Annotated in this window: 51 protein-coding genes, 2 tRNA genes, 1 other RNA gene and 1 pseudogene (1 of these 55 only partly in view); 23 read left to right on the top strand and 32 right to left on the bottom strand. The window is 61.1% G+C overall.

Translation table 11 applies throughout. The annotated features are described in order from the left end of the window. A protein-coding gene (gene glnA, locus HMPREF2993_RS01700) for a type I glutamate--ammonia ligase (RefSeq protein ID WP_049154546.1) crosses the window boundary here: on the top strand, positions 1-248 show its 3' portion. It extends 1186 nt beyond the left edge of the window; the window shows 248 of its 1434 coding nt (coding positions 1187-1434); its start codon lies off the left edge, out of view; the stop codon is at positions 246-248. 210 nt (positions 249-458) lie between these two features. Next, a complete protein-coding gene (locus HMPREF2993_RS01695; RefSeq protein WP_187357514.1) occupies positions 459-1418 on the top strand; it encodes a TDT family transporter in 960 nt (319 codons plus the stop codon). Between the two features lie 35 nt (positions 1419-1453). On the opposite strand, the gene HMPREF2993_RS01690 is transcribed toward HMPREF2993_RS01695, so the two are convergent. The 7 genes from HMPREF2993_RS01690 to thrC all read right to left on the bottom strand — a co-directional run bounded on the left by HMPREF2993_RS01690 (position 1454) and on the right by thrC (position 7294). Continuing rightward, complete coding sequence (locus HMPREF2993_RS01690) at positions 1454-2032, bottom strand: META domain-containing protein (protein ID WP_230308874.1); 579 nt, start codon at positions 2030-2032, stop codon at positions 1454-1456. Between the two features lie 167 nt (positions 2033-2199). Next, positions 2200-2811: an META domain-containing protein gene (locus HMPREF2993_RS01685; protein ID WP_070545497.1), complete on the bottom strand. Its 612-nt coding sequence runs from the start codon at positions 2809-2811 to the stop codon at positions 2200-2202. A gap of 274 nt (positions 2812-3085) precedes the next feature. Further along, positions 3086-4183, bottom strand: a complete 1098-nt coding sequence (locus HMPREF2993_RS01680) for a DNA alkylation repair protein (protein ID WP_065422016.1) — start codon at positions 4181-4183, stop codon at positions 3086-3088. Positions 4184-4298: 115 nt separating this feature from the next. Next, on the bottom strand, positions 4299-4832 hold the full coding sequence (locus HMPREF2993_RS01675; RefSeq protein WP_070700708.1) for an NUDIX hydrolase: 534 nt from the start codon (positions 4830-4832) through the stop codon (positions 4299-4301). 18 nt (positions 4833-4850) lie between these two features. Continuing rightward, positions 4851-5663: a S1 family peptidase gene (locus tag HMPREF2993_RS01670; protein WP_246822313.1), complete on the bottom strand. Its 813-nt coding sequence runs from the start codon at positions 5661-5663 to the stop codon at positions 4851-4853. Between the two features lie 28 nt (positions 5664-5691). Continuing rightward, a complete protein-coding gene (locus HMPREF2993_RS13560) occupies positions 5692-5844 on the bottom strand; it encodes a hypothetical protein (RefSeq protein WP_168163144.1) in 153 nt (50 codons plus the stop codon). A gap of 4 nt (positions 5845-5848) precedes the next feature. Next, the gene (gene thrC, locus HMPREF2993_RS01665; RefSeq protein WP_070700687.1) at positions 5849-7294 is read right to left on the bottom strand and encodes a threonine synthase; all 1446 of its coding nucleotides are present in this window, start codon (positions 7292-7294) and stop codon (positions 5849-5851) included. Positions 7295-7332: 38 nt separating this feature from the next. Here thrC and HMPREF2993_RS01660 point away from each other — a divergent pair, with 38 nt between their 5' ends. Continuing rightward, the gene (locus HMPREF2993_RS01660) at positions 7333-8634 is read left to right on the top strand and encodes an MFS transporter (protein ID WP_070517379.1); all 1302 of its coding nucleotides are present in this window, start codon (positions 7333-7335) and stop codon (positions 8632-8634) included. Between the two features lie 300 nt (positions 8635-8934). Here the strand turns inward: HMPREF2993_RS01660 and HMPREF2993_RS01655 are convergent, their stop codons facing one another. From HMPREF2993_RS01655 to HMPREF2993_RS01640, 4 genes are all read right to left on the bottom strand, one after another. Next, positions 8935-9372: a hypothetical protein gene (locus HMPREF2993_RS01655; protein WP_070700684.1), complete on the bottom strand. Its 438-nt coding sequence runs from the start codon at positions 9370-9372 to the stop codon at positions 8935-8937. Between the two features lie 29 nt (positions 9373-9401). Continuing rightward, complete coding sequence (locus HMPREF2993_RS01650; protein ID WP_049154535.1) at positions 9402-9719, bottom strand: hypothetical protein; 318 nt, start codon at positions 9717-9719, stop codon at positions 9402-9404. A gap of 140 nt (positions 9720-9859) precedes the next feature. Next, a complete protein-coding gene (locus HMPREF2993_RS01645; RefSeq protein WP_070700682.1) occupies positions 9860-12919 on the bottom strand; it encodes a bifunctional [glutamine synthetase] adenylyltransferase/[glutamine synthetase]-adenylyl-L-tyrosine phosphorylase in 3060 nt (1019 codons plus the stop codon). Positions 12920-12926: 7 nt separating this feature from the next. Then, positions 12927-14264, bottom strand: coding sequence for a glutamine synthetase family protein (locus HMPREF2993_RS01640; RefSeq protein ID WP_046647739.1), 1338 nt, complete (start codon positions 14262-14264; stop codon positions 12927-12929). Positions 14265-14463: 199 nt separating this feature from the next. Here HMPREF2993_RS01640 and HMPREF2993_RS12955 point away from each other — a divergent pair, with 199 nt between their 5' ends. Next, on the top strand, positions 14464-15540 hold the full coding sequence (locus tag HMPREF2993_RS12955; protein ID WP_083318673.1) for a DUF2786 domain-containing protein: 1077 nt from the start codon (positions 14464-14466) through the stop codon (positions 15538-15540). A gap of 110 nt (positions 15541-15650) precedes the next feature. Further along, a complete protein-coding gene (locus tag HMPREF2993_RS01630) occupies positions 15651-17390 on the top strand; it encodes a CYTH and CHAD domain-containing protein (protein ID WP_070700677.1) in 1740 nt (579 codons plus the stop codon). Positions 17391-17537: 147 nt separating this feature from the next. Here HMPREF2993_RS01630 and HMPREF2993_RS01625 read toward each other — a convergent pair whose 3' ends face one another. Beyond that, entirely contained in the window at positions 17538-17726 is a 189-nt protein-coding gene (locus tag HMPREF2993_RS01625; protein WP_046647736.1) for a hypothetical protein, read from the bottom strand. Between the two features lie 146 nt (positions 17727-17872). Between HMPREF2993_RS01625 and HMPREF2993_RS01620 the strand changes: the two genes are divergently transcribed. Further along, positions 17873-19144, top strand: a complete 1272-nt coding sequence (locus HMPREF2993_RS01620) for a galactokinase family protein (protein WP_070700675.1) — start codon at positions 17873-17875, stop codon at positions 19142-19144. On the opposite strand, the gene HMPREF2993_RS01615 is transcribed toward HMPREF2993_RS01620, so the two are convergent. The 5 genes from HMPREF2993_RS01615 to HMPREF2993_RS01595 form a co-directional block, all read right to left on the bottom strand. Next, positions 19141-20544 (bottom strand): RNB domain-containing ribonuclease, encoded by a 1404-nt coding sequence (locus HMPREF2993_RS01615; RefSeq protein ID WP_070700673.1) that lies wholly within the window; start codon positions 20542-20544, stop codon positions 19141-19143. The genes HMPREF2993_RS01620 and HMPREF2993_RS01615 overlap by 4 nt on opposite strands. Positions 20545-20580: 36 nt before the next feature. Continuing rightward, positions 20581-21014, bottom strand: an RNA gene (gene rnpB, locus HMPREF2993_RS01610) — RNase P RNA component class A. Positions 21015-21029: 15 nt separating this feature from the next. Further along, entirely contained in the window at positions 21030-22211 is a 1182-nt protein-coding gene (locus HMPREF2993_RS01605; RefSeq protein WP_070700671.1) for a bifunctional RNase H/acid phosphatase, read from the bottom strand. Then, entirely contained in the window at positions 22208-22924 is a 717-nt protein-coding gene (locus HMPREF2993_RS01600) for a zinc ribbon domain-containing protein (protein ID WP_049156859.1), read from the bottom strand. The genes HMPREF2993_RS01605 and HMPREF2993_RS01600 overlap by 4 nt, the downstream gene beginning before the upstream one ends. Then, positions 22925-23773 carry a Nif3-like dinuclear metal center hexameric protein gene (locus tag HMPREF2993_RS01595; RefSeq protein WP_070700668.1) on the bottom strand — a complete coding sequence of 283 codons (849 nt, stop codon included), beginning with the start codon at positions 23771-23773 and terminating at the stop codon, positions 22925-22927. A gap of 103 nt (positions 23774-23876) precedes the next feature. Here HMPREF2993_RS01595 and HMPREF2993_RS01590 point away from each other — a divergent pair, with 103 nt between their 5' ends. The 3 genes from HMPREF2993_RS01590 to HMPREF2993_RS01580 are packed head-to-tail and all read left to right on the top strand — an operon-like array spanning position 23877 to position 25764. Beyond that, positions 23877-24368, top strand: coding sequence for a low molecular weight protein-tyrosine-phosphatase (locus tag HMPREF2993_RS01590; RefSeq protein WP_070545512.1), 492 nt, complete (start codon positions 23877-23879; stop codon positions 24366-24368). 31 nt (positions 24369-24399) lie between these two features. After that, on the top strand, positions 24400-25383 hold the full coding sequence (locus tag HMPREF2993_RS01585) for an SURF1 family cytochrome oxidase biogenesis protein (protein ID WP_070700665.1): 984 nt from the start codon (positions 24400-24402) through the stop codon (positions 25381-25383). Positions 25384-25404: 21 nt separating this feature from the next. Further along, positions 25405-25764, top strand: coding sequence for a hypothetical protein (locus HMPREF2993_RS01580; protein WP_049156851.1), 360 nt, complete (start codon positions 25405-25407; stop codon positions 25762-25764). 900 nt (positions 25765-26664) lie between these two features. Here HMPREF2993_RS01580 and HMPREF2993_RS01575 read toward each other — a convergent pair. Then, a tRNA-Val gene (locus tag HMPREF2993_RS01575) sits at positions 26665-26740 on the bottom strand. 113 nt (positions 26741-26853) lie between these two features. Next, complete coding sequence (locus HMPREF2993_RS01570) at positions 26854-27291, bottom strand: DUF3052 domain-containing protein (protein ID WP_046647091.1); 438 nt, start codon at positions 27289-27291, stop codon at positions 26854-26856. A 173-nt stretch (positions 27292-27464) separates the two neighbouring features. On the opposite strand from HMPREF2993_RS01570, the gene aceE reads away from it, so the two are divergent. Then, complete coding sequence (gene aceE / locus HMPREF2993_RS01565) at positions 27465-30221, top strand: pyruvate dehydrogenase (acetyl-transferring), homodimeric type (protein ID WP_049156849.1); 2757 nt, start codon at positions 27465-27467, stop codon at positions 30219-30221. Between the two features lie 243 nt (positions 30222-30464). Here aceE and HMPREF2993_RS01560 read toward each other — a convergent pair whose 3' ends face one another. Further along, positions 30465-31481 (bottom strand): alpha/beta fold hydrolase, encoded by a 1017-nt coding sequence (locus HMPREF2993_RS01560; protein WP_070545521.1) that lies wholly within the window; start codon positions 31479-31481, stop codon positions 30465-30467. 26 nt (positions 31482-31507) lie between these two features. On the opposite strand from HMPREF2993_RS01560, the gene HMPREF2993_RS01555 reads away from it, so the two are divergent. Then, on the top strand, positions 31508-31810 hold the full coding sequence (locus tag HMPREF2993_RS01555) for an acyl carrier protein (RefSeq protein WP_070700662.1): 303 nt from the start codon (positions 31508-31510) through the stop codon (positions 31808-31810). A gap of 17 nt (positions 31811-31827) precedes the next feature. Continuing rightward, the gene (locus HMPREF2993_RS01550) at positions 31828-32586 is read left to right on the top strand and encodes an HAD-IIA family hydrolase (protein ID WP_210401537.1); all 759 of its coding nucleotides are present in this window, start codon (positions 31828-31830) and stop codon (positions 32584-32586) included. A 12-nt stretch (positions 32587-32598) separates the two neighbouring features. Here HMPREF2993_RS01550 and HMPREF2993_RS01545 read toward each other — a convergent pair whose 3' ends face one another. The 3 genes from HMPREF2993_RS01545 to HMPREF2993_RS01535 all read right to left on the bottom strand — a co-directional run bounded on the left by HMPREF2993_RS01545 (position 32599) and on the right by HMPREF2993_RS01535 (position 34949). Next, the gene (locus tag HMPREF2993_RS01545; RefSeq protein ID WP_070700656.1) at positions 32599-33057 is read right to left on the bottom strand and encodes a hypothetical protein; all 459 of its coding nucleotides are present in this window, start codon (positions 33055-33057) and stop codon (positions 32599-32601) included. Positions 33058-33457: 400 nt separating this feature from the next. Next, positions 33458-34261 carry a serine hydrolase domain-containing protein gene (locus HMPREF2993_RS01540; protein ID WP_070700653.1) on the bottom strand — a complete coding sequence of 268 codons (804 nt, stop codon included), beginning with the start codon at positions 34259-34261 and terminating at the stop codon, positions 33458-33460. A 10-nt stretch (positions 34262-34271) separates the two neighbouring features. Next, entirely contained in the window at positions 34272-34949 is a 678-nt protein-coding gene (locus HMPREF2993_RS01535) for an excalibur calcium-binding domain-containing protein (RefSeq protein ID WP_070700650.1), read from the bottom strand. Between the two features lie 154 nt (positions 34950-35103). On the opposite strand from HMPREF2993_RS01535, the gene HMPREF2993_RS01530 reads away from it, so the two are divergent. Further along, entirely contained in the window at positions 35104-36753 is a 1650-nt protein-coding gene (locus HMPREF2993_RS01530) for an alkaline phosphatase D family protein (protein ID WP_070700647.1), read from the top strand. 153 nt (positions 36754-36906) lie between these two features. Here HMPREF2993_RS01530 and HMPREF2993_RS01525 read toward each other — a convergent pair whose 3' ends face one another. The 7 genes from HMPREF2993_RS01525 to HMPREF2993_RS01495 form a co-directional block, all read right to left on the bottom strand. After that, positions 36907-38472 carry a mechanosensitive ion channel family protein gene (locus HMPREF2993_RS01525; protein WP_070700645.1) on the bottom strand — a complete coding sequence of 522 codons (1566 nt, stop codon included), beginning with the start codon at positions 38470-38472 and terminating at the stop codon, positions 36907-36909. A gap of 43 nt (positions 38473-38515) precedes the next feature. Further along, complete coding sequence (locus HMPREF2993_RS01520) at positions 38516-40114, bottom strand: peptide ABC transporter substrate-binding protein (RefSeq protein ID WP_246822311.1); 1599 nt, start codon at positions 40112-40114, stop codon at positions 38516-38518. Between the two features lie 48 nt (positions 40115-40162). After that, positions 40163-41236 carry a trimeric intracellular cation channel family protein gene (locus HMPREF2993_RS01515; protein WP_046647250.1) on the bottom strand — a complete coding sequence of 358 codons (1074 nt, stop codon included), beginning with the start codon at positions 41234-41236 and terminating at the stop codon, positions 40163-40165. Positions 41237-41420: 184 nt separating this feature from the next. After that, positions 41421-41870 carry a Panacea domain-containing protein gene (locus HMPREF2993_RS01510; RefSeq protein WP_070700639.1) on the bottom strand — a complete coding sequence of 150 codons (450 nt, stop codon included), beginning with the start codon at positions 41868-41870 and terminating at the stop codon, positions 41421-41423. Positions 41871-41999: 129 nt separating this feature from the next. Next, a tRNA-Ile gene (locus HMPREF2993_RS01505) sits at positions 42000-42076 on the bottom strand. A gap of 103 nt (positions 42077-42179) precedes the next feature. After that, entirely contained in the window at positions 42180-42719 is a 540-nt protein-coding gene (locus HMPREF2993_RS01500) for a hypothetical protein (protein ID WP_070545525.1), read from the bottom strand. Between the two features lie 106 nt (positions 42720-42825). Further along, positions 42826-43200, bottom strand: a complete 375-nt coding sequence (locus HMPREF2993_RS01495; protein ID WP_230308877.1) for a hypothetical protein — start codon at positions 43198-43200, stop codon at positions 42826-42828. 197 nt (positions 43201-43397) lie between these two features. On the opposite strand from HMPREF2993_RS01495, the gene HMPREF2993_RS01490 reads away from it, so the two are divergent. Further along, positions 43398-44726 carry an AAA family ATPase gene (locus HMPREF2993_RS01490; protein ID WP_070700703.1) on the top strand — a complete coding sequence of 443 codons (1329 nt, stop codon included), beginning with the start codon at positions 43398-43400 and terminating at the stop codon, positions 44724-44726. Between the two features lie 65 nt (positions 44727-44791). Here HMPREF2993_RS01490 and HMPREF2993_RS01485 read toward each other — a convergent pair whose 3' ends face one another. Then, entirely contained in the window at positions 44792-45364 is a 573-nt protein-coding gene (locus tag HMPREF2993_RS01485) for a PIN domain-containing protein (RefSeq protein WP_070510646.1), read from the bottom strand. Between the two features lie 58 nt (positions 45365-45422). Further along, the gene (locus HMPREF2993_RS01480; RefSeq protein WP_070517343.1) at positions 45423-45866 is read right to left on the bottom strand and encodes a helix-turn-helix domain-containing protein; all 444 of its coding nucleotides are present in this window, start codon (positions 45864-45866) and stop codon (positions 45423-45425) included. Between the two features lie 337 nt (positions 45867-46203). On the opposite strand from HMPREF2993_RS01480, the gene HMPREF2993_RS01475 reads away from it, so the two are divergent. The 9 genes and pseudogenes from HMPREF2993_RS01475 to HMPREF2993_RS13995 form a co-directional block, all read left to right on the top strand. Next, a complete protein-coding gene (locus HMPREF2993_RS01475; RefSeq protein WP_070700636.1) occupies positions 46204-48468 on the top strand; it encodes a DEAD/DEAH box helicase in 2265 nt (754 codons plus the stop codon). 459 nt (positions 48469-48927) lie between these two features. Further along, on the top strand, positions 48928-49467 hold the full coding sequence (locus HMPREF2993_RS01470; protein WP_168166757.1) for a nucleotidyltransferase family protein: 540 nt from the start codon (positions 48928-48930) through the stop codon (positions 49465-49467). Next, positions 49460-49693, top strand: a complete 234-nt coding sequence (locus HMPREF2993_RS01465) for a hypothetical protein (protein WP_070545535.1) — start codon at positions 49460-49462, stop codon at positions 49691-49693. The genes HMPREF2993_RS01470 and HMPREF2993_RS01465 overlap by 8 nt, the downstream gene beginning before the upstream one ends. Positions 49694-49829: 136 nt before the next feature. Next, on the top strand, positions 49830-51302 hold the full coding sequence (locus HMPREF2993_RS01460; RefSeq protein ID WP_070679907.1) for a DUF3375 domain-containing protein: 1473 nt from the start codon (positions 49830-49832) through the stop codon (positions 51300-51302). Beyond that, positions 51299-51964 (top strand): DUF4194 domain-containing protein, encoded by a 666-nt coding sequence (locus tag HMPREF2993_RS01455; RefSeq protein ID WP_070679910.1) that lies wholly within the window; start codon positions 51299-51301, stop codon positions 51962-51964. The genes HMPREF2993_RS01460 and HMPREF2993_RS01455 overlap by 4 nt, the downstream gene beginning before the upstream one ends. Continuing rightward, positions 51957-55355, top strand: coding sequence for an ATP-binding protein (locus HMPREF2993_RS01450; RefSeq protein ID WP_070700630.1), 3399 nt, complete (start codon positions 51957-51959; stop codon positions 55353-55355). The genes HMPREF2993_RS01455 and HMPREF2993_RS01450 overlap by 8 nt, the downstream gene beginning before the upstream one ends. Continuing rightward, on the top strand, positions 55342-56493 hold the full coding sequence (locus HMPREF2993_RS01445) for a DUF3322 domain-containing protein (protein ID WP_070700627.1): 1152 nt from the start codon (positions 55342-55344) through the stop codon (positions 56491-56493). Before HMPREF2993_RS01450 ends, HMPREF2993_RS01445 begins: the two co-directional genes overlap by 14 nt. Before the next feature lie 146 nt (positions 56494-56639). Next, positions 56640-56918: a transposase gene (locus HMPREF2993_RS01440; RefSeq protein WP_246822309.1), complete on the top strand. Its 279-nt coding sequence runs from the start codon at positions 56640-56642 to the stop codon at positions 56916-56918. A gap of 224 nt (positions 56919-57142) precedes the next feature. Next, positions 57143-57225, top strand: a pseudogene (locus tag HMPREF2993_RS13995) (IS3 family transposase); the annotation flags it as partial.

Here is a 57225-nt window from a genome sequence, read left to right as displayed (position 1 = left end):
CGCACGCCCCGGTGGATAAGGACCTCTACGAGCTGCCGCCGGCAGAGGCTGCGTCCATCCCGCAGGCACCGACCTCTCTGGAGGCTTCCATCGCAGCGCTTGAGGAAGACAACGAGTTCCTCACCGAGGGCGATGTCTTCTCCGAGGATCTCATCGAGACCTACATCAACTACAAGCGTGAGAACGAGATTGCGCCGGTTCGTCTGCGCCCGACTCCGCAGGAATTTGAGATGTACTTCGACTGCTAGAGGTAAGCTGCCTTAGCTGCACTGCTTTGACAGGTATGACAGGCTTCGACGTTTCGCTTGATTCGTCGGAGCCTGTCGTCGTATCACCGCCTAATACAACAGCCCCACTGTGTTCTCCCCTACTGGCGCGCCCACAATGGCGCAATCTCACGTGCTGTTCAACCACAGTACAAGGGACATGTGCGCAGTAAATGGTTACTATTCCCCTCTGTGACTGATAGATTCCGCCAACTACCACCGCCCGGCCCCGCGTGGGGCGGCAGCCTCATGGGCACCTCCATCGTCTCCAGGTTGCTCGTTGAGGAAGGCATGCTAACTGGCTCTGCCATCTTCGCAGCGCTATCCTGCGTCATCCTTCTCGTACTGACGGTGGGTTTCGCGGTGTATCGGCAGCCCAGCTTCGCGCGGACTTCAATGGCTGAGTGGTCCATGTACTTCATCGGCATCCTGGCACTCGGCGCAGCACTGTCCGGGTTGACGGATATCGGAACCTTCCGCCTAGTGGGCTTCTGGATCGGTGGCCCCGTCACCGTCATCACGTGGGCCATCCAGCTCACCCGTTTCGACGGCCAGCCGCGCTTTACCTGGGGCCTGCCGCTGGTCGGCCCCATGATTTCCTCCTCCGTGGCCGGCTTCCTCGCCCTCGACTACGGGCGCGCCTACCACGTGATGGGCACCGTTTTATTCATCATGTCTATCTCCACTGCGGTCCCCATCTTCATCCGCGTGTATTGGGCTGCTTGGCACGGCAAAGTCAACCTCACCGGCGCCAACTCCGCGACGGCCTGGGTTCCGTTAGGCGTGGTGGGCCAATCCACTACCGCCATGCAGATCCTCTACCCCGGTAGTTTCTCTGTCTACTACGGGCTCACCGCCATGGTCATTGCCATCCCCCTCGCGCTTTATGCCATGGTCACCTTCTACCCCAACGTGGCTCGCTGGGTGGATTACTCGCCCGCGTGGTGGGCCTGCACATTCCCACCGGGAACGGTCAGCATGGGCGGGCACCAAGTAGCGCTGGTGAATGGCTCGGAGCTTCTCGACGTCATCGCGCTCAGCATCCCGGTGCTGCTTGTCGCACACTGGTCTGCCTGCTCCTGCCGCTTCATTGGCTGGCTCGTCGAGGGCCGGCGCGCACGCACAAGCGGGGCCAGCCCAATCTCGGACTAGCCCCGCCACGTGAAATGCTGGACGCTTAGGAAGCCTTAGTTCTCGGCCTTCTCAAACTGGATGACCTGGCCCTGGCTACCCAGTGCGTAGTTGTTTCCCTCTAGGGGGAAGACAACGGGCTTGGCCGAGAGGATAGCCTTGAGCGCATCGGCGTCGGCCATGGCATCCGGGGAGCATGCGCGCAACGTAGAGTTCAGGTTCTCCACCACAATGGCATCGGTCTGATCCAGCTTGTAGCTAGCGCCACCGGAGTTGCAGCCATCGTTGTAGGCGAGGGTTCCATCGGAATTGAAGGTCACGGAAATCTCTGGGTTCTTCTTTGCGGTGAAGGTACCGTTGAGAACCTTCTGGGCCTCATCAGCCGGCAGCTTGTCTTGCAGACCGTCGACGTCCTCGTACTTCTCAATCAGCCCGGAGCCTTCCGGCGCTTCAGAGTCCTCCGGGGTGCCCGGACCGCCAAAGAGGCGGGAGCTCAGCTCCTGGATCTGGCTGGACTGCGGGGAATCGACGGAGGACAGCTCTTGCGCACCGGCAGTACCGGCGCCCAGGACGCCGCCGGCGAGGGCGACGAACGCGGTTGCAGTGGTTACTTTCTTCAGTGTGCGTGAAATCATGGCCCCGAAGCTATCGGCCACGGCCGCCGACATCAACCCATTTCATGCGTTTCCGATGATATTTTGAGGCAACTCTACAACTCCCCCATCCCCTTACAGGCCGCAGACTAAAACACAGAAAGTGGCCAACCTCCCGCTGGGGGTTGGCCACTGATAAGGAAGGTTATTTACTTCTCTTCAGGGGTATCGACCTTGACGAACTGAATTGCCTGCCCATCTTTGACCAATGCGATGGTGGTGTCATCGATGGAATAGACCTGTGGCTTCTTCGGAACAATGACGTTGAAATCGTGAACATCGACCATCACGTCCGGCTCGCAAGCCTTCATAGTGGTAATGACGTCTTTGATCTCTAGGGCGCCGGTGTCCTCCGCGATAGAGTATGTACCGTTACCGAGGTTACAACCATCAGAAACTCCTACGGTTCCATCCGGTTGGAAGGAAAGCCCGATCTTATCGTTCTTCTTCGCAACGAAGCTGCCGTTGAGAACCCCCTTGGCTTGCTCTGCCGTCAGCGGTTCTGTGAGGCCCTCCACGTCCTCTGCCTTTTCAATCAGGCCAGAACCTTCCGGCGCTTCTGGGTTTTCGGGGTTTTCCGGAGCAGGCTTCGAGCTACCAAACAGTGTGGAGCTCAGCTGTGCCAGCTCACCGGAGCTGGAGCCGAAGGAGATTCCAGAAGAAGGCTCTGCCGCGGAGGCAACCCCGGTTCCGAGTGCCGTGCCAGCGAATGCGGCGAAGGTTGTGGCGATGGTTACTTTCTTGAATCTGAGTGACAACATGATCCTGAAGCTATGCGGGATAGTTTCATATAGCAATGTTTTTTATGCATTTCCCATGATATTGACACGTTCTCCCAATGTCGCCGGAGGCCAGTTCTCCCCGCTTGCCGCAGCCAGGCTGGCAGCATAAACACCTGTTTAAAGCACTAAAACCAGATTAAGAGGCGCGCTTGACGTATCCCATCCGCAGTCAGAACATGATGAGAAGGGCGATCGAGCCCCACAAAGTGGCGGGCACACTCACAGGGTTTGGTGCAGTCATCTAGCGCCGCGGTTACAACTGGGTTAGCTCAAATTCCACTTGCTCGCCTTCGCGGCCGTTAATCACCAAGCTTAAGGCCTGCGTGCCCGGATAGTAGGTGCGTGTGCTGGTGACCCGAAACGGGTGCGTCTTGGTCACCACTCGGGTTTCGCCCGGATCAAGCGTGTATTTGCCGAGGCGAAACACACTGGGCTTCCGGGTTCCGTTCTTTTTAAGGAAGTGCACGCGATACTCTGCAAGCACATGTGCGGGCGCATCGCCGGTGTTGGTGAGTGTCGTTGAAAGAGTCGCCTTTTCACCAATGGCCACAGTGTGGGGGAACTCGGGGCGGGTGGCGGTGACGGCGGTGGACGGAGAAAAGCCAACAAGCTCTAGGGCCTCCTTATTGCCGCGCTTGATCAGCCCGCGCAACCCCTGTTCCACCACCCACGCTGCGTGCGACGATCCGCTGTCTGCCCATCGCGAGGCGGTTGCAAGAGCCAACTCGGGGTGCGTACGGCCAATGTCGTTGAGGTTGTTGGCTACGGACTTGCGCACGAACAGCGACGCATCGTCGTACAGCCGGCCCAGGACCGGAAGGATCGGCGAGGGGTCCGCCACAAACGGCGCGTGCACCTTTGCCCACGGCAGGCGCGGACGGATGCCCTCGGAAGCCAGGCGGCGCACGTTGTGGCTGTCCGAACCAGCCCACTCATTCACCCGGGCCATGGTCAGCTCTGGGTAGCGCTCTAAGAAGGGACGCACCGCGAACTCACCGGTGAACACCCTGGTGAGCGCCTCAATTGCATCTAAAGAAACCTCCGGCTCATCTATCCCGTACAGCTCGATGAAACGGCTCACCGGCCACAGGTGGAATGCGTGGTTGAAGTAACCTTCCCCCTCCGCAAGCTCGGGCCCAAGCTTATCGACGATTCCGCCAATCACCCCGACATAATCCCCGCCGAGCTGTTCCCGAAGCCCTTGTGCAAACACGGTCACGCGGTCCAGGATCTCTAAATCCTCGACTCGCGGCGCGACCCACGCGGCGTACTCTTCGCCGTCAATTCCAAGCTGTGCACCGAGTTTTTGTGCCGTGTCAGCGTTGAAGTAGTCCTTCATTTTGGGAGCCATAGCTGTGCATGTTACCCGGCGCGGAGAGACTTTTTCGCGGCAGGATTAAGGATTGCCGCCTCGATACACCAATTAGATCCAGTGCCCTCACATCAATGCTTATGGAGAAAACCTTTTAAGTGGTGCGCTTGACATATCCCATCCGCGGGCGGAAGCCCTGCGGGTGCTTCATCTGCGCCACGGCGTCCCCGATGATCATGCGGTGGCGGGCGCTGACAGACGTCGGCATCTGCGCCACCGAAAACCACTGCGCGGCCAGGTTCTCTTCGTCGGAGATGACCGGCTCGGCGTCGTCCGGCACGGAGACCCGGATGGAGGTATCCATGTAGAGACACTTATCCCCATTGGGGCAGACTACTGGGCCCACCTGGCCCACGCCGAGAAGTGCTTCGATGCGGCCATCGAGGCCCACTTCCTCCTTGACCTCGCGCAGCGCGGTCGTCGTAATCTCCTCACCCGGCTCACAGATACCGGAGACGGGAGCCCACGTGCCATTATCGGCACGCTGGGCAAGCAGCACCGAGGGCAACTCCCAGATAGCGGAACCCGTGGGCACGGCCCGCACGATAACCGCGGTCACGCTGGGTAAAAAGAGCTGGTCGTGACCAATTTTCTCACGCAGGGACACAATAAAATCAGGAGTGGGCATGGGCACCATCTTAGCGCCTTAGACCTGCGCCAGAATCTCCGGCAGAAGTTCCTCGATCTTGGAGGCAGGTGTAAACGACATCTGTGCTTCCGAACCATCCGCGCACCCCTCACTGCTGGCTGCCGCATCAGTGGTGCCCGACAGCACCCCCACAATCACGTCCTCATAAGGGCTGCCCGGCGCACCATATACCGGAGCCCCGGAATCGCCGTGCGTGGAGCACACCTGGGCGCGCGCCGCGACGGTCTCCACCGTGCGGTCATCAAACTGGAGTTTGCCCTGCCCTTCACGGTGCGTCAGCGGGCCGCAGGTCTCACCGGTGATGCGGCCCAGCTTGCAGACGCTGTCAGGCAACATGTGTTCATCCGCCGCGACAACGGTGGTGGGCATGTCCCGCGGGACGTAAAATTCAGCCTCCCTGGTGATCTCCACCAAAGCGAAATCCAGCTGGTGTGTTTCCGGCGCGCTGAGATCGGAGTAGATAATGGTGCCGACGGGCTCTGCCGGGTAGACAAATTCACCGTCGGCAGCGCCTGCCCACACGGTGTCCCCCGGCTCACCGCAATGGGAAGCGGTGACGGCGATGGTGCGGGCGTCGTCAAGCACGAAGCTCCACGCCACCGTGCACAGGTTGAAGTCAAAGGCTTCGCCGGGCACGGGCTGGGTGGTCGAAATATCCAACGCCGCGCCCGGTGGCACCGGGGAGGCATCCGGCGAATGCACCTGCGGCTCAGCTGGCGCCACGGTGGAGTAGACAGCTGAGCTGGAGGCTGCCTTCTGTACGGGTCCGGCGCCCATCGGCACGGTGCACCCGGCCAGTGCCAACCCCACTGTGCTCAGTATCCCAAGGAGGCGCCGGCTAGTCTTCCTTCGCGGATGCAGCCTCACCCGAGTCCGCCTTATTCTCCTTATTTTCCTTCTCCATCTCAGCGACCTGCTTCATGTCGCGGATGAACTTCTCCGGATCAAACTCGGTGAAGTACTCCGGGCCCGAGAATTGTTCCTGTCCCATTGTCTTAAACCTCCGTGTTGCTGATGTACTGCGTGATGTAGTCCTTCACCGCCGCTGCATCATTGGGCAGATCCGTCACATGGCGCTCGGCGTCCAAGATGCCGGCGAAACGCTCCGGCACCTCCGGCTCGCTGCCGATGGCCTCTTTGATGGTCTCCGCAAACTTCACCGGCAGGGCGGTCTCTAGGCAGATGATGGGGGTGTCGACCCCATATTCTTCCTGTACCGCGCGGGCGACCTTGATGCCGTCCGCGGTGTGCGGATCCACCAGCACGTCGTAGCGCTCGTGGACATCCTTAATAGTGGCGAGGCGATCCGCGTGAGTGGAGGAACCGGACAGGAAACCGTACTCCGCGTGGGCGGCCTCAAGCGTCTGCTTATCGACGTTAAATCCGCCTTCCTTCACCTTCGTCCCGAACAGCTCCTTGATCTGTGCGGCATCGCGGCCTAGCAGATCGAAGGCGAAGCGCTCGAAGTTGGAGGCGCGGGAAATATCCATCGACGGCGACGAGGTCTTGTGGGTTTGCTCCGAGGAGCGCGGACGGTAGCTGCCGGTGCGGAAGAACTCATCGAGCACGTCGTTTTCATTGGTTGCCACAATGAGGCGGTCGATGGGCAGCCCCATCTGGCGAGCGATGTGGCCGGCGCAGATATCGCCGAAGTTGCCGGTCGGCACGCTGAAGGAGACCTTTTCGGTGTTTTCCGTAGTGACCTTGAGGTAGCAGTTGATGTAGTACACCACCTGCGCCATGAGGCGGGCCCAGTTAATGGAGTTCACCGCACCGATGCGGTTCTCGGCCTTGAAGTTGGCGTCGGCCGATACCGCCTTGACCACGTCCTGGCAATCATCAAACACGCCGTCCAGAGCGATGTTGCAGATATTCGGGTCATCCAGGCCGAACATCTGGGCCTGCTGGAATGGCGTCATGCGCCCAGCCGGGGTCAGCATGAAGACGCGGATGCCCTTGCGCCCGCGCATGGCATACTCCGCCGAGGAACCGGTGTCACCCGAGGTAGCACCCAGAATGTTGAGGGTTTCGCCGCGGCTGGCCAGCTCGTATTCGAAGAGTTCGCCCAACATCTGCATGGCCATGTCCTTGAAGGCGGCCGTTGGCCCCTCAGAGAGGTGGCCAATGTAGAGGCCCTCGCCCAGTTCGCTGACGGGGACGATCTCCTCGTGGTCAAACTTGGGGTAGGTGTAGGCGCGCTGGGCAATTCCTTCGAGGTCTTCTGCGGGAATATCATCCACAAAAAGCTTGAGCACTTCCGCGGCCAAGGCCGCGTAGCCACCCTCCGCCAGCGTCTGGCGCCAGTTAGTCAGGGTGGCGTCATCGATGCGGGGGTAAGTTTCCGGCAGGTAGAGGCCGCCATCAGGGGCCAGACCTCCGAGGAGGATATCCGTAAAGGAGGCGGGCTGGCGGTCGGTATCGCGGGTCGAAATGTACTTCACCCCCTGCATCTTAGTTGGTGACGCGTAAAGTATCAGCCATGTCGGTTCCTCATCCTCGCAATGTAATTACCACTAAGGCTCTCTCCGTGTGGGTAGCTGCGGTGTTGGTCTACATCGTGGCAATTACCGGCCGCACATCTTTTGGCGTCGCGGGGCTTGAGGCCATTGATCGCTTCGAGGTCGATGCCTCGCGCATTGCTGTTTTCACCTCTGTACAACTGGGAATTTATTCACTGGCGCAGATCCCGACGGGCATGCTCATCGATAAGTTCGGCCCGCGGCGCCTGCTAGTCATTGGTTCCATCATCATGGGCGTGGGCCAGGTGAGCCTCGGTTTCACCAGCAATTATTGGGTAGCCATTGCCGCCCGTCTGCTCATCGGCGCGGGTGATGCCACCGCCTTCTTGTCGGTGATGCGCATCCTGCCTTACTGGTTCCCGCTGCACCGCACCCCCATGTTCACGCAGGTCACCTCCTCCCTGGGACAGCTGGGTCAGTTTATCTCTGCCCTACCTTTTGCCATGCTTCTGGGCTGGGGCGGATGGACCTTGGCCTTCGTTACCTTGGGCGCGGTGGGCATTCTCATCGCTGTCGCCGCCGCGGTGGCAGTTGCTGATTCCCCGGAAACGCTCGGAATCGTAAAGAAGCCGAAGGAAAAGCCGAACGCGCAGCCAGAGAGCATGGGCGCACTGCTCTCCCAGGTTTTCCGTTCGCCCGTGGCCTGGCAGGCATTCTTCATTCACTGGGTCGGTCTTGCCGCCACCAACGTGTTTGTCATGCTGTGGGGCATGCCCATGATGACGGCGGGCATGGGATTTTCCAAGACCAGCGCCGGTTGGGCCCTGACGTGGTTTACCGTGTGCATGGTGCTGGTAGGCCCCCTGCACGGCAGGTTATCGTCCAGGGCCAGAGGTTTCCGCCCCTGGCTCGCCTTAGGATTTGTGGCTGTGCATTGCACGGTGTGGGTCCTGTTCTTCCTCTTCGGCGGCAGCTACCTCTCACTGATCATCCTCATCAGCGTGGTGTCCTTGTGCACACCGGTGGCAAATTATGGATTCGACATTGTCCGCGAAAACCTCGACCGTAAGGTGGTCGCCACAGCAACGGGCCTGGGCAACATGGGCGGCTTCCTGGCCACAGTCATCGGCGCCCAGCTGGTCGGCGTAGTACTGGACCACTTGGGCAATGGGCCGGATTATCCGTTCTCTGATTTCCAGCTTGCCGCTTGGGCAGTCTTCGGTGTGTGGTGCATCGGCATAGCAGGTGTCCTCATCACGCACGTCCTGCGCAGCCGGGGCGAGGAGGACGGCCCGCACGCCAAAATCATCCAGGTGAGTTAGTACAAGGCTGGGCTACTGGAGGGACAGGGCGCTCAACGAAGCCTCAAGGGGCACCCCGTTGGCCACTTCGAAGACGCCCAGCCCGCCGCCGATGGGAACGAGGATGGCGATGCTCACTCCCACTGCGGTCCTGAGAAGCTCGCGCAGTTTTCGTCGTTTCTCCACTTCAACGCACCAACCTTTATCGTTTCGTTATCTGTGCGTGTGAGCTTAAGAGCCATGGCTGCAAGGCAAATCCTCGTTGACTGCGCATCTCCTGCCAGTCCCTGTGACTTCAGTGCCAGCGTTGCCAGCCGGGGGCTATTCAGCAGGGGTCGATTCCACGAAGATCGGCCCCTCCACCGGAGCGACGACGCCAGCGTCGAAGGCAGAAAGCGCCCCCTTGGCCTCTTCCTTCGTGATGGCGCCCGCCTCAACGGCCTTGTCCAGATCGGCTTCGAGGACCTGGCGGGACCTGTACCTATCCGACGCCACTGAAAGCAGGCCACGAGGGACCGATTCCGACGGGATCCCCAGCGCCTCCGCCAGGGCCACGATGCGGTCATTTTCGGTGGGGTCGAGGTGGGCATTCACCGACTGATCCTGCGGCACGCCACCATTGACGACCTGCTCCACCGTCAGTGCTCCCTCCGGTACGTGATTCCTCTCCGTGACCCACCAGCCTGCGCCGACGACGGTGATGACGGCCGCCACCACGAGGACCCATACGGCGATGATCTGCTTGGACTTCACGGGCATAATTCTAGGCTTCCCTATAGCTCATCGGATTAATCCACGCTCGGCCCAAACGTCCCAAAGGAAGTCCCGTGCGGAGGGTGCGGTGGATCAAGGCGCTCAGAGAGGGCATCGATGATGGAACGGATGGTGGACTCCGCTGCGGAGCGGTCAAGGTTGGTGCGACGTGGCGTATCAGGTTTCGAAACGTCGGGGCGGACGCGGGGCTTGGCGACGTCCACGTGCATCACCGTCCCCTCCACGCTCAGCGCGGCTGCGGGATCACACCCAGCAGCGCGGGCCGCGGCAAGGAAGGCTTCGAGGTCCGCGAGGGTGGCATCGTTCAGGTCGAGGGATAGGTTGAGGCTCATAGTGTGCTCCTTAGAAGGCTGGGAAAGTAACTGCTGCCCAGGCTATCGGCTTAGCACCGGTATGAACAGGGCACGGCACCAAGATCAGGGATAGATCCGGGTAGGCTCAGGGTCCGGCTAAGGGGGTAGGACAGCAGCTCTTAGTCGTGCTCGAAGGATTCCGCCTCCCCCCAGAACACTTCATCGACCACCTTGCGGGCGTGGCGGGGGATCTTGAGGTAATGGTCGAGAAAATCCTGGTTATGTTCGGGATCCCACCCTGCAGCGCCAGCCACCTGCGCCAGCTGCGGCCCCGGTGCCGGCAGCTGGTCCACGCGCTTGCCGCGAACCAATACCAAAGCGTTTCGGGCATCGGTAGCCAGGAGCCAGGCTTCCCGCAGCTCCTGTACTTGGTGCACGGGTATGACTTCATTGTCTTCGAGGGCATCGAGGACGCGCAGCGTGGACGGCTCATGCAGCGCCGGTACCTCGTGGGCATGCATCATTTGGAGCAGTTGGACGGTCCATTCGATATCCGTCAACCCACCGCGCCCCAGCTTGGTATGGGTATTGCGGTCCGCGCCGCGCGGTAGGCGCTCATTGTCAACGCGCGCCTTCATGCGACGAATGTCACGAATGGTTTTCTCGCTCACGCCCTTCGGCGGGTAACGGAAAGCATCCACCATGGTGAGGAAACGCTGGCCAACGTCCTCATCACCCGCCACAAAGGCAGCGCGGAGCAGCGCTTGCATCTCCCACGGCTCGCCCCACTGTGAGTAGTAGCGCTCATAGGACTCAATGGAGCGCGCGACCGCTCCCGAGCGCCCCTCTGGCCGCAAACCTAGGTCAACGTCCAAGGGCGGATCGCCGGACGGTTTTGCCAGGCGGCGGCGCAGCTTCTCAATGATGCCGATGGCCCAGGGCAGCGCCTCCTCTTCGGGGTTGCCTGCAACTGGCTCCGCTACCACGATGACATCGGCATCCGAACCGAAACCCAGCTCCATGCCACCGAGCCGCCCCATGCCGATCACGGCGATGCGAGCCGGTGGTTCGTCATTGTCGTTCTCCAGCCGCCACGCCCTGACCTCGGCGCGGAGCGCTGCCTCCAACACCGCATTCCAGATGGTGGACAACTCGTAACAGACTTGCTGAACCGGCAGGAATCCCAGAAGATCCGCTGCGGCAATTCGTGCCAACTCCGCGCGGCGAAGAGACCGCGCGACCGAGACGGCCTTGTCCGGATCCGCATGACGCTTGGTGGAATTGACCAAAGCAGAGGACACTTGCTCGGGTTTGGTTTCCAGAAGCTTGGGCCCCGCCGCGCCGTCGGAGAGCTGCTTGACGACGTCTGGCGCCCGAATGATGAGCTCCGACGTAAACGGCGAGGTGCCCAGAATTTTCATGAGGCGCTGGCCGACGACGCCTTCGTCGCGAAGCATGCGCAGGAACCAGGTTCGGTCGTAAGCTGCCTCCGAAAGCTTGCGGTAGTTCAACAAGCCCATGTCTGGATCCGCGGTGCTCGAGAGCCACTCCATCAACGTGGGCAGCAAAATGGCCTGGATGCGGGCCTTGCGCGACTGGCCCGCGGCCAAAGAAGTCAGATGCTCGAAGGCTCTGTCCGGATGGCGATAGCCCAGCGCTGCCAGCTGCAGGAGGGCTGCCTCGCGCGACAGCTTGAGCTCGTCCGCTGACATCGATGCCACGGAATTGAGCAGCGGGCGGTAGAACAAGCGCGAGTGGAGCTCAGAGATAAGCAGGCGAATCTTCCGGAGATGGATGTTCATCCGGTCCGCCGCCGACTGGTGGCCCTGCGGGTGAAAGCCCGAGTTGATGGCCAGCCACTCGAGCGCCGTGTTGTCATCCTTCGCCGGCAACGTATGTGTTCGGCGGAAACGCTCCAATTGGAGGCGGTGCTCCAGCAGACGAAGAAACTCGTAGGCCTCGATGAGCTGGGTGCCATCCTCGCGCCCTACGTACCCGGCGCGCACGAGTGCGGCGAGTGCATCGACCGTCGCGAGCGTGCGCAACGATTCATCCGAGCGACCGTGCACCAACTGCAGCAATTGGACTGCGAACTCTACATCGCGCAGACCGCCCTCCCCCAGTTTGAGTTCTCGAAGGCGCATCTCTTCCGGGACGTTCTCGAGCACGCGGCGGCGCATAGCCTGTACGTCTTCAACAAAGGACTCCCGTTGCGAGGCAGTCCACACCATGGGCCCGATCTGGCTCACATAATCCTTGCCTAGGGGCAGGTAGCCGGTCTGCGGTCGCGCCTTCAGTTGTGCCTGAAACTCCCAGGTCTCCGCCCATCGCTTGTAGTAGGCCACGTGCGAATCCAGAGTTCGGACGAGAGCGCCGGATTTTCCTTCCGGACGCAGGTTGGCGTCGACCTCGAAGAAGCAGGCAGAGCCGATTCGATTGAACTCCGATGCTAAGCGCGTAACCTTCGGCGTCGCCTCCGAGCCCACGAAGATAACGTCCACATCGGAGATATAGTTCAACTCCCCCGCGCCACACTTGCCCATCGCGACAACTGCCAGCTGCGCATCGAGGGGCTCATCACCATAGACCACACGGACCGCACCCGCGAGTGCGGCAGTCAAGGCGGCATCTGCGAGAGCCGTCGTCAGCCTGGTGACCTCTCGGAAACCTACTCGCGGCTGTGGGCGCGACTGGCCCTTGCGGGAGTGGAAGGTACCGGCGAGGTCATGCGCGGCGATGCGCATCATCAGCGTCCGGTATGCCACCTTGAGAGATGCTTTGTGGTCACCAGGGGATGCGCGGTAGGTGCCGGGCGATGTCAGCTCGGGGTTCGCCGTGTCTGGGCGGTCTGGTTGCTCTGCGTACGTCGCCGGTTCCGCCCCCACCTCGTCCAATAGTGTGTTCAGCATTTCCGTTGGGGTAGGCAACGGGCGTTGCAGTTCTTGCCAGGTCTCCGGGTGGGCGGCGAGGTGATCACCGAACGCCGAGGAGCCGCCCAAAAGGGCAAGCAGCCGAACTCGAAGGGTTTCGTCTTCACGCATCGCCGGCCCAATCTCGGGCGCTCCCTCGAAGATCCTCATCAACGTGTTGAGGGCCATGTCGGGATCACCGGTTCCGGCCAGTGTCCACAGCAGCTCCAGGGATTCTGGATTATCCCACTCGAGACGGGAAAGATCCTCCGCAGCAGTTGGCCGGGTAAGGCCGAGAGTCGCCGGGGACGGTACTGACACAGGACGCATGCTTCTCCTAGAAGTTCAGGTTGTTGCGCAATTCGAATGCGGTGATCTGTTGCTGATACTCATGCCACTCGTCCCACTTCGCGCGCAGGAAGTATTCAAAGACGTGCTCGCCGAGGACCTCTGCCATGAATTCGGAGCGTTCAAACTCTCGGAGTGCTTGGTCCAAGCTGCTGGGCAGGTCCTTGTACCCCATCGCACGGCGCTCACGGCGGGTCAACTGATGGACATTGTCCTCGGCCGGATCACCGAGCTCATACCCTTCCCTGATACCGCGCAATCCGGCGGCCAGGAGAACCGCATATCCCAGGTAGGGGTTCATCGCTGAGTCTAGAGAGCGGATCTCCACCCGTCGCGACATTTCCTTGGACAGGCGGTAGGTCGGTACTCGGACGAGGGCCGAGCGGTTGGACACGCCCCAGGTCACCGACCCCGGGGCTTCGCTGCCAAACATCAGGCGCTTGTAAGAGTTGGTCCACTGGTTGGTGATCGCCGTCATTTCCACTGCATGCTCAAGAATGCCGGCGATGAACTGCCGTCCCGTACTGGAGAGGGAAATCTCATCGTCGGGGTCGTGGAAGGCGTTGGAATCGCCTTCAAACAGGCTGAGGTGGGTGTGCATTCCCGATCCCGAGCGGTCTTCGAAAGGCTTGGGCATGAATGTGGCATGCACGCCCTGCTGGGAAGCCACCTCCTTGATGAGGTAGCGGAACGTCATGATGTGGTCTGCCATGGACAGCACATCAGCATGACGCAAGTCGATCTCCTGCTGCCCGGGTGAGGTTTCATGGTGGCTGAATTCCGTAGCGATGCCCATGGATTCCAGTGCATACATCGACCGGCGGCGAAAACTCGGGGCGTTATCGTGGGTGGCTTGGTCGAAGTAACCGCCGTTGTCGGTGGCAATGAGGTTGTTGATATCACGCGCATCCTCAAGGAGATAAAACTCGATCTCCGGTGAGGCCTTACACGTGAACCCTTCATTGGCCGCCTCTGTGACCTGCCGGCGCAGGATGTGGCGTGGATCCACCAGGGAAGGGTGCCCATCGGGCTGGGTAATGTCGCAGAACATGCGCGCTGACAACAGCTCTGGCTCTTCCTTATCGAAGGGCATGATCTGGAACGTTGAGGGATCCGGCATGGCGATAGTATCGGCCTCTGAGATACGGGAGAATCCCTCCACCGAGGAGCCATCGAAGCCAACACCTTCCTCGAAGGCAGATTCCAATTCGGAGGGGCTCATCACCACAGATTTCAACGCCCCCAGGATGTCAGTGAACCAGAGGCGAATGAAGCGGATATCGCGTTCTTCAACTGTACGAAGGACGAATTCGTGTTGGCTGTTCATGTTTTAAACCCTACCGCCGCGCACCGAAGCCGCGGCTGGGCGTTTGCTCTTTTGCCCCCGCAGCGTCACCTATCGACCCAGTTGGCAAGAGTAACTCGGGGGCAAATTTTTTCGACCTTCCAAACCCTTGTCGCTGTCACATGCTTGAATGGCCCCATATCCAAACTGATGTACGAACAAAGATAGGAATGTGATTTCCATGAACACCAACCACGCAACACTGAGCGAGCGAGGACTCGACCTCATTATCCAGGCGGCCCAGCGAGGATGGTCTCCTAAGGATCTTCTTCACGTCGTGGGCGACTTTTGCCACCCACTCATTTATCGTGCCGCCGGCCAGGTGCCCGCACAGATTAGTTCCACTGCGTTGCGCAAAGAGTGGTTGAGCCTCACTCCGCCTGCTTCGATGACCATGTCCACCGATGAACTGACGCGACTCATCGAAGCAACCATGTTGCTTCCCTTACTTCGTGACGTTGACGTGCTCGTGCCTGAGAGAAATAGCTCCCAGTCAGCGCATGGCAGCAAGGAGGATAAAATCCGCACCAAAATCTCCCACCTTCTGCGGAAGGCCGAATCCACTCCCTACGAGGAAGAAGCCAGTGCGCTCATTGCCAAGGCACAAAGTCTGCGGCAACGACACCGGATCGATGGTGCTCTCGACGCTTCGCCCAGCTCCGTAGTTTCCACGCGCCTTCATATCAGCGCCCCCTATATTAAGCACAAGACCACACTTCTTAGCGTCATCGCCGATCGCAATGGATGCACTGTGCTGCAACTTCACCCCAAAGGGATCATCACAGTCTTCGGCGCTAAAGAGGACGTCCACCATGTCACCGACCTCTTCGCTTCACTTCTTCGGCAGTGTGAGTGGCACATGCACCACGGAGAACACGCGAAAAGCGCACGCCAAGACGGCAATGTTGCAGCTTTTCGCCGAAGCTTCATTTTGTCTTATGCCACCCGAATCGGTCAGCTCTTAGATGAGGCAAACACCACGCTGGGGCCACAAAGTACAGACGCGACAGCTTCCACAGCACGGAACCCGGGGACTAGGCATGATGCAGTATTCCTTGCCCAACAGTCTTTATCAGCGGTGGAAGATCGTCGGCGTAGCGCAGAAGCGGTAGTAGATCAGCTCTTTCCCAACGCCCGCACCATATCTTTAGCTATGGGGAGCCGAGCAGGCGTGTCCGCCGGGGCATCCGCTGCGGAAAGGTCTCATTTAAGTGGTGATTCCTCAGGGCTGGCAGGACGTGCCCAACTCACTCGTTAGGGCGGGCTCAAAGGCTGGCACAAGTGCTCTAATGACTAGGTAAACTAGATGGAAGTGTAGAGGTTTTGTGCCTCCTCTTTAAATTTTCGCTCCCCGACGAAGGTGTGTACATGTCTCCGAAGACGTTCCTTGAAATCGAAGCCAAGTTCGCCGTGGATGAAGCCACGCCGGCGCCCGATCTCACCAACCTCGACGAGGTTGCCCGAGTAGCAGAAACCCGCCACCAATCATTGTCGGCGATCTATTACGACACGGAGGACCTTCGCCTTACCCACGCCAAGATCACGCTGCGCCGTCGCACCGGTGGAAATGATGACGGTTGGCACATCAAGATCCCCGGTGCCGAAGGCCGCACCGAAATTCGTGCCGAACTCGGCGAAGCAATTGATGGCAAGTACGAGGTTCCGGCCGAGCTTCTCCACCAGGTTCGCTCAGTGATCCGCAATCATCCGCTGGAGCCCATTGCGCAGGTCGACAACAACCGCACCGAATTGCTCCTTGTCAACGCCGATGACCAGCCGGTCGCTGAGTTCTGTGATGACCATGTCACCGCCTTCTCCTTCCTTCCGGGTGGCTCCCAGAGCACCTGGCGTGAGTGGGAAGTCGAGCTCGCTGGGGAACTCCCTGGATCCAAGGAAGGCAGCGCTCTACTGCGGCACGCCACTTCCCTACTGATTAGCTCTGGGGCTCGGATTTCTTCCTCGCCGTCCAAGTTGAAGTCGGCATTGGGTGAATCCGTCAATAATGTCGAGCTTCCCCCGTCGCTTGCCACGTCCAACGTGGAACCGGGCTCACCCGCGGCAGCGGTTGTTGACGCATTGAAAGCCAACCGGGACAAGCTCGTCGAATATGATCCACGGGTTCGCCGCGATGAGTGGGATTCGGTTCACCAAATGCGCGTTGCTACCCGTGAACTGCGCAGCCACCTGCAGACCTTCCACGGCATTGTGGTGGGCCCCGAAATCGAGCGCATTGAGTCAGACCTGAAGGAACTTGCGGCCATGTTGGGCGTCGCCCGTGACGCCGAGGTCGTGGAGGAACGTTGGCAGAACCTCCTCGCGTCCGAGGATTCCGACGTCCTTGATGAAGCCACCCGCGAACACATTGCTCACGACATGGGCCGCGCCTACCGCCGCGCGCATCGCCGAGTCATCGCCGCGCTCGATTCCGATCAATACTTGGCTCTGCTCGATGCATTGGATGCCTTCCTCTCCGACCCGCCGGTTGCTGGTGAAGACACGCCCGCTGACGCCGACAGCACCTCTGCCAGCGGCGAGGCGGAAGACTCTGCGGTCGACGATTCGGCGTCTGCTGCCCCCACTGAAGAAAAAGAGGAAGAACAAGAGTCAGCAAAGGTCTACGAGCCGAAGCACGCCAAGCCAGATGAGGACGAAGAGCCCCACGATCTTGATACGGTGATGGCCCTGCACCTCAAGCAGGCTTATGACAAGCTGGTCAAGCGCCACAAGAAGGCAGTCTCCAACTGGGATAATACCGAGCTGACGCTACATGAACGTGAAGAGTACTTCCACGATATGCGCAAGGCAGCAAAGAAACTGCGCTATGCGGCGGAGGCAGCTGGTTCCGCAACCTCGTTGAAGACGAAGAGCCTCTACAAGGCCTGCAAGCAGATGCAGTCAGTCTTGGGAGACTTCCAGGATTCGGTGACCTCTCGCGACAAGCTGCTCGAACTGGCAGAGACCGCACGACGCCGAGGCGAGGACACCTTTGGCTATGGTCTGCTCTACCAGCGTGAGCGCGCCATCGGTTTGGAAGCGCTCAACGCCTACTCGGAGAGCTTCAAGGCCATCAAGTCTGCGTTCAAGCCGCTGCGCAAGAAGCTGCGCTAATTCCTCCCCGCTGGGCGCGCTGCAACGCCCGGCAGGTGGAACAAACATTTCAACGGCCCACTCCGTCGCGTTTCTCGCGAGGGGGTGGGCCGTTGGCTTTGAGTTACCGCCGCTCAATGGGGCGTCCTGCAGGAGTCCTGCAGGACTTTAGTAATCGTCCTCAGCGGCGTCCTCGGCATCAGCCGCAGCAGTGCGGGCTTGCGCGATTTCGATGGCGCGCTCGGCTTCCTCGCGGGAATCATAGGGGCCCATGCGGTTCTCCCAACCAGACACCTTGCCCTGGGTCACCTCACCGGTGGACGGGTCGTAGAACCACTTGTTATCAGCCTCGGCCATTGTTTTCTCCATTCTTTTAGGCGCTAGATCAGTGCACCCCACACTACAGACCGCCCATCGACTACGCCCGTTAGAATAGATAGGTCACCTACCTCCTGCCCCGTTTACGGGCAGGATCTCGCCACCAGCAAAGGAGAACCTTCCCGATGCCCCTGTGGACTGCCCCTTCGACCCCGGCCGTCGACCGCGTTCGCGCCGCGCACAGCGACAACATCGGCGCAGAGCCGGCGCATGTCGCCAGCGCCCCAGCCACCTGGGCACTCATCGGCGAGCACATTGACCACTACGGCGGCATCACCATCATGGGCCTGGCTGATCTCCGCGCTGCAGTAGCTGTGAGCCCTCGCAGCGATGGCATCGTCAACGTTCGCCTCGAGCACACCAACGGCGAGACCGTTGAGGACCAGATTTCGCTAGAGAAAGTCTCCTCCCTCGCCGCGGAACAGCAGCCCGGCGTCGATTCCGAAGGCCAGCCCATCGAGCCCCCGGCGCCCGAGGGCGCCATCGCAGCGCGCCTCGGCGGGATCATCTACACCATGATCAACCGCCAGCTCCTCACCCGCGAGACCGCCGGCGCCGACATCACAGTGGTCAACGATATCCCAGATTCGGCTGGGCTCGGAGCCGCCGCAGCCATCGATATCGCAACCGCTTTGGCCTTGCTCGGCGGCGCGGACGATCTCCACGACGCGCCTCTTCGCGCCCGGATCGCAGAGGTATGCTCCCAAGCTGTCGGCACCTTCGCCCGCTTCCCTGCGCTGCGCGCCCGCCACTCCGCCGCACTGCGTGGCGCGGGTGACTCCATTACCATCATCGACTACGCCGACGGTTCCGTCACCCAGGCACCGCACGTGGTCAACAAGGACATTGCAGCTTTTGCCCTCGCCGTCCCCGGTGACTTCGATTCCGCTGAGGCTGTTGCCGAAATCCGCGCCCGCGAGCGTTTCATTGACGCCGCCTGCCGCGCCTTCGGCACTGCATCGCTGCGCCTCCTGCCGGATGCGCCCCAGCGTGTCCTCGAGTGGCTCGCCGCCGTCCACAAGGTGCACGGCCCCGAAAACCAGCCCACCATCGACCAAGCCACAGCATGGCTCACTTTCTACTCGGAAGAAACCGAGCGAGCCGAGAGAATTGCCCGCGCCTTGCGCTCACGCCGCGGCACCGAGCTCTTCCCGCTGCTGACCCAATCGCAGTCGGCCTTGGCCACGGTCTATGGCTTCAACTCTGCGGAAAAACTCGCACAACTGGCCACCGCTCGTGGCGCCGTCGCCGCGCGCTCCGCCCACGCCGGGACTTCGACCGCGGTTATTGCCTACGTCCCAAGCACCAAGGCCCCGAACTTCGCGGCCGACCTCGCCGAGGACGGCCTGCTTGTCGTCCCCCTATCGGCCGGTGCCCCCGCCATTACCGAGGACTAGTCCGCCGGCCACGCAAAGAGCACGTCGCGCTCGGCAACATCGGCCTTCACCAGCGAGACGGTGGTCTCGCTGCCGGTGGGCGGTTGCCCCACAGCCACTCCAATCACCGGCGGATCCAGAACGACGAGACGCGCTTTCTCGCGCTTTTCTCCGCCGTCGACAACCACGGCCTCAAAGTTGGTTCCTACCCACGGCGCCAAGACCGTAGCCTCTGTCAGGTTAAGACACGCCTTATCCACTTGGGAGGCCAGCTGCGAGGTCGAGCGCATTGTGGAAATGACATCCCCGGCGCGCTCGCGTACCCACTCCGGCACCTCATAGCCGCCGCTCAGCGCCAAGCACACCTCCGTGGCAAATCGGTCGATGAGGCGGCGCAGCGGGGCAGTCACGTGCGCATAGTATCCGCCGATTCCCGCATGCACGTCCGCCTCACCGTCCTCCAGCCACACGTAGTCCGCCCCGCGCAATAGGCGCTGGGCCTCGCGCATCACCGCCATGCCACGCGGTGAATCCGCGTCCACGGAATGGAGGAATTCCGAAATGCTGCTCTCCCCCAACTCAAAGCCCAGAGCCTCAGCCTCGGTGCGAAACGTTGCCTCAGCTTCCGGCGTGGCCGCGGACAGCGTGCGCAGGAACCCCACTCCGTGTTCTTCCATGAGGCGCCCGGCACACATGCCGGTAAGCAACGAGATTTCGGAGTTATAGTCCATCACCTCATAGCGCGGCTCCATCACCAGCTCGTAGTGCCCCTTCTCCGCATCATTCGTCTCGGACACGCGCTGCGAAGGAAGACGCAGGTTGATTGCCTCGCGGCGCAGCGAGGAGGCCTGGCGCAGCTTGCCTACCTCCGGCAGTAAGGCGATAGAGGAATGCAGAGTGCCATTCTCCAAGTCCGCATGGGTCTGGTCGTAATCCAGCCGGGCGCGGCTGCGCACGAGTGCGCGCTCCACCGAGAAGTCCTCCACCTCACCCGCAGTGTCGAGGTCGAAGGTCCAGAGGACGGCGGGGCGGTCGACGTCGGCAAGCAGCGAGGCCCTATCCTCGGAGAGCTCCGCCGGGTGCAGACGGGCTGGCTCATCGGGCAGGTAAATGGTCTGCCCGCGCGTGAGGGATTCGGTCTCCAGCTCGGAGCCCGGTTCGATGAAAGCGGCGACATCGGCAATGGCGTACAGCACGCGGTAGCCGCCATCGCGGGCTTCGATGAAGACTGCCTGGTCCAGATCCATGGATCCGGCCGGATCAATAGTCACCAGCGGGATGTCGCGGGCATCGCGGCGCTGCTCAGCGTAGCGGTCCTGCGCTGACGCGGCCTGCTCGGTGACTTCTCCTGGGAAGTCGGTGGGAACGGAGAATTCCTCGGCGATGGGGCGAAAGTCCAGGGGCGCGGCATACAGCTTCATGCCGTCCCATTGTTCCAAAAAATAAAGATATGGGCGCGAATGAGCCAACCTATAAGCCGGATTCTGTGCCGCGCACCAAGGCGCGGTGGTAAACATCCATCCAGGCCAACCGTTGCCAGTTGGCTCAAGCAGCTACCTTCAGGCTTCGGCGAGCAACCTACTAACGCCTGATCGGGCCCGCAAGCGTGGCGGGCCGTGATGCCTTGCTCCCAGTGGGGTTTACCCAGCCACCGCCATCGCTGACGGTGCTGGTGCGCTCTTACCGCACCCTTTCACCCTTACCGCTTGCCTATCGCCACACCGAAGCGAAGCGAAAGGCGCGGCGGTCTACTTTCTGTTGCACTTTCCCGCGGGTCACCCCGGGTTGCTGTTAGCAACCACCGTGCTCTGTGGAGTCCGGACTTTCCTCGGCCCGCGCCTAGCCCCAGAAAGGGGCCGGTTCGACGGAACGCGTTTACCCGGTCGGCTCATTCGCGCCTGTTAGTTTATCGCAGCGCGCCCAGATGCCCCACATCGTTAAATCGGTGCAGGGTGCTACCGCCATCGAAGAACTCAACTTCGCTCAGCGAAGCCAGCTCCAGGAACAGGTGGTTGGGGGTCTGCGGTCCAGAGTCGAGCGCTTGGCGCACGAAGGACTTGATGGGGTTGACGTGGGAGACTACGAGCACGGTTTGCCCCGCATAGCGCTGCTGCAGCTGGCGGCGCGCGGCGCTGACGCGGCGGTGCACCGCGCGCAGGGACTCCCCGCCCGGGCAGGCCACGGACGTATCCTTCAGCCAGCGCGCGTGGAGCTCGGGGTCGGCGGCGTCGGCCTCGGCAAAGGTCTTGCCTTCCCAGCGTCCGAAGTCCACTTCGATGAGGGCCTCGACGGTCTCCACCCGCAGGTCCCGGCCCTCCACCACGGCCGCGGCCGTTTGCTGGCAGCGGCGCAGGGGCGAGCACACCACGGCATCGATGTGGGTATCCATCAGCGCTTGCGCGGCGGCGAGCGCTTGCTTCTTGCCTAGCTCGGTGAGCTCGGGGTTTGCGCGCCCGGAGTATTGCTTGGCGGCGGACATCGCTGTCTGCCCGTGGCGCAGCAGGATGAAGCGGGTGGCCGGGCCACACTCAGGGCGCCAGTCGGCCGCGGTCGATGACGCCGCGCTTGGCGACGCCTCCCCCGCCTCCCCGCCAGGTTCTACACCGCCCGCCGCATCGACCGCAGCGCCGGCTTCAGCGGCGTCGCCGGCCCCCATATCGAGGATGCCCACGGGCTCGCCCTTCGCGGCGGCGTCCATAGCGACGTTGGAGAGCTCATCGGCCACCGAGTTCTTGGCGCGCGGGACCCACTCGAGGCTGAAGCGCGGAATCTGGTTGAGTAGGCGGCGCGCCTCGATGGCGAGCTTCTGCATGTCCGGATGCTTGATCTTCCAGCGCCCGTTCATCTGCTCCACCACGAGCTTGGAGTCCATGTAAAACTCCACCTCGTCCGCGCCCAGTTCCACCGCGGCCTCGAGGCCGCGCAGCAGGCCGTGGTATTCGGCCACGTTATTAGTGGACTTCTGCCCCACCACGTAGGCGATTTCCCTAAGCAGCTGCGAGCGGTCCTCGTTGTAGACCGCCGTTCCAGAACCGGCTATCCCGGGGTTGCCGCGGGAGCCGCCGTCAGCGAAGATGACGAGCTTCATGAGGCCGGGCGTACCAGGTAGGAGCCGCAGTCACTGCACTGCGGGACCTCGTCGGCCGCCGCGTTGCGCACCGCGTTCTGCTCGGCCGGCGGCAGCACGATGAAGCAGCCGCCGCAACCGCGCCCGGTGAAGGCCGCCGCACCCACACCGTTTTCTTCGCGCACGGTCTCGTACTCCGCCACGATGTCCGCGGGCAGCTGCTCGCGCAGCTCGCCGATGCGCACCTGCGGATCCGGTCGGTTCGCCGCGGCCTCCTGGGCGGCTTCGGCCGCGCGCTTGAGCACTTCGAGCTTGCGCTCGGAATCGGAGACCTTCGCGCCGTGGACATCCAGGTTGGCACGCAGGGCGTGAATTTCGTTGTGGGCTTCTTGCAGCTCGCTCATGAGATCCGCGATGCGGGACTTAGCCGCATAGAGATCGTGTTCCAAGTCCTTGCGGGTCTCCGGGTCGGTCGCGGCACCGAGCTGGGCCTTATCGTCGCGCTCGCGCTGGCGCAGCTTGCGCTCGTCGGCCTGGATGCGCAGGATCTCCATCTCCATATCGTCGACGGCGAGCTGGGCGGAGCCGGAGGCGTCGAGAAGCCGGGCGTGTGCGGCCTGTGCCTTCTCGTATTCCTCTTGCTCCGGGATGGTGGGGGTTCCACCGTGCGCCTGGGAGCGCTCGAGGGTCGCCAGCTCCAGCAAGATGCTCTGCAGATCCTGTGACAGTTTCATTTAGTTCTCCTTATGCGCAGAAATCGTCCATGGGTCGGTGCGGACATCGATGATCTCGGTGTTCACGCGCAATGCGTTCTCCACAATATCGCGCGCCTGGGTGGTCCAGGGAAACTCGCTGGCCCAGTGAGCGGTGTCCACCACGGCTGGGCCTTCAGGTTGGGCCAGGTGCGCAGCGCGCAGATGTTCATCTACCGGGTGGTGGCGCAGATCGGAGGTGACGTAGACGTCCACGCCGAGCGCTGCTGCTTGGTCCAGGAAGGAGTCACCCGAGCCACTGGAGACGGCCACGCGCTTCACCACGCGCTCCGGATCACCGGCCGCACGCACTCCCCACTCGGTTTCTGGGAGGGCATCGGCCACGCGCTGGGTGAATTCGCGCAGCGTCATTGGTTGCTCAAGCTCACCCACGCGCCCCAGGCCCAGCGCCTCGTCGAGGTTCTCATAGGGCTCGACAGGGACGATGGGGCGGCCGGGCGTGATGCCGACGAGTTCGGCCAGCTTGTCGTTGACACCCGGGCGCGCTTTATCCGCGTTGGTGTGCGCGGCCAGGAGGGCCACACCGTTGCGGATAAGAGTGTGAATGACCTTGCCCTTCGGGGTATCCGCCGCCACCGAGGTCACCCCGCGAAGCAGCAGCGGGTGATGCACCACAAGCATCTGCGCGCCGAGCTCCACGGCCTTATCTGCCACCTCCTGGGTGCAGTCCAACGCGAAGGCCACGGTGCGCACCTCGTCCGCGGGGTCACCGCACACCAGGCCGACTGCATCCCACGACTCAGCGAGCTGCGGCGGGTAGGCCTCGTGGATAACGCGGCGAATCTCGCCAACGGTCGTGTGTTCTGCCATCTCGTTTGCTCCTTATACGGCTTCAGGTTTCACGTCAGTCGCGTCGCTGCTATATCCTAGCTTTCGTTCGTCAGCGCACCCCTCTAGCTTAAGGAGCCTTTGCATGACGCCTCCGGAGAACGACAACCAGCTCCACATCGTCTTCGTGTGCACGGGCAATATTTGCCGCTCACCAATGGCGGAAGTCATTACCCGTGATGCCATGGAGACCGACATGCTCGATCTCCTCGCCCGCGTGGACTCCTGCGGCCTCGGCGGCTGGCACGTGGGCCAGGGCGCTGATGAGCGCGCTGTGGCTGAGCTGCGCCGCGGCGGGCACGATGGCGCTGGCCACCAGGCCGCCCAGCTGGGTCCGGAGCACATGGACGCGGACCTGTTCGTGGCCATGGATACCGGCCACCGCGATGCCCTTATCGAGCGCGGCATCCCGAAGGACAAGGTGCGCCTCATGCGCAGTTTCGACCCGAATTCTCCGGAGGACGCCATCGTGGAGGATCCGTTCTACGGCACGGAGGAGGACTTCGCCCGTACCCGCGAAGAGATCGACGCCGCCGTTCCAGGTCTGCTCGAGTGGATTAAGACGAACCACGGCTAGATAATCTTTTGCGGCTACTAGACTGATCATCATGCTCAAGACATTCCTCAAGCCTGGGTGGGTGCTCTTTCTCATCTTCATCGTCGCCTTTTCCTATTTGTCTTTCACGGTGCTCGCACCGTGGCAGCTGAATAAAGACGACCAGATTGTGGAGCGCAACCACCTCATTGAGGAGGCCTACGACGCCGACCCCCAGCCCGTCACCGAAGTCTTTTCCGCCGATGGCTCCCTGCGCAAGGAGTGGGAACGCGCGGAGCTGACCGGCCACTATCTTCCCGAGGATGAGGTGCTGCTGCGCCTGCGCCCGGTGGAGTCCGCTCCGGGCTTCCAGTCGCTGATTCCCTTTGAGACCGACTCCGGCGAGACTTTCCTGGTCAACCGCGGCTGGGTACCCACGGATGAGGGCAATTCCGTTCCCCACATCGATCCGGCCCCCTCGGAGAAGGTGACCATCGTGGGCATGGCGCGCTACAACGAGCGCGAGCACACCTCCGCCCCCATTGAGGAGCAGGGCTACACACAGGTCTACTCCATCAATACGGAGCAGATCGCAGAGCTTGTCGACGTCCCCCTCGCCCACGACTACCTCCAACTCTCCCCCGATCAGCCAGGTGAGCTGCATGCGCTGCCGGTGCCGAAGCTGGACCGCGGCAACCACCTGTCCTATGGCTACCAGTGGATCGCCTTCGGCGTGATGGCACCGCTGGGCTTTGCGTATTTCGTGTGGTCCGAGATTCGGGAGCGCCGCCGCGCCCGTGAGGAAGAGGCCCTGATGGCGGAGGCGACTGCGGCCGCCACTAGTGCCGGCTCCCCCGATGCGGCTGCGGACCCTGACGCCGCAGGCTCTGACCACGAAGAGCCCGCAGGCGAGCACTCCGACGCCACAGCGCCTTCTACCCCGCCTTCGACGCCAGCAACTACCTCGCAGCCTTCGCGCCGCTCCCGCTCACGCTATGGCTCCGCCAAGCCTGACTTCTACGAGAAGATCCGCGAGCGCGGCCAGGAACGCTTCTAGCCTCGGCCCCCACAGGGGACGATGATGAACGCGATTGCGTGGACGCGAGAAGCGACCGAAACCGAGATTGCCGACAGTATTCTTGAAGCCGCTGGCTGCACCGCTGAGAACTGCGTTCCCAACTGGGACGAAGACATGCCAGAAGCAGTGTGGCCAATCAACGGTAGTGAAGAAGAATGTCTCCGAATCGGCAAGCAAGCAAACGGACTCTACTGTGTCAGGATCTTCTCCATGAGATTCTATCCAGGGCACTGCCAAGGCATCTACGGTGACGAATATCGCAAAGAAAACGTCGCACTCAACCAAATCGAAGAAACAATCTTCCAAGCGCTCAAAGAAACCAACCGGATCAATCTCCGCGAGTGGCCAGGCGAACACTAAGACAAACGGTGCGAAGCAGGATCGACATTCCCTACTAGAGCAAAGAGCATCTTTCGCCCAAGCGCAAAGCCTTCCTTCTCATTCACGCCCGACGCTGCTAAATATGGGTCAATGCGGATACCGATGCACCTTCCTGTGCTCGAACCAGGCCCAAATCAAAGAAGCCAAGAACAACAGTGGCGTAACCCATGCCAGACGATGCCACCAATGTGCTCCAAAGTATGATTCATCAGCACTTAATCCTGCTAGATAATTGATTACAAGCGTTGCGATGAACAGCACTACAACGACAGTAACGCTCCACCAGTAGGCTGTGCTTTTCTGTTTACGCATCAATGTCACCTTCAGCTTGCACTGAAAATGTCGAACTCAGCGCGAACAATGCCGTAGCGCTCACGCACGCCAGCCCTTTTTTGAACATGATGACCCCTTTTCCAGATTTCCAAGATGCCCGGCTCATCACCGGCTTACCTCAAACCTATGACTAATGAAAAATGCAGTCAATAACCATTTGCCAACAATGATTATTCATCTGCATAAACACTGGTCATGCTTTTGTGGCCTAAGTCATTTTCGTAAGTATTAGTTCCACTTGTACATGGAGCACCGTTACGCATCCGTTCATTCGTAGAGGGGAGCGAATATCGGATTGGGGCGAGTGGTGCCCTTTTGAGGTATACCCCAACCGAACACTCCACGGGCATTGCCGGCCAAATCATCGGCTACGCCCGCATCAGCACTACCGACCAAACCCCGAACGCCAACACACCCAACCCAAAGCAGACGGAGGAGTCCGCATATACACCGACCACCAAAGCGGCCTTCACCCTAGGGCACCCGCGGCGCGGCCCTCCGAGCACGACGAAACCCCTCTCCGACTTAACGGAAAGGGGTTTCATTTGGTGCGGCCTGAGGGGATCGAACCCCCGACCTACTGGGTGTAAACCAGTTGCTCTTCCAGCTGAGCTAAAGCCGCAGTGCACTTGGTGTGCTCGACCAAGATTAGCCCATGGGCACCCGCAGCAACAAATCGGGGTGTAACTAGTCGCTGCGAATGCCGCGTGAGCAGGTACATCCTGCGATTATTCCTTAGGGCTTCTTGGTGTAGCCGCGGGCCACGAGGCAGGACCCCTGCCACTCGCCGAGGCGCTCGGCCTTGGTCTGTACGAGGCCGGCCAATTGTGCAGATTCGGAGATCTCGCCTGGCTCCAAGTTGCCAGGCTTTCCAGCTCCTGGGGTCAGCAGCCAGATGCGGCCGGAATCGCCCAAGGGGCGGGTGGCATCCACCAGCCCATCGACCAAGTCGCCGTCCTCCGCGCGCCACCACAGCAGCACAAGGTCGCACAACTCGTCGGTCTCTTCCTCGAGGAAGTCCTCCCCCAACACGTCCTCGATGGACTCAGAAATCGTGGAGTCACAGTCTTCGTCCCAACCAAGTTCTAGGGCAATCTGGCCCTCCTCGATGCCGAGCTTGGCTGCGAATCCCGTCACTCGTTGAGTTCCTTCCGATGAAGTAGTTGATGTCATGCAGAGTATTTTAACGTCTACGGTGCACTTTTTCGCGTCAAACCTCCCCCGTTCCTCCCCAGAGGTGGACATTTTCCCCCATAAAACCACCCGTGGGGGCCTCCGAGTGACCCACCGCGAAAGGGGCGCGTATCCTAGAGCAAGATCTGTGTACTACGACCCAGGAGGATTTAATGGCCGACTTGGACGCCCACAACGGCGACTCCAACTTTCCCATCGTTCGCGATGGCGTGGCAGCATACCTGCATGACTCCGACCCCGAGGAGACCCGCGAGTGGATGGACTCCCTCGACGGTCTTCTAGATTCTTCCGATCCGGAGCGCGCCCGCTACCTCATGCTGCGCCTTCTTGAGCGCGCTACCGCCAAGCGCGTGCCGTTGCCGTCGCTGACGTCCTCGGATTTTGTTAACACCATCCCTACCTCCCTGGAGCCAGAGTTCCCGGGCGATGAGGAGTTGGAGAAGCGCTACCGCCGCTGGATCCGCTGGAACGCGGCCATCATGGTGCACCGTGCACAGCGCCCGGGCATCGGCGTCGGTGGCCACATCTCCACCTACGCAGGCGCTGCCCCGCTGTATGAGGTGGGCCTGAACCACTTCTTCAAGGGCAAGGATGATCCCTCCGGCGGCGACCAGGTCTTCTTCCAGGGCCACGCCTCCCCGGGTGTCTACGCCCGCGCCTTCATGGAGGGCCGCCTGAGCGAGGAAGACCTCGACGGCTTCCGCCAGGAGCACTCCCGCGGCGAGGGCAATGGTCTGCCGTCCTACCCGCACCCACGCCTGATGCCGGACTTCTGGGAGTTCCCCACCGTGTCCATGGGCCTGGGCCCCATCAACGCCATCTACCAGGCACGCTTCAATAAGTACCTGGAAACCCGCGGCATCAAGGACACCTCCAAGCAGCATGTCTGGGCCTTCCTCGGCGACGGCGAGATGGATGAGCCGGAGTCCCGTGGTCTGCTGCAGATGGCTTCCCTCTATGAGCTGGATAACCTGACCTTCGTGGTGAACTGTAACCTGCAGCGTCTCGATGGTCCGGTGCGCGGTAACACCCAGATCATTCAGGAGCTGGAGTCCTTCTTCCGCGGTGCCGGCTGGTCCGTCATCAAGATTGTCTGGGGCCGCGGCTGGGACAAGCTGCTGGAAGCCGACAAGGACGGCGCCCTGGTCAACATCATGAACACCACGTCTGATGGTGACTACCAGACCTTCAAGGCTAACGACGGCGCCTACGTGCGCGAGCACTTCTTCGGCCGCGATGAGCGCACGCTCAAGCTGGTAGAGGACATGTCCGATGATGAGATTTGGGCACTGCGCCGCGGTGGCCACGACTACCGCAAGATCTACGCCGCATACGACAAGGCGTTGAGCTACGCGGGCACCGGCCGCCCGACGGTCATCCTGGCCCACACTATTAAGGGCTACGGCCTGGGCCACAACTTCGAGGGCCGCAACGCTACCCACCAGATGAAGAAGCTGACGCTGGAGGATCTGAAGCTCTTCCGCGACAAGCAGGGCATCCCGATCAGCGACGAGCAGCTCGAGGCCGATCCGTACCTGCCGCCGTACTACCACCCGGGCAAGGATGCTCCGGAGATCAAGTACATGCTGGAGCGTCGTAAAGAGCTGGGCGGCTTCCTGCCGGAGCGCCGTGAGAACTTCGAGACGCTGACCACCCCGGATCTGTCCAAGCTGCGCTCGGTCCGCAAGGGTTCCGGCAAGCAGGACGTCGCCACCACCATGGCGCTGGTGCGTACCTTCAAGGAGCTCATGCGCGACAAGGAGCTGGGCAAGCGCGTCGTGCCGATCATTCCGGATGAGGCCCGCACCTTCGGTATGGACTCTTGGTTCCCGACTCTCAAGATCTGGAACCCGCGTGGCCAGAACTACGTTCCGGTGGACCACGACCTCATGCTCTCCTACCGCGAGGCCACGGATGGTCAGATTCTGCACGAGGGTATTTCTGAGGCAGGCGCAGCCGCCTCCTTCACCGCGGCTGCTACCTCCTACGCCACCCAGGGCGAGGCGATGATTCCGCTGTACATCTTCTACTCGATGTTCGGTTTCCAGCGCACCGGCGATGCCTTCTGGGCTGCTGCCGACCAGCTGGGCCGCGGCTTCATCATCGGTGCGACCGCCGGCCGCACCACCCTGACCGGTGAGGGCCTGCAGCACATGGACGGCCACTCCCCGATCTTGGCGTCGACCAACCCGGCCGTGGAGGTCTACGACCCGGCCTTCGGCTACGAGATCGCTCACCTGGTTCCGCGCGGTATTGAGCGCATGTACGGCGAGGACAACGAGCCGATCATGTACTACATCACCGTGTACAACGAGCCAGTCAAGCAGCCTGCTGAGCCGGAGAACCTCGACGTCGAGGGCCTCCACAAGGGCATCTACCACTACAACACCGCCGAGTCCGGCTCCATCCCGGCCAACATCCTGGCCTCCGGTGTGGGCATGTACGAGGCCCTGCGCGCCCAGGAGATCCTGGCTGAGGACTTCGATGTCAAGGCTTCGCTGTTCTCCGTCACCTCGTGGGTCAACCTGGCTCGCGACGGCGCTGCCCGTAACCAGGAGGCACTGCGCAAGGGTGTTGAGCCGACCGAGGCATTCGCCACCTCCCAGCTCAAGGGCTTCGAGGGACCGTTCGTCGGTGTCTCCGACTTCGCTACGGACCTGCAGGAGCAGATTCGCCCCTACGTCCCGGGCGACTACATCGTCCTGGGCGCAGATGGCTTCGGATTCTCCGATACCCGCGAAGGCGCTCGCCGCTACTTCAACATCGACGCCGAGTCCATCGTCGTCGCCGTTCTCGAGGGCCTGGCCCGCGAGGGCAAGGTGGAGCGCAGCACCGTGGAGAAGGCAGCTCGTGAGCTGAAGCTCGACGACCCGACCGCCACCATCTCCACCTCCTCCGACGAGGACTAAGGCTTAGGGCTTAACAGCCCCAAGCCCTCCAGCCCCTTCTGCCCCACCTCGGGCAGGAGGGGCATTCTTCTTACCTAAACCGAGGGGCGGCAACTGTCGTTGTTGCCAAAGTTCTGGCCAGATCTTGAATCAGAGGCTCTATCTTTGGCAGAACGGGTAGTTCGACCACCGCGCGGGGCTCAGCCACCGCCAACAAAAGGCCCTGCCGCTGTCGACAAAGGACTTAGCCGGCATTAGCGCGGCTTAGTCGCCACCGAGCACGCGATCGAGGACCCGGCCCAAGGCCTTGGAGACCTCGCTGGGCTCTTCCAAGATGACCATGTGGCCAGCACCGTCGACGACGGTCAGGGTGGAGTCCGGCCAGTGGCGGGCAATCACCTCCGATTGGCGGTGCGGGGTCACGATGTCATGCTGGCCCACCACGATTTCGCCCGGCACGCTGCGCAGCCGGGCCGTTGCGCCGAACTCAGAGTGCTCCACCAAGTCATCGAAGAAGCCCGCATAGCTCGACATCGGCGTATCCAGCAGCATCGCCACGTGGAATTGCAGCTTGTCCATTTGTGGGAAGCCCTGCAGCAGCGCCGCGAAAGCCGGGGCGATGACAGCCGCTACCTCAAAGCGCACCCGGTTGAGCCGACGGGGCAGCTTCAAGCACGCGCGGTAGACCGCGCCGAGGGTCTTCGATTCCAAGATGCGAGCCACGCCTGCGGCGGCAAAGCGCTGCATAGAGGTGGCCACCAGCGCCATCCCCTCAACGCGGTCAAAGATCTGGCGCGGTGCGCGGCGCAGCAGGTTAAGCGCAATCATTCCGCCCATCGAGTGCCCAAGCAGCACCAACGGCCCCTCGGCGGCACGCTCAGCGATGACGGCCAGCACATCGTCGGCCGCGCCCCGAACCGTGCACTGCGCGGGGGCGACGTGGGTGGATTGGCCGTGGCCGCGAACGTCGACAAGCAGGCAGCGCACCGTGGGATAGTTGCGGCGCACGTCGTTGACCTGGGAATAGAAGCTCTCAGCAGACAGGCAATAGCCGTGGATGAAGACCGCGGTGACCTCCGCGTCCTCCGGGCCCACCTCGTACCACGCCACGCGCACGCCGTCGTTGTCGACGAAGCCCGAGTCGCTCACCGCAGTCAGGCCCGGTTCAGTCGTGAGATCATGCAGCTCATTGTGGACGGCGTGCTCGATGGCGCGCATGCGGGGGCGAACCCGGCGCGACCAGCTGCGCGCGACGGCGGAGGAACGTGCTCGAATAACCATGACATTTCAATACTAGACTGGGCCCCATGGCTAATGACCTTTCAGCGCAACTCCAAGCCCGTTTCGGCTCCGCGCCGGCCGAAGAGCAGGATTCTGCACCCACCGGCGACGCCTATAGCGAGCTCACCCGCCTCATCACGAAGGTGACCGGCGTGGAGGAAGGACTAGAGCGCGAAGCAAAGCTGGAGGACCTGGGGGTTGAATCGCTCGAGCGCATCGAATTAGCCGTGCGCCTCGAGGAAGCCTGCGGGGTCCGCCTGAATGAAGAAACCATGCTCTCCGTCACCACGGTGGGCGAACTTGCTGATTATGTGGAGGAACACTCGTGATTTCCTATCTTTCGGACATGGACGGCGTGCTGATCAAGGAAGGAGAGATGATTCCCGGCGCGGATAAATTCATCCAAGCGCTGAAGGACAACAACATCGAATACATGGTGCTGACCAATAACTCGATGTCCACCCCGCGAGACTTGTCAGCACGCCTGCAGAACACCGGCTTGGACATCCCGGCCGAGCGCATCTGGACCTCAGCGACGGCCACCGCGGCCTTCCTCTCCAACCAGGCGGGGCTGTCCACGGCTTATGTCGTGGGCGAGTCTGGGCTGACCACCGCGCTGCACGAGGCCGGCTGGATTCTCAACGACCGGGAAGCCGATTTCGTGGTCTTGAGTGAGACCCGCACGTACTCTTTCGAAGCCATCACCACGGCCATCAATCTCATCCGCAACGGCGCGCGCTTCATTGCCACTAACCCGGACGTCACGGGCCCGGCCCCGCAGGGCGTGCTGCCGGCCACGGGTGCTGTGGCCGCACTCATCACCGCGGCGACCAACCGCGAGCCCTACTACGTGGGCAAGCCCAACCCGGTCATGATGCGCAGCGCGCTGAATAACATCGGCGCGCATTCGGAGAACACCGTCATGATCGGCGACCGTATGGATACCGACGTCAAGTCTGGTCTGGAGGCGGGTATGCGCAGCATCCTGGTGCGCTCAGGTATCAGCGATGACCGCATCATCGAGCGCTATCCTTTCCGCCCGACGCGAATCATTGACTCCGTGGCGGACCTGCCGGAGCGCATCTTCGATCCCTTCGCGGACTAGGCCTTCACCGACTTAGACGGCGCGCTTGACGACGCCCCGAAAACCGTACTCCCCCGCCAGCATCTCCACCGCGCGGCCCAGCGCTTCTAGTTCGCTGGGCGTTCCGGTGAGCACTTGCTGGCAGCCGATTCCGGCACCTGTGTTGTCGACTCCCTTAGCAGCGTTTGCTGCATTGTCGTCATTTATGCCGACAACGTCCCACAGCGGGTCGCGGCGCCAGCGGGTGCACCACTGGGCGGTCAGCGGGTCATCGCCGGGGACGATGAATTCGCTTTCGCTGCGAATACAGCGCGCCATTGCGCGCTCGATGGCAGGGCGCAGGCTGCGCGGCATGCCCGAGATCTGCAGCACGGCGGTGCAGACCTCACCGCAGGCGCGGTTGGGCCACGTATCCGCTGGGCTGCCAAGTGGGCTGGCTGAAGGGGCCGGCTCGGTTGCACCGGCTACCTGCGGGTGAACGCGTTGATTCACTCCTTAAACTCCTTTGACGTGCGAGTGATGGCACGCCGGCATGCGCCGACGCAAGACGAGCTTCGTCTTCCCCTACGAACTAGTCTTCATCACGCCACTCGCGCCGAGGCGCGAACACCGATTGGTGTGGCCACGGTATGTGGCCACTCGGTGCGTCATTGTGTGCCCACGATTTTCCCCTGCCACTTAGGCCACAACAACCCTCAACCTGCACTTAAGCCCCCACTGCCTCAATATCAGGTTGAGACTTTCGCCCGGAAATTCACCCCATTAACCACATTCGCCACATGAGGGCTCACGAGCATCATGTGCGCGCGGTCGCCACAGGTGCCCCACTACCCCCGTTGTGGCGCCTGTCGGTGCGCCGCTACGCCATCCAAGTTCTTCACCGCGGCTATGGCTAGCGCGCCTGGCACTCCTCCCAGATCGCCGTATTGGTCTCGGCCCACAGCGGCTTGCACCAGTCTCCGAAGTCGCGATCCGTGAGCGCCACCATCGCCCACTCACCAGCCACCCACAGGTAGGTTCCGCTCATGCCGAAGTGGCCTACGGTATCGGCCGGCAAGCCGCCCATCCATTGCTTCTTTTCGCCGTGGATTTCAAAGCCCAGCCCCCACGCGCAGTCCTTGAAGCTGCCGTAGCCCGGCACAATCCCGCGCAGCCCCGGGAACTGGACGCTGCGCATCTCTTCCACGGTGGAGGGATCAAGCAGGCGCGGCGCGTACACCTCGGCGGCAAAGGCGGAGAGGTCCTCCACACTAGAAACCAAGCCGTGCCCGGCCGAGCCTTCCAGGGTGGTGGCCTGCATGCCCAGCGGAGCGCACACGCCTTCCGCAAGGTAGTCAGCAAAAGAAATCTCGGTAGCAGCCTCGACTACCTCGGCAGCCCACTCATAGCCCGCCGAGGAGTAGATACGGCGCTCTCCTACCGGTTTTTGAGACTCCCGGGTATCAAAGCCCACCCCCGAGGCATGGGCCAACAGGTGTCGCAGCGTGGAGCCTTCAGGACCGGCTGCCTGATCCAGCTCCACAGCGCCCTCCTCTACTGCCACCATCACCCCATAGGCAGCCACCAGCTTGGTCACGGAGGCTACTGGGAAGCGGCGGGAGACATCACCGACCTGTTCTACTACCTCACCGCGGTGCAGCAAGGCACCGGCAACGGTATCGACGGGCCAGGATTCAAGAGAAGAAAAAGCGCTCATGCGCTCCAGCTTAACGAGGATCGCGCTCGCAGCCTACGCCATCACCATCGCGGTCGAACTTGGATCGGAAGCCCGGGTCACTCGGGTAGATGGGGCGGCCCAGCGCGTTCCACACATCGGCGCAGCGAGAGTAGTAGGCCGGAGCCGGTGCCGGCTTCGGTGCGGGGGCAGGGGCCGGAGCAGGTGCAGGTGCCGGCGCAGGTGCGGGAGCCGGCGCAGGAGCTGGCTGCGGTGCGGGCGCAGGGGCCGGAGCAGGTGCAGGTGCCGGGGCGGGTGCGGGCTCCTGTGCCTTCGGCGAAGGAATCACGCCCGGCAGCGGGTTCGGGATGATTCCCTGCTGCACGGCCCAGAACACGCCGCCGGCGATGGCCGCGAGAAGCGCTGCGCTAACACCCAGGCCCAAGGCAAGCCTCTCGCCCTGGGAGGATTGCTCGAATTCGGCGTCATCTTCCTCCTTGCTGGAGGAGCCAGTGCCTTCGGTGGAGGAGCCCAGCTCCTTGCTGGAGGATTCAACGTCCAGCTCCGAAGACAGGCCGGCGTCGAGGTCGCCCGTATCAGACGGAGAGGAAACCGCGGTGGGGGCCTCCTCGTAGGATGCGCCGGTCTCCGCCTGAGCGGGGACGACAACGGACAGGGAGAGAGAAACAGAGACAGAGGCGGCGAGAACCGCACGAGAGAACTTCTTCATAGGCATAAGTTATAGCCCGTAACTCACCCCGCAAGAAATTACTCCACCCCAAGGGGTAAAGCACACGTGAAGCCACGGAAAACCACACCTGACCGACGGGCGAATTCTCTGTCCCCGAGTTGCGGCACCGCCTCAGCGGAGAAACCGTAGAGCCATGCGCCGCTCTCTAACTCGTCGCCGCCTCCTCCACGCCTCCGGATTAGCCACAGCCACCGCCGCCTCCCTCGTCGCCTCTTCAGCATCGGCAGCCGATCCCACGTCCACCTCCTCCCTCGGGCTAGTAGAGCCACCCGCGGGCACGCTGCCCTTCGTGCACGGAGTGGCATCCGGCGATCCGATTCCGGATTCGGTCATCCTCTGGACGCGCATCACGCCCACAGAGGAGGCACTGCCGGGCAGCGGCGTAGGCCCTTCGGTCACCGTGGAGTGGGAGGTGGCAGCGGATGGGGAGATGAGGGACGTCGTCAAGCGCGGCACTGTGGTTGCCTCCGCAAGCCGTGACCATACTGTCCACGTGGACCCGCACGGCCTGCAGCCGGACACCGAATATTTTTATCGCTTCCTCGTCGATGGTGTCTCCTCCCCCATCGGGCGGACCAAGACCGCACCCGCGGCCACCGCCTCGCCGGAGCAGCTCACGTTTGGGGTCGCCTCCTGCGCGAATTGGGAGTCGGGCTTCTTCAGTGCTTACGCGGACATCGCCCGGCGCGCGCACTCCGGGCAGCTGGATTACATGGTGTTCTTAGGCGATTACATCTACGAGTACGCCGCCGGCGAATACTCCGGGTTTGGGCCGGTGCGCCTGCACCACCCGGCGCACGAGATCACCACGCTGGCGGATTACCGCACGCGTTACGGGCGCTACCGCACCGACCCCGACCTGCAGGCAGCGCATGCCGCTCTGCCGTGGATCGTCGTGTGGGATGACCATGAAACAGCCAACGATAACTGGGCCGGCGGCGCGGAGAACCACGACCCCGCCACGGAAGGAAGCTGGCAGGAACGGCAAACGGCGGCCATGCGCGCCTACTTCGAGTGGATGCCCGTGCGCGCCACCGCGCCTTCCGAGGACGGGCATCTGTACCGCTCACTGACCTTCGGCGATTTGGCGGAGCTGACCATGATGGACCTGCGCACCTACCGCGACCAGCAGGCGCAATGGAACCCGGTGGCGTTTATGAAAGAGGGCCGGAGCATGCTGGGCTCGGAGCAGTATGACTGGCTGCTGGGAAAGATTGAGACCTCGCAGGCCACGTGGAATCTGCTGGGCAATTCGGTGATGTTTGCCCCGCTGAACCTGGTGTCACTGCAGGAGAATTCGCTGACCGCACAGGTGGCTGCTGCCCTGACGAAGAACATCACAGGGATTCCCGTCAACGGGGACCAGTGGGATGGTTACTCCGCAGAACGCCGCGCGCTTATCGACGCCCTCCGCGCCTCCCCTGCCCACGCCCTGTTCCTCACCGGCGATATCCACACCGAATGGGCGCATACGATTAGCAAGGGCGAGGAGGTGGTTGCCGCGGAGATGGTGTGCGGGTCCGTGTCGGCGCCCAATATCAACGAGGCGCTCAACCTACGCGCGGGCAATACTGTCTCCCGCCTTGCCGAACAGGTATTACGCCAGGCCAACCCGCAGTGCCACCACGTCGAGCTGGATAGCCACGGCTATTGCTTCGTCACGCTGAGCCGCGAGGAGGCGCAGATGCACTGGCTGCGCGTGGATGATGTACTCAGGCCGGGTTCCCCCGTGAGGCAGGCGCATGCGCTGACCTATAGGCCGGGCGCGGGAGTTGTGAGCTAGCTTGCTTGCGTTAACGATCGGTGGCGATGGGCCGATACATAAGGTGTAGCGCATTACGCCGCTGCACTTCCCTATCACTCATATCTCTCGTGCGCCCTCTCCAAGCGTCTCTCTCACCTCTCTCTGTGCAGCGCCTCTCGGCCCCCTTCGGGTCTACATCTCGGCGGAAGGCTCCGAGGCCCCTTCAGTAGCGGTAGCCTGTGCGCCCTCAGTGGGCGCGGGAGTTTCGGAGACCCCTTCCTCCGCTGGTGTTTGGGTTGTCGGTTCCCCTGGATTCACAGGTGCGTAGACGGCTTCACTGTCCGGGGTGTTTTCAGTGACTGTGCCCTGCACGCTTTCCACCGGCTCCTCGGGCGTCGAGACATAGGTAGGCTCGTCCTGTGGCGCGGTTTGTGGCGTTGGCGAAGGTTCGGAGGGCTGAGTGGACTCGGACGTTGTCTCTGATTGTCCCATCCAGCGCGAGGGTGATAGCCACCCGGCATTCTCCACGCCGTCTGGGTTGGCGGACGCTAACAGCAGCACACTGATCGCGCCGAGCCCGGCGATAAGCCCTGTGGTGGAGCGACGCACGCGCCCGCCAAGCGTCCAGAAGGAGTCCCACTTGTTCTCCGGCTTATCCGCGCGCCAGATACCGCGGCCGTAATCATCCTCTTCCTCGTCGTCGGGTTCGGCCGAATAGGCCGGGCGCCCTGGGCCGTCATCCTTGCTGTCTTGCGCTTCGGCGGCCGCGTCAGCGACAGCGTCGGCGGCCACAGCCTCCGTCTCGGATGCCGAGCTCTCTTGTCTCGACTCGGTGTTAGCGCCTGCCGCCGGCATGACGGTAGTGGGGGCATCGGCATCCACCGCGCCGCCCAGCACCTCCAGTACCTCACCCGCGACGTTTTCAGCGTTAGGCAGCTTGTACAGGTCCCAGAAGGAAGACAGCAGCGCCGAGCGGATCGCGCGCTCCACCGCCCACTGGCGTGCGGGGTTGACCTGCACCAAGACGCGGTACTTCACCTGCCATGGCTGGCCGGCCACCGTGGGAGCAACCAACCCAGTAGCGGGCAGAACGTCGAGCTCACCAGCCACGTCCGCGCGGATGTCCGGGGTATCGATGGCGCGTTGTGAAATCTTCTCTACCTGTTCGGTCAGATCCTGCACGGAATCGCCCTCATGGACCGGGATGGCAATATCCACCACCGCGCGCGACCACTCTTGCGAGTAATTTGTGACCACGCCCGCCGAACCGTTCGGCACCATGACAACTTCACCGGTCGGCGTACGCACCGTCGTCGTGCGCAAGGTCAGCGAAACGACGGTGCCCTCCACGCCGGTCACTCCGTCGAAGCTGACATAGTCACCCACACCGAATTGCTTTTCCGAGAGGATAAAGAAACCGGCGAGGAAATCACCGATGATCGACTGGGCGCCGAAACCGACGGCAGCCGAGACCACGGTTGCCGGGATGGCCGCGCCCAGGGGAGGCACTCCAACGTTGGCCAGCGCCGCCAACACGAGCAGGAAGTACGCCACCGCCTGTGCCACATAGACCAGCGCGCCGGCCAGCGCCAAGCGCGCCTTGGTGGACTCTTGGTTTTCATCGAGGCGGGACTCAATAACCCGCACCGCCAAGCGGCCGATGCGCGGGATGAGAATCGCCAACAGCAGCATTCCTAGCAGTGGCAAACCATGGTCAACGAAGGCCTGCCAAATGGCGAAAAAGTAATACTTCAGCATTGCGCCAAGCCTAGTCCTACAGCCTGACAGAACCCTTGGAATCTCAAGCGCGGTGGATGAGATAGTAGTTCGGAGTGGGCTTCCACGTGTAGCCAGCAGGGATGATGTCCTTGCCGTAGGCGCTGAATGCCTTAGTCGTCCACAGCGGAATCGCCGGCATCTTCTCCAGCAACAGCTCCTGGGCCTGCAAGTAGTACTCCTGGGCCTCCTCCCGGTCCTTCGCCTGGCCTACCTTCTTCAGCAACTCGTCGTATTCGGTGCTGCGAAAACCTGACTCGTTTTCTGAGGAATAGGAGGCAAACAGCGGCACCAGGAAGGTCGACTCATCCGGAAATTCCGCCTGCCAAATCGTCCTGAAAGCACCGGTAATGTGCCGCGCTGTGACCTCTCGACGCAATTCCTTCAAGGTCCCAAATTCCTTGCTTTCGGCGAGCACACCGAGGGTATCCGTCACCTGCTGAGCCACCGCATCGACCCACGTCTTGTGGCCGCCATCGGCGTTAAACGCGATGCTGAACGTCCCCTTAAAGGGGTCTAGCTTCTCCGCCTGTTCCCACAGCTCGCGGGCTCTATCCGGCTGGTAGGTCAGCACGTCAGCACCTTCCGGCGCAGGCGGTGGGGAGCCGAAGAGCGGCGCTACGAAGCTGTTGGCCGGAGTCACTCGGTCGTGGAAGATGTCCCGCGCAATCTTTTCTCGGTCTACCGCCATGGACAGGGCCCGGCGGCGCAGGCGGCCAGCCTCGCCGCGGAAATTGGCATCGTTGGCGGGAATGGTGATCTCCATGATCGAACCGCCAGGCTTAGTAAGAGCCCGCGCGCCGAGCTCCTTTTCAAAGCTTCCGAGTTTCTCTGCCGGGATGCGCGTCAGCACGTCCAGCCGACCCGCTACAAGATCCTGGTAGGCCTGCTCCTCCGAGGCGTACACGACGAACTTAATGCCCTCATTCTGCGGGTGTCGCGGCCCTTTATAACGCGGGTTCGGCACGAGGGTCAACGCCTTCTCGCGTTCCCACGAGGCCAACAGGTACGGCCCGCTTCCGATCGGGTCCGTGCCGCGCTCACTCAGCTTGTCCTGGTCTGCTGAGCGCATGGGGAAAAAGACGGAATAACCCAAGCGTTCAATAAAACCCGCCGTGGGGCGCGAGAGCTCAATGCGGAAGGACTTCTCCCCCGTCACCGTCAGCCCGCGCATCTCCTTCCTGCCTTCATTGAAACCGAGAATCGGCGCAAAGTGATGTGCGGAAAGCAGGGACTGGCGCACCGCGGTATTCCACGTATCGACGAAGTCCTGCGCGCTGACCTTCGAGCCATCGGAGAACACCGCGTCTTCACGAATCTGCACGTCAAACGTGGTGTCATCAACCTGCGTGACGGATTCCGCCATGTCGTAATGGGCGCCGCCGTCCTTATCCAGGTACATCAGGCCCGAGTACACCAGGTTGATGATGGTTTGGCCTGGCACGTCGTTGGAATCGGCCGGGATGAGGGAGCGCTGCGGCTCCGAGATATCGGTAGTAATGAGATTCATTCCCGAGGTATCCATGCGCTCCGGTTCCGTTCCGCAGCCCGCCAGGGTGGGGGCCGCAACGCCCGACACCGCCAGCGCCGCGAGCATACCCAGAAAAGAACGCCTCGACGTCACGCGTCCATCACCTCACTTTCATCACTAGGTTAAAGCATTTCTCAGGTTCTAATCATCTCTTTTTTCATATCGGCGCATGAGTCTTTCCACCAATTCATCGGTGAGCTGATCATCAGCCAAGATGCGATCCAAAAGCTCGCGCGGCGTTGGCCCCTCAGCGCTCTGTTCCTCGTAGGAGTCACCGCTTAGGTCCACGCCAAAGTCGGAGGACTCCGCTTCCGCAACGGCCGGCTCCATCATCTCCGACATCTCTGCGACTTCCTCGTTGAAGGAGTCGAGGAATTCGGAGGCATCGATGGCGGCTTCCGCACGGCGCTTGCCGGCTCGGACTTCGCGCTCGATGCGGCGTTGCAGGGCCTTTTCCATCTGGTTGTGGCGCCAGGAGCGAAGCTTCGTGGGCTCTAGACGACGCCCCACGGCACGCCCCTTGCTTTCCGCCTTGCGCGCCATGACCATGACGTAAGCCGCGGTGTCATTGACCGGCGCCCATTCCTGGCGAGCGGGTACGCGCCAGCCCGCCCAGATGCCCAGCATGGTGAGGACAAAGGACACAACCGGCCCGAGAATAACCCCCCACGCCAAGTAGCCGGCCGAGTCTGCGCCCAAGACCACCAGCGCGCAGGCCACCGCGGGGATCACGGTGGGGGTGTTATCACCAAAGACCGCGGGCTCGCGCCCCATGGCGATGTCACGGATCATGGAGCCGCCCGTAGCCGTGAACACACCCATCATGATGCAGGGAATCAGGGGCAGGCCATACGCGATGGCTTTGAGCGCGCCTGTCGACGCCCACAGGGCCGAGACCACCGCATCACCATGCGACTGCACGTAGTCCCACGTTTTGCCCTTGAAGTAGACGAAGCGGGCGATGATAGCACCGGTGAACGCCAGGTAGAGATACTCCGGCTGGCTCATCGCGGCGACAGTGCCGCGGTTGATGAGCACGTCACGGATCATGCCGCCGCCGAGGGAAGAGAACATCGCGATGAAGAAGAAACCCACGATGTCATAGCCGCGCTGCCGGGCCATGGTGCCACCGATGATGCCCATGAGGAGGACACCTATGATGTCGGACCAGTAGTACAGCGACTCGATCAACGGGTCCATCTCGACAACGCTCATGGTGGTCATCGTATCGGGTAGCGCGCGGATTCTCGCATTAAGACTCTAGTGCTTTAGACGGACCGCCTTGTTGGTAGGGACTAAGGCTTAAGAAAAGAAGCTAATGCACGTAGAGCTCGTTGTAGGCTTTCTCAATCCAAAGGACATAAAACACTTCCCCGTCGTTTACTTTTCTTGCCCACGGCTAGCAGAAATAGTTCTTCAGATCGGCATCCGTTATTTCCAGCCCGCGTTTGCCCTCGACGAAGTTCTTTTTCCAAGGAGATTCAGTGTGGGTTTTATTCCGCAATGCCCATGCGGAGTAGGGGCCATATTTGTCCCACACCTCAATCAAATCCCGCTCAACGTCGCGGTAATCATCCCAGTCGAAATCATCCGAGATGAACTCATCGGGGTCGATGGGAAGCTTTCCGTAGTGCTTAACGTCATGGTAGACGTCTACAACTACTGGGCCATGTGCCCATGCTTCCATGCGTTCAGGAAAAAGCGGCAGGCCATCAGAACTGCGCATATGCAGCCCTTTAGCGTAGTAGAGAAGCTTCTGAAGCTTAAGCTGCGTTATCTCAGCATCATCAGTTTCATCAGCCCACGCTACAAACCATTCGGCGATTTGCCGCGCCTTAAATTGTTCCATGTCTGCCCTCCTTCCAGTTCCCGCCAAGCGTACAACAGGCCCCAGACATGCCACCATCCCAACGCTCGAAAAGGCGTAAAGGCCCTCCCCAGGGGCAGCATACAAGCGGTAAGCAATGGAAGCTTTGCGTGGTGGGGCTACCGGGGCTCGAACCCGGGACCAACGGATTATGAGTCCGTAGCTCTAACCGACTGAGCTATAGCCCCGCGTATTCCCTGTCTGCATTCCGCACCAGCACCGAGCCAGCACTCACGCACACAGCGAATCCGCTCCCAGCAACATTAATCGGCAGGCCCAGAAAACGGCAATTTAGGGCTCGTCCTGGCTGAGATCCTCGCCAAGGTTTGCCTCGTCCAGGTCTCCCGGGCCTGAACTCTGCGCCTGGTCTTCGTCAGCGACCTTCTGCCCCTTCACCGACACAACGACCCCGATAACGTAGGAGGCGATCACCCCGAAAACGCTGAGCCAAAAGAGTATCGAGGACAGGTCTAAGGCCCACCGACCGACAATCTGGGTGAAGGCGGATTTCACGCTCTCGTCGGTATCGCCGTAATCGACCAAAAAGAAGCCGGCCAGGAAGAGGAACACGGTCACAGCAATGAATGCCCACGACTCGCGCCACCCGAAGGCCTTGTACGTTCCGCCCCCTTCATCTTCCTTCGGGGTACGTACGGGGATGAGCCACAAAACTAACAGCGCAAGGACCACGATGCCGCCGGCCGGAAGGGTAAAGAATGCGAGCCATCCGCCGACACCAAATATGACCCGCCCCAAAGCAAAGAACGCCGCGCCTAACAGGCTCATGACAAGCGCCGCGACGGAGCTGATCTGAACGTTCCGATACTTCATGCCAAAAGCCTAGCGTGCATCGCCGCTACTTTCACCTACAAAACTGACGACGCTCAGCCCTAGACCCACTACATACTGGCTTCGGCCTCTGCGTCAGTTACCAGGCCTATTCTTTCTTTTTCATTTTCCTAGCTTGCCTGCGCTCGCGTCTCCGAGCACGTTTTGCTTTGCGGATATCCACTACCCAACGCGGAACAAATGGCCACGGAAGCGGAATCCCGAACGCGCCTGTAAAACCAATGACTCCGATGACGAAAGCTGCCATGATCGGGGCAAGCAGCACCGTTTCGGCGGACTCTGGGAGGTTCATATTTGCGACCAGCCCTGTGGCACCGGCAGCGCCCATGATGAGCGTGCCGTAGGGATAAATGAAGAGCACACCATCACTTTCGGCGCCTTCCGCATCGGCTGAGTCGTACCATCTTTCCGACCTGGGAGTTTTTCGCACGCCCCGGATGTAATAGGTCCAATAAAGAGCCATGACAATCACTAACCCGAAACATACGAGCAGCTCAGTAGTATCCCCACCCATAGGACGTGGCCTCCTGTGGTTGCTTTTGCGGTACGCAACAAACGCTACCAGCGCCGGCTGGGTTAAGGCATGGGGCGAGAACTCAGCGCCCGAACCTAGGACAGAATTGTCTGATGAAGAATCTGGGAGCTTGTAGTCTCGTGATCATGAGGCTCCTTTCCTTTAGCGTGTCCAACTTCCGCAGCATCCGCGCCACCCAAACGCTCACGCTCTACCACGACTGGCAGCACTCCACCGGCCCGGAAGAAGGCTGGGCGAAGGTTAGCGATCCCATCTCCGTACTCATCGGCCCCACCGCTTCGGGCAAGAGCAGCATCCTCAACGCCCTCGCTTTCGCTCTGCTCGCCATCGAGTCCTCCGCCACCGCCTGGCTTGCCGACGCCCCACCCAACCAACTCCCCCACGCCCCCTACCGCCTCAACCCCCGCACACAGCGACTGCCCAGCACTTTTGAGCTGGAGTTCGAACTCGACGGCGTGCGCTACCTCTACGGCTTCCAGTGGAGCTTTACCGGCGTGCATGCCGAATGGCTCAGCCGCGTGCCCTCGACTCGGTGGAGCCCCTGCTTCGTGCGGACCCGCGGCGAGGACGTGCAGTGGACTAAGTCCTTTATGGATGAAGGGGACGTCGCCAAGCTCGGCCCCATCGATGACACCGAGCTGCTCTTGTCCGCTGGCCTGCGCGATGAGCACCCCATCCTCGCCCCGCTGGCCCGCGCCCTGGTGCACGACGTGTCCTACCTGCCGCACGGCCATACCTCCATGAGTACTGCCTCCCGCATCACCACCCTCATCCGTGAGGGCAAGCTGCACCTGCATGAGGCTGCCGCGCTGCTGCGCGCGGCCGATTCGGGAATCCACTCCGTGCGGCTGAACCAGGACCACATCCCCGAGCACGTCTTCCGCCAGATGCGCCCGGTCATTGATGCGCTCAGCCGCAGCGCCGGCAGCATCCCCCGACCAGACGAGTTCCAGGCTTACTCCGATGCAGAGATCGAGTCCCTACTGCACTCCATCATCGTGGAGCACAAAGTTGGTGACTCCTACTACGCGCTGAAGTTGACCGATGAATCCGGGGGCACGCAGAATTGGATGGCCACCGCTCCCCTGGTGTTGGACACGTTGCGCCGCGGTGGGATCCTAGTGGCTGATGAGCTGGATTCCGCCCTGCGCCCAGCGCTGTTGGATTTCATCATCGATGCCTTCCGCGAGCCCAGCATCAACGTCAACGGCGCGCAGCTCATCTTTGCCTCCCACGCCTTCAGCGTGCTTGAGCGCTCCAGCGAACTGGGCCTGCGCCCGGAGAGCTTCTGGTCAGTGGAAAAGACCGATGCCGGCGAATCAGAGCTACACAACCTCAGCGAGACATCCGTGTCACTCGACAACCCCGACGCCACCCACCGCTTCCTTCGCGAGCGCTACGGCACTGCCTCCCGTGCGGCTCTCGATGCGCTGCAGGAGCTTGTTAGGGCTTAAGAGTGCGGGCTATAGCACCACCGACCACTGGAAAGTCTGCGGCTACAAGCGCTGAGCGGATGAAACTAGCGCTGCGCGAGCGCCTGCAAGGCTTCACGCACAGCGCTGGCAAAATTGTCGCAACCCGCTCTCCTCAGCGCATCGTCTAGGCCCTGAAAGCCCTTCCTTTTCTGCCAATACTCCAGCTGCTGACTCGTACATTCAATCACTAAGTTTGGAGCGGAATCGCGAATGAGCATGAGGAATGCATCCGCATTCATTATCTCGTAGCGCTGCTCGCTGGCAGTAATGGTTATATCCTGGGGCGAGTTATCAGTAAGGATGATGTCGGCTTGTGAGGCGAAAGCCGCCGCGTGGACATGGTAGTCATGACGATCCAAACCGTCGAAAGGCATGTCTCCGGGAAAATCATCAATGATTTCCTCCATCACCGCACCGATCTTCTCGACACGGTCCTTGATAATTCTCCCAGGTGCTGTGGGATGTTTCCGCCGCATCGCCCGTACCGTTTCCGCAAGTACGTCTTGAGACGTATAGAACACAAACATGTCTCCAGATAAAATCTGCAGCGCAAAAAGCCAATCTAGGATTGTACGGCTCACTAAAATGTTTGCGTCAACGAATACCTTTTGCGGCATGTTCTCGAGGATAGTAACCGCGTTAGCCCAGTGCAGTTTCTAGCAGTTCTCAATGCACCTAGGCCTGTGAAAAGAAACTCTCGTTCTCCTCTTCGAATGCACGCCATTCTTGGAACGCTTTCACGCGTTCCTCAGCGCGCTGGCGTTTCAACTGCAGGACATCCTCACGCTTAAACCGCGTATGTGTTCCGCGCTTGTGGGTAGCTATCCTTCCTTCCTTTGCCCATTTCATGAGCGTTGGACGCGAGATGCCTAACAGCTCGGCAGCTACTGTACTGGTGAGCTCCTCAGGAATGCGAGAGATTGTGACTTCCCCTCGCTGCGCAACAGAAGCCAAGACCTGAGAAATCAATCGCTGAACATCACGCGACAACGGGACTGGGCGCCCGTGCTTATCTGCTACCCGAAAGCTCGCTGCCTCGAGAGTCTGCAGCGACTTCAGCTCTTCGAGAGTAGTTTCTTCGATCATGAGCCGATCGTTGATGAGTGCAGAGGCAGTCATCAGCGCTCCTTTCCCAGCGTGACACTTACACCTGAAACGCCTTTCGCTTACAAGTGAAACTTCCCTCAAGGATAACCAAGTTGCGCACGAATGGCTAGAGGCCACCTCAATGCTCCACATACTGCGCATGTCCGGCACACCTGTCAGAATCAAGGCTTGTCTTTTGAAGCGCGCTCGCCCTCTGCAAAAGCTCTGGAGCCTACGCGGCTCCAGGCGACAACGTTCCGGTGACCGGCTCGTCGCGCGATTAAGACTAAGCAATACAACGCCAAGCCGACAAGGCTTTAAGCCGCATGCCGTCATATAAACTAGTTCCGACGTACAAGGAACACCCGCCATGACTGAACAGGAACGCCTCGAAGCGCTTGAGACTCGCGTTGGCGAATTAGAATCCCAGGTAGCCCAGCTGCTGCAGGCCCTCGGTCATGCTCCCACGCGCCCTAGTCCCGCAGACACACCACCGCCGAAAAACGTTCATTCTGAAAGGCGCTCGCCGGAGGAGAAGATTGCGCTCTTCATGGATTACTTCGCGGGGAGGACAGACGTCTACGCAGTGGCTAAAAATACTGCGGAAAAGAAGGCCTGGTATCCGGCCAGCAATGGCTACTATGACCGAAGAAACCCCGACCTGAAACCCTTAACACCGAAGGTGATCGAAGGGCATTTGCGCCGGGACAACCACTTCCACGTTGGTCTTTACCCACTGTGCACAGATGATAGCTGCCGGCTGTTAGTCTGCGATTTCGACGATGACGACTTCAAGCAAGCCGCCCGCGCCTACTCCGAAGAATGTAAGAACCATGGACTCGATCCACTCATAGAGGTTTCACGCTCTGGGAACGGAGCTCACGTCTGGGTATTCTTCGACGAACCTATTCCTGCCAGCCTCGCCCGTTCCGTGGGCATCGGACTTCTTGCCAAAGCTAGCCCGGATTCCTACTTCTCCAGTTTCGACCGTTTCTTCCCTTCCCAAGACACTCTGCCGGCGAAAGGCCGCGGTTTCGGCAACCTGATTGCCCTCCCATTGGCTGGCCACCATCGATCCGAAGGCACAACGGTCTTCGTCGACAGTGATTTTCAAGCATTGCCTGACCAATTCGAGGCCCTGGCTAGGACGAAGAAATCGGGGCTCGCCGAACTCAAGAGAATCTACGCTGAGCTTCAGCCCGATCCCGAGACATCCCTTCCCCAGGCCCCAACCCGCGCAGAACTAAAGAGGCTCAAGGCTTCTGGGAAAGTCCACGTCACGCACGATTCGCACGTCCACGTCGATTTATCGGGCGTCGACGCCACCACTCGTTCGGCCCTGCGACACCTCGGCGCTATTGCTAACCCGCAGTTCTATATCAAGCAAGCCCAGCGTTTCTCCACCTTCGGAACTCCACGGATCATCGTGCGCTTTGATGAGAAGGACCAGATCCTCACGCTCGACCGCGGCACGCTCGATGACGTCCTCGATATTCTGAAAACCGCAGGATATACCGTCACCCGCCGCGGCCATACGCCGAAACCACAGCGCATCGATGCATCCTTCGCCGGCGAACTACGCCCCTACCAGCATTCCGCCGTCACACAGATGCTCAAACACAAGTCTGGAATGCTCATTGCTCCTCCCGGCACTGGAAAGACCGTCATGGCCTGTGCAATCATCGCCCAGCGGTCAGTGCCCACCGCAGTTATCGTCCCTTCGAGGGAGCTTGCTACCCAATGGAACAAAGCACTCAAGCAGTTTCTTCCAGATGTCCACGTCGGGCAATACTCCGGCGCTAAGAAGAAGCTCAGCGGCGTGGTAGACATTGTCACAGCGCAGTCCATCAGCCGTAGTGATTCCAAGACTGACTTTCTCTCCGGCTACGGCCACATCATCGTTGACGAATGCCACCGGGTCGGGGCTGCAGGTTTAACCAATGTCCTCGCGCAACTCAACGTTCGTTTTATGCTCGGCATGACTGCGACTCCGTACCGTTCCGACGGTCTTGATAAGTTACTGCCTCTCATTTGCGGCCCTATCCGCCATACCGTCGAGCTTGATCGCCCTGGGCAACGCAACTATGTAGTCCACAACACGGACTTCACCTACGATGCTCCTTACCTTTTCTGGCCCGACCTCGACACCGCTCTGGCGGTGGATGAGCACCGCAACCAGCTCATCGCCGATGTCATCACACAAGCCGCGCAGGGCGAGCACACTGTCCTCGTCCTAGTGAAAAGACGCGAACACCTCGCTGCCCTCAGCGCCTTGCTTACCGACGCCCCCTTCCCCGTCCTCCAACTCCACGGCGGACAGAAAGCCACTGAACGGCAGGCCGTGCGTGAACAGCTTGCCACCACACCGCATTTCGTCCTTTTAGCCATGTCCCAGGTAGCCGGCGAAGGCATCGATCTTCCCGCACTGGACACTCTTGTGCTGGCCGCCCCAGTAAGCTTCCGCGGCGTTGTCATTCAGCAGGTTGGCCGAGTCACTCGCGATACCGATGACAAGGAAAGCATCTCTGCCACCGTCCACGACTTTCTCGATGCCAACGTCCCTGCCCTCGCCTCGGCTTTCAGGAAGAGGAGCTCGACCATAGCCAAGCAGGGATTCACTCGCAACAACAGTTAGAGCTGCCCCATGGTTGACTGATTGCTACTAAGTTAGGGGATATGCACAACTGAAATCATTGTGCGTTGCTCGGGGGAAAGGTTAAAAGTGAGCAATGAAACAAATACGGACGCCACGTTCCTTTGCAAAAGCGTCCCTTCTCAAATTCACAAATTGATAAGTTGGGGGAGTTCTATGCAGGAAAGCGCAGTACACCGCCCGATTGCCAAGAAGAAATCATCGCTTGGTACGAATGGCTCAAAGACGAAACTACGAAGCTCGTTTCGTCTGCGGTTCAATCCATAGACGCTGACGGTCGAGGACCTTTCGAGGCAGTACAATCTGCCCGAGTCAAAACTAGGTCATCCATCGCAGACAAATTAAAGAGAGGATCCCGCTTATCGGCGATGCAGGACTTCGCCGGTGTTCGTTTCGATTTGGGCGCGTCTCACTCTGTACTGCTAGATATTGCCAAGGCTATTGAAGGTTCTAGTCAAGCAAGTCAATGCCGAAGTAACCATCAAGAACTACCTCTCTAATCCCCAGCGAGGATACCGTGCGGTGCATGTATGGATTACCAGCAAACCTACCGGTCGCGTGGAGATTCAATTGCGTACCCAGCTCCAAGCCGAATGGGCGAATACATTTGAAAAACTGGCAGACCTTACCGGCCGACGAATTCGCTACGAAGATGACTACCGCCCAGCGAATCCGGACTTGCAATCTATTTGGGCAAACTTGCTCGAAGTCTCCGACAAGTTCTACGGCATAGAGACAGATCTGGAGGAGGGATACGAATCAGCACAAAGTGGTTTGCAGACCATCGCCGCGACATCACGAGCCATCCCAGTAGACCCACGAGTACACAGAGAACGAGCCAAGTTCTATATGCACATGGCGAGCTATGAGTTAGAATTGGCAGACACTGCCGAGAACAACAATGAGGCCCTCAAAGCGCTGAGAAAACTACAAGACGCCCTTCCTGGCCTGCCAATCGAAAGCGAACAGATTAATGACTGATTTCATAATCACGTACAAGCGTCGCTCAGGCGAGTCTTTCATCAAACAATTCTCGGACTCGACGCAAGCGCTTAAGGAACGCCTCCGCCGCGAAGCAGCGATCGACGATCCTGATATTGAGATCGCCCATATTTCAGCACCTTCCCTGGAATCCTTGAAAAAGTCGCATTCCCGGTATTTCATGGGCCGCGTAGAGATAGAAGACGACCAGGTGAACGCAGCTTAAAGCTTCACTCATGGCCCGCCGCCATGGGCGTGATTATTTCGACCTGCACTCTGCAGGTCGAATGCCAGACAGCGGGCTTCGAATATTTGAGCCAGTCTTCGCTGCGCATGTCCGGCACACCTGTCAGAATCAAGACATGTCTGTTGAAGCACGCGCCCTATCGCTGCGGCGTTTGATGCGCGATTCCGCCGCGATCCGGCTACTGGCCGCGGATAACGCGCCCGTGATTTTGGCGTTGATCGCGGAATACTTCCCGCGCGGCACCCGGGCGCGCCCGGCGGCGGAAGTATATGAGCTCATGGTCACCGATTTCGAGGTGCTGGCCAGTGAGTTTTCCATGCCCCGCACACCGCAGAATTACTGCAATGATTGGGTCAAGGCCGGGTGGCTCATCAGAAAGTCCGGAAAGAGCTCCCATGGCGAAACGCTCGAACCCAGCGAGGAAGCCCTGTCTGCCCTCGAAGCCATTGAGCGCTGGGAGGCTCCGGTGACCACAGTGACGGCGTCACGCGTGGAATCGATCAGCTCCGCGCTGCAAAGGCTAGCGCGGGATACGAACGAAGACATCGCCAGCCGCGTAGCCAGCTTGGAAGAAGAGCGCGACCGCATCGACCGTGAGATTGAAAAAGCCCGCAGCGGGCAGTTCGAAAGGCTCACCGCCGCGGAGGCAGAAGAACGCGTCCAAGACGTGTTGAACATGGCCATGGCCGTGCCGAGCGATTTCGCCCGGGTGCGCCACGAGCTTGAAGCCCTCAACCACCAGCTGCGCCGCCAGCTTTTGGATCCAGAGGGCTATCGCGGCGAGGTGCTGGAGGAGATCTTCAACGGCGTCGACCACATCGCGGAGTCGGACGCAGGGCGCAGTTTCCGCGGCTTCTATTCCCTCTTGATGGATAGGGAGCGCAGCGCCTGGTTGGACCAGTGGATCACGGAGGTCCTCGACAGCGAAGCCGGGCAGGCGCTGGCCGCGGACAGGCGGCAGCAGCTGCGCAGGCTCTTCCGCGATATGGAGGAAACCAGCTTCGAGGTTAACCAGACCATGACGGGGCTGGCACGCAGCCTGCGCAACTATGTCTCCTCCGAGCAGTTCGCGGAAGACCGGCGCATGATTGAGCTACTGCGGGAGGCCCGCGGCATGGCTATCGATGCCGCGCAACACTCCGAGCTCAAAGCCTTTCACCGGATGGAGACACCGCTACAGCGCATCGGTATGTCGATTCACTCCGTCTCCCGCATTCGCCTAGCCAACCCGGGACGGGAAATCGTGGAAGAAACCCCAGAGGCATACCAGCCGGAGGCAGAAGACCCGCAAGCCTTGTATGAGCTGGTGCGCGAATCGGAGATTGATTTCGAAGAATTGCATGAGGCGATACGCTCGGCCGTCGCCCAGTCCGGCCCCTGCACGATCGGCCAGGTGCTGCACGCCCATCCCCCTACCCAGGGTCTTGCCAGCGTGGTGGGCTTGGTGCACATCGCAGACCAACACCCAGTGCCCGTGCTGCGTCCATCGCGTGAGAAAGTCACATGGACCGAGGAGGACGGCACGGTGCGCTCCGCCTATATCCCTACTCTGTATTTCGATCACACCACCGTTAAGGAGCTACAGTGACCGCCGCACACACTCCCCGCGTCGATTCCGCCCACGAGCCACCCTTGTGGGAGCACGATAAAGGCTCGCTGACCTACCACTCGCGGCGCGCGTTAGTGCAGCTTCTACAGGGCCCGCTCATTCGCGCGCAGAAGGAACCGGTGCTGTGGGCCGCCATCATCTCGGATGAGGAGAACCTCCGCGCCCGGCTGCATGAGGTGTTCCTAGAACTCGTCGTGGACGAGACCGAGGGCTTCGCGTTTACCCGGATGGTGGAGGAAGAAACCTTGAGCATCCCGCAGGTGCTGCGCACGGATAAGCTCAAGCACATCGACACCGCCATCCTGCTGAACCTGCGCCAAGAGCTGGGGCTTGCGCTGCCCGGAGAGCGGGTCATCGTGGACGTCGAGGACCTCCGGGAGGGAATCGGTTACGTCCGCGCGGTGGACAACCGCGATGAGGCCGGTTTCAACCGCCGCTTCAACGCCGCCATTAAGCGCATTCAGAACGACTATTCACTGCTGAGCGCTACTGAGACCGAGGGGCGCTTCGAGGTCTCACCGGTGCTACGCCAGCTTTTCGACGCCTCCACAGTCACCGCCATCCGTGACGAATACGCCCGCCTGGCGCAGGCTGAGGAAGAGCAGGCAGATGAGGAGAAGGAGGAAACTTCCGATGACTAGCCACACCAGCCTGTACCCCGGACAATTCCGTATCAGCCGCATTCAGCTGATCAACTGGGGCACTTTCCACGGCTACTTTTCCATCCCGGTGGCGCGCAAAGGTTTCCTCATCACCGGCGGTTCGGGCTCCGGCAAGTCCACGCTGCTGGATGCGATGTCGGCGGTCTTGGTTCCACAGAACCACCTGAAGTTCAACGCAGCTTCGCAGCAGGACCTCGGCCGGCACAACGGGCGCAGCCTCGTCTCCTACGTGCGCGGCGCGTGGCGGCAGCAGGAAAACGCGCAGACCGGCGAAATCGCCCCGGAGTACCTGCGGGAGGGGGCTACCAACTCGGTGGTAGCACTGACCTATGACAACGGCGCGGGCAAGCAACACACGCTCATTGCTATCTTCCGCCTCAATGGCGGTGAGAACTCAGTAGGCCAGATCAAGAAGTTGTATGGGCTGGTGCCAGGTGATGAGGACGTCGATAAGCTCAGCCCCTTGCTCGCTCGTAGCCTGGACACCCGCAAGATCAAAGCCCTGTACAAGGGACCCGGCGCGTCCTTTACGCCGACATATGCCACGTTTGCGGATCGTTTCCGCAAACGCCTGGGCATCAAGAACGTGGAGGGCCAGCTGCTGCTCCACCGCACACAGTCCGCGAAGTCGCTGTCCAGCCTGGATCAGCTCTTCCGGGACTACATGCTGGACCGGCCCTCGACCTTCTCCCGGGCGGAGGAAGCCGTGGAGCAGTTTGAAGATCTGCGCCAAGCGTACCTGCGGGTCGAGGACGTCAAGGCCCAGATTGATACGCTCGCTCCCCTGCCCCAGCTGCATGCCCAGCGCGCGACCGCGGAGGCAGATAAGCACAAGGCGGAGGCCATGAGCGAGGCGCTGCCGGCCGTGCGCGCTCGCCTGGTGGCAGAGGAGCTGGACTCTCGCATCCGCGCGCTGAACGCCCAGCAGGTAGAGGCCCAGTCGGAAGTGGAATCCCTTGAGGCCGATGTCGCCCACCTCGATGATGCGGAGCGCCGCGCCGCGATGGCCGTTTCCCAGCTCAGCGCCGGCGAGCTCGATGCCCTGCGCGCCAAGATGGAGACCGCTGACATAGAGATTGCGCACCGCTCCAAAGAATTCCAACGCCTTGCTGCTGCCGCGGGCCAATGGACCGAGCACTATGAGCTCAGCCCGCAAGGTTTCGCTGAGCTGCAGGCCAACGCCCAGCTACGACTCTCCGATTTCGAGACCGACTCCGCCGATCTGACGAACCAGCAGCAGGAAGCCGGCGTGGCAGCCCGCGACGCGGCCACCGCCTGCGCGCGCCTGGATAGCGAGCTGCGCTCTTTCAGCTCGCGGCGCACCAACATCGACAAGGCTCTAGTGGAGCTGCGCTCCCAACTCGCCCGCGATACCGGCTATGCCGAATCCGAGCTACCCTTCGCCGGCGAGCTCATCGACATCAGCCCGCAGCAGGCGGACTGGGAGCCGGTCATCCAAAAGCTCCTGCACGGTTTCGCCGCCACCCTCCTCGTGCCGGAGGAAGCCCGGAAAGCCATTAACCAGTGGGTCAACTCCCGCAACGTGGGCACCCGACTGGAATACCGCACCATCCCGGAGTTCACGTCGGCGCCAGCCTCCGCGCGCAGTCCGCGGCAGCTCATCCACAAGCTGGAGTTCCAGGATCACCCCATGACGGCGTGGGTACGCCAACACATTTCGCACCGCTTCAACTATGAATGTGTGGAGTCGGTAGCGGAACTGGACAAGGTCACCCGAACTCCGGCCGTTACCCGCGATGGCCTGGAAAGCCGCCCCAAGGACAAGGACGGCTCCACGCGTTTCATCAAGGATGACCGCACGCGCTTTTCCGGCACAGCGTGGTACCGGGTGGGTTCCACCAACACCGCCAAGATTGAGCTACTACGTTCCCAGTTGGCGCAAGCCAAAGCCACCGCCAGCGCCACGGCCCGGCAGGTCCATAACCTCAACCGGAAGATGGACATCCTGCGCACCCAGCGCGATAAAGCTCAGCAGGTGCTGGACACGAAGTTCCAGGACATAGACACTGCCTCCGCGAAAGCCCGCAAGCAGGACCTGCAAGCGCAATACGATTCCCTGGCATCCTCCCCGGAGGCCCAAGCCCTAGCCGCCGCCCATCAGCACGCGAAGGAAAAGCTGAAGGCTGCCCGCACCCGGCTCAACCAGGCACAGAAACACCTCGGTGACGTCGAAGGCGAGCTGAAGCGCTCCACCGAGCGCCGCCGCATCATCGACACCGTGCCGGAGATCGCCGACAAGGACATCGCGAAAGCCGTCGAGGAAGCCCTGCACAAGGGCAAGCGCACGCTGACCATCGATAACATCGATACCCGGCGCGATGAAGTACAGGCCGAGCTACAGGACGCCGCCCGCGCAGCCGCGCGCCGCATCGAGGAAGCCAACGACACGATCGTCTCCGTCCTCCACGCCTACCTGTCCCAGTGGCCGGCAGAAGCCGCCGACTTGGAACCGCAGGCCAGCTTCGCCGGCGAAGGCATAGAGAAGCTGAAGTACCTACGCGCTGACCGCCTGGCGGATTTCCGCACCCGATTCCTGGAGTTGCTCAACGGCCAAACCGTCCAGAACCTTTCCCACCTGGCTTCCTCTCTGCGCCATGCACGCGGCGATATCGAAACGCGCATGGAGTTCATCAACAAGTCCCTGGAGCGCTCGCCCTTCAACGGTGAGCGCACCCTGCGCATTGATGTCAAGGACGCCCGCGGCCAGGTGGTCCAAGACTTCCAGCGGGATTTGGATGCCGCCACCTCCCACAGCCTGGCCGAAATCAGCAAAGATGAGCACGATGCCGCCCTGCAGCGCTACCACGCCCTGGACAAGATTCTGAGCCGCCTGGGCTCTAGCCACCCGGAGGATATCCGCTGGCGCAACGTGGTCTTGGATACCCGCCGCCACGTCAGCTTCATCGGCCGCGAGTGCTACCCCGACGGCACCACAGCCAATACCTATCAGGATTCCGCCTCGCTCTCCGGCGGCCAAGCGCAAAAACTCGTCTTCTTCTGCCTGGCAGCGGCCCTGCGCTTCCGCCTGGCGGAGCCAGACCAGGACGTGCCCACCTATGGCTCCATCATCTTGGACGAGGCCTTTGACCGCGCCGATCCCACCTTTACCCGCACGGCCATGTCCGTCTTTGCTTCCTTTGGTTTCCACATGATTCTGGCCACGCCTTTCAAACTCATCCAGACGCTCTCGCCCTACGTGGATGGCACCATCGTGGTCAACTACGACGAACCCCTCATCAACGGCCGCCCGCAGGCGCGCACGGGCTATTCGCTAATCGACGCCTCCACTCTCTCTTCCCCCGAACCCGAACCATCCCACCCCGAGGAGCCCGCCGATGCGGATGCCTAAAGACCTGCAGGCGCATGCGGAAAAGTACCTGCGCAACCACTTCGCCGAAGCGCTCGCCGACCCCGATGCTCTGCACCTGGAGTGGCCCCTGCACCCACCGACAGCTGCGGCCGCAGCAAGCGATATCAGCACCGCCCAGGATTTCATCCGCGCCTGGCAGCGCTGGCCGCACCAGAACGAAGTCATCTATGAAACACGCAATTGGTCCCGCACGGGCCTGGGCACCAACGATGTTCCCACCCGCGTAAAACTCACCGGCGCTGAACGCATCGCCACCGCCGCGGGCCTGAAACGCGAGTATTCCACAACCCAGCAGCGCGCCCAGGACATCGCTGCCATCTTCCCGAACTCCCCGGACTTCACCCGCACCGTCCACCGCTCCTACAACCAGTGGAAGGACTTAAGCGCCTATGACCTGCGCTGCCTAGGACCGTGCCTGACCTGGCTGCGCGCAAACCCCCATTCCGGTGAGTGGGAGCGCGCCGTGCCGGTCGAAGGCGTGGACGGCAAGTGGATTGGCAACCACCGCCGCTTGCTTCTCACACTCCTCGCACCCTTCGGTATCACGGACTTGGGCCTGCGCCGCCGCGACACCCGCCTGCGCCTGCGCTACCTCAACCACGCACCAGCGCTCTCCGATATCGAAATCCCCCTCGCCGACGCTGCCGAACTCTTCCCCGACACCCCACCCCGGGTGCTCATCGTGGAAAACAAACAAACCTTCCTGGCCCTGCCCACGCTTACCGACGCCTCCCCTCCCACCATCGCCCTCCTCGGCTCCGGCACCGCCGCCCACCAGCTCCGCGCACTGCGCTGGCTACACGAAGCGGACATCACCTACTGGGGCGACCTCGATGCCGCCGGCTTTGCCATCCTCAACGCCGTGCGCGCCCACTTCCCCCACACGAAATCACTGCTCATGGACACCGCCACCGTCACCGCATTTCAACACCTCGCCGTCCCCGACCCCGGCGACGGCTCTGCCACCCTCACCCACCTCACCACCGAAGAGCAGCGCGCCTACCGCCTTCTGTTCACCGAGGGCCGGCTGCGCATTGAGCAGGAGCGGATTCCGTTTGCGTATGCAAACACGATACTCAAGCACAATTTCGTTGGGTCAAGAACACAATATGACTAACAGCCTTACTCCGCAGCAGCAGAATCATGGTCCCAATCTTCAATCAGAATCAGTTCCATAGATTTCCGAGCTTAGAGAAGCCAGCCTTGAGTTAGGCGGACGCCCTATTTGTACGGATCTTGTGTCCGTAAGAGAGGATGTTCATTGTGAGTCAACAGCGCAAGAAGTACACGCCTGAGTACCGGCGTGAAGCCGCGAACCTGGTAATCGAGTCACAGCGTCCGATTGCTCATGTGGCTAAACAAATCGGTGTTTCCGCCGGGCTTTTAGGCCGATGGGTCAAACTCGAGCGTGAACGCCGAGGAAACTTGGATGGGATGAGTGAGGCTGATCTTCGTGCTGAGAATGCTCGCCTGCGCCGTGAGTTGGCAGAAGCCAAGATGGATAACGAGTTTTGTCAAAAGCGACAGCCTTCTTCGCTTTAAGGCAACGCGAGCAGAAAAGTTCGAATTGACGCAGCCAGAGCAAGACGAACTACAGCATCAAACGCATGGCACGGCTGTTAAAAGTGTCTCGGTCTGGATACTACAAATGAGCCCATATACAGCAGAAGCGACAACTATCCGGCAGAAATGATCGTGCAGCGTTTTACGATGAGGTTGACCGATTCATCAGATTTTGGAAAGACTCTGATTAGGTTTATGGTGCACCGCGGATTACTGCAGAACTTACCGAGCGCTACCAGATCACCTTGAATCGTAAGACTGTGGCTAAGCGGATGCGCATGATGGG

Source organism: Corynebacterium sp. HMSC068G04, from assembly GCF_001814885.1.
Lineage (GTDB): Bacteria > Actinomycetota > Actinomycetes > Mycobacteriales > Mycobacteriaceae > Corynebacterium > Corynebacterium hiratae.
The sequence above is the reverse complement of the archived record's forward strand: the minus strand, read 5'-3'. Positions and strand labels throughout refer to the sequence as shown.

Bases quoted from the DNA above. Each gene is read 5' to 3' on its own strand.
- HMPREF2993_RS01680 (WP_065422016.1), bottom strand. From the start codon at position 4,183: ATGGCTCCCAAAATGAAGGACTACTTCAACGCTGACACGGCACAAAAA.
- HMPREF2993_RS01485 (WP_070510646.1), bottom strand. From the start codon at position 45,364: ATGCCGCAAAAGGTATTCGTTGACGCAAACATTTTAGTGAGCCGTACA.
- HMPREF2993_RS01620 (WP_070700675.1), top strand. From the start codon at position 17,873: ATGCCCCTGTGGACTGCCCCTTCGACCCCGGCCGTCGACCGCGTTCGC.
- HMPREF2993_RS01675 (WP_070700708.1), bottom strand. From the start codon at position 4,832: ATGCCCACTCCTGATTTTATTGTGTCCCTGCGTGAGAAAATTGGTCAC.
- HMPREF2993_RS01605 (WP_070700671.1), bottom strand. From the start codon at position 22,211: ATGAAGCTCGTCATCTTCGCTGACGGCGGCTCCCGCGGCAACCCCGGG.
- HMPREF2993_RS01500 (WP_070545525.1), bottom strand. From the start codon at position 42,719: ATGAAGTATCGGAACGTTCAGATCAGCTCCGTCGCGGCGCTTGTCATG.
- HMPREF2993_RS01595 (WP_070700668.1), bottom strand. From the start codon at position 23,773: ATGGCAGAACACACGACCGTTGGCGAGATTCGCCGCGTTATCCACGAG.
- HMPREF2993_RS01630 (WP_070700677.1), top strand. From the start codon at position 15,651: ATGTCTCCGAAGACGTTCCTTGAAATCGAAGCCAAGTTCGCCGTGGAT.
- HMPREF2993_RS01525 (WP_070700645.1), bottom strand. From the start codon at position 38,472: ATGCTGAAGTATTACTTTTTCGCCATTTGGCAGGCCTTCGTTGACCAT.
- aceE (WP_049156849.1), top strand. From the start codon at position 27,465: ATGGCCGACTTGGACGCCCACAACGGCGACTCCAACTTTCCCATCGTT.
- HMPREF2993_RS01585 (WP_070700665.1), top strand. From the start codon at position 24,400: ATGCTCAAGACATTCCTCAAGCCTGGGTGGGTGCTCTTTCTCATCTTC.
- HMPREF2993_RS01475 (WP_070700636.1), top strand. From the start codon at position 46,204: ATGACTGAACAGGAACGCCTCGAAGCGCTTGAGACTCGCGTTGGCGAA.
- HMPREF2993_RS01530 (WP_070700647.1), top strand. From the start codon at position 35,104: ATGCGCCGCTCTCTAACTCGTCGCCGCCTCCTCCACGCCTCCGGATTA.
- HMPREF2993_RS01615 (WP_070700673.1), bottom strand. From the start codon at position 20,544: ATGAAGCTGTATGCCGCGCCCCTGGACTTTCGCCCCATCGCCGAGGAA.
- HMPREF2993_RS01570 (WP_046647091.1), bottom strand. From the start codon at position 27,291: ATGACATCAACTACTTCATCGGAAGGAACTCAACGAGTGACGGGATTC.
- HMPREF2993_RS01660 (WP_070517379.1), top strand. From the start codon at position 7,333: ATGTCGGTTCCTCATCCTCGCAATGTAATTACCACTAAGGCTCTCTCC.
- HMPREF2993_RS01560 (WP_070545521.1), bottom strand. From the start codon at position 31,481: ATGGTTATTCGAGCACGTTCCTCCGCCGTCGCGCGCAGCTGGTCGCGC.
- HMPREF2993_RS01645 (WP_070700682.1), bottom strand. From the start codon at position 12,919: ATGCGTCCTGTGTCAGTACCGTCCCCGGCGACTCTCGGCCTTACCCGG.
- HMPREF2993_RS13560 (WP_168163144.1), bottom strand. From the start codon at position 5,844: ATGGGACAGGAACAATTCTCGGGCCCGGAGTACTTCACCGAGTTTGAT.
- HMPREF2993_RS01535 (WP_070700650.1), bottom strand. From the start codon at position 34,949: ATGAAGAAGTTCTCTCGTGCGGTTCTCGCCGCCTCTGTCTCTGTTTCT.
- HMPREF2993_RS01460 (WP_070679907.1), top strand. From the start codon at position 49,830: ATGTCTGTTGAAGCACGCGCCCTATCGCTGCGGCGTTTGATGCGCGAT.
- HMPREF2993_RS01580 (WP_049156851.1), top strand. From the start codon at position 25,405: ATGATGAACGCGATTGCGTGGACGCGAGAAGCGACCGAAACCGAGATT.
- HMPREF2993_RS01495 (WP_230308877.1), bottom strand. From the start codon at position 43,200: ATGGCTCTTTATTGGACCTATTACATCCGGGGCGTGCGAAAAACTCCC.
- HMPREF2993_RS12955 (WP_083318673.1), top strand. From the start codon at position 14,464: ATGAACACCAACCACGCAACACTGAGCGAGCGAGGACTCGACCTCATT.
- HMPREF2993_RS01625 (WP_046647736.1), bottom strand. From the start codon at position 17,726: ATGGCCGAGGCTGATAACAAGTGGTTCTACGACCCGTCCACCGGTGAG.
- HMPREF2993_RS01655 (WP_070700684.1), bottom strand. From the start codon at position 9,372: ATGCCCGTGAAGTCCAAGCAGATCATCGCCGTATGGGTCCTCGTGGTG.
- HMPREF2993_RS01600 (WP_049156859.1), bottom strand. From the start codon at position 22,924: ATGAAACTGTCACAGGATCTGCAGAGCATCTTGCTGGAGCTGGCGACC.
- HMPREF2993_RS01515 (WP_046647250.1), bottom strand. From the start codon at position 41,236: ATGAGCGTTGTCGAGATGGACCCGTTGATCGAGTCGCTGTACTACTGG.
- HMPREF2993_RS01550 (WP_210401537.1), top strand. From the start codon at position 31,828: ATGGACGGCGTGCTGATCAAGGAAGGAGAGATGATTCCCGGCGCGGAT.
- HMPREF2993_RS01450 (WP_070700630.1), top strand. From the start codon at position 51,957: ATGACTAGCCACACCAGCCTGTACCCCGGACAATTCCGTATCAGCCGC.
- HMPREF2993_RS01445 (WP_070700627.1), top strand. From the start codon at position 55,342: ATGCGGATGCCTAAAGACCTGCAGGCGCATGCGGAAAAGTACCTGCGC.
- HMPREF2993_RS01685 (WP_070545497.1), bottom strand. From the start codon at position 2,811: ATGTTGTCACTCAGATTCAAGAAAGTAACCATCGCCACAACCTTCGCC.
- HMPREF2993_RS01465 (WP_070545535.1), top strand. From the start codon at position 49,460: ATGACTGATTTCATAATCACGTACAAGCGTCGCTCAGGCGAGTCTTTC.
- HMPREF2993_RS01510 (WP_070700639.1), bottom strand. From the start codon at position 41,870: ATGGAACAATTTAAGGCGCGGCAAATCGCCGAATGGTTTGTAGCGTGG.
- HMPREF2993_RS01640 (WP_046647739.1), bottom strand. From the start codon at position 14,264: ATGAACAGCCAACACGAATTCGTCCTTCGTACAGTTGAAGAACGCGAT.
- HMPREF2993_RS01480 (WP_070517343.1), bottom strand. From the start codon at position 45,866: ATGACTGCCTCTGCACTCATCAACGATCGGCTCATGATCGAAGAAACT.
- HMPREF2993_RS01690 (WP_230308874.1), bottom strand. From the start codon at position 2,032: ATGATTTCACGCACACTGAAGAAAGTAACCACTGCAACCGCGTTCGTC.
- HMPREF2993_RS01555 (WP_070700662.1), top strand. From the start codon at position 31,508: ATGGCTAATGACCTTTCAGCGCAACTCCAAGCCCGTTTCGGCTCCGCG.
- HMPREF2993_RS01650 (WP_049154535.1), bottom strand. From the start codon at position 9,719: ATGAGCCTCAACCTATCCCTCGACCTGAACGATGCCACCCTCGCGGAC.
- HMPREF2993_RS01540 (WP_070700653.1), bottom strand. From the start codon at position 34,261: ATGAGCGCTTTTTCTTCTCTTGAATCCTGGCCCGTCGATACCGTTGCC.
- HMPREF2993_RS01590 (WP_070545512.1), top strand. From the start codon at position 23,877: ATGACGCCTCCGGAGAACGACAACCAGCTCCACATCGTCTTCGTGTGC.
- HMPREF2993_RS01490 (WP_070700703.1), top strand. From the start codon at position 43,398: ATGAGGCTCCTTTCCTTTAGCGTGTCCAACTTCCGCAGCATCCGCGCC.